The sequence below is a fragment of the Kocuria aegyptia genome (assembly GCF_039530085.1).
In the GTDB taxonomy this organism is placed as follows: Bacteria; Actinomycetota; Actinomycetes; order Actinomycetales; family Micrococcaceae; genus Kocuria; species Kocuria aegyptia.
The window spans coordinates 112041-166408 of the sequence record NZ_BAAAOA010000029.1 but is presented as its reverse complement, the minus strand read 5'-3'; the positions used below and the strand labels follow the sequence as shown (position 1 = coordinate 166408).

55 protein-coding genes, 1 pseudogene and 1 riboswitch (2 of these 57 cut by a window edge) are annotated in these 54368 nt (G+C 75.0%); of the genes and pseudogenes, 18 read left to right on the top strand and 38 right to left on the bottom strand.

From position 1 onward, the window contains the following. A protein-coding gene (locus tag ABD220_RS12645; RefSeq protein ID WP_344123104.1) for a 3-hydroxyacyl-CoA dehydrogenase NAD-binding domain-containing protein crosses the window boundary here: on the bottom strand, positions 1–1482 show its 5' portion. The gene continues 663 nt to the left of window position 1, outside the view; the window shows 1482 of its 2145 coding nt (coding positions 1–1482); the start codon lies at positions 1480–1482; its stop codon lies beyond the left edge, outside the window. Between the two features lie 130 nt (positions 1483–1612). Between ABD220_RS12645 and ABD220_RS12640 the strand changes: the two genes are divergently transcribed. Beyond that, positions 1613–2158: a GNAT family N-acetyltransferase gene (locus tag ABD220_RS12640; protein WP_344123102.1), complete on the top strand. Its 546-nt coding sequence runs from the start codon at positions 1613–1615 to the stop codon at positions 2156–2158. Positions 2159–2162: 4 nt separating this feature from the next. Here the strand turns inward: ABD220_RS12640 and ABD220_RS12635 are convergent, their stop codons facing one another. From ABD220_RS12635 to ABD220_RS12595, 9 genes and pseudogenes are all read right to left on the bottom strand, one after another. Further along, positions 2163–2858 (bottom strand): TetR/AcrR family transcriptional regulator, encoded by a 696-nt coding sequence (locus ABD220_RS12635; RefSeq protein WP_344123100.1) that lies wholly within the window; start codon positions 2856–2858, stop codon positions 2163–2165. Between the two features lie 192 nt (positions 2859–3050). After that, entirely contained in the window at positions 3051–3155 is a 105-nt protein-coding gene (locus ABD220_RS12630; protein ID WP_344123117.1) for a TipAS antibiotic-recognition domain-containing protein, read from the bottom strand. A 74-nt stretch (positions 3156–3229) separates the two neighbouring features. After that, positions 3230–3847, bottom strand: a pseudogene (locus tag ABD220_RS12625) (MerR family transcriptional regulator); the annotation flags it as partial. Positions 3848–3890: 43 nt separating this feature from the next. Beyond that, the gene (locus ABD220_RS12620; RefSeq protein WP_344123099.1) at positions 3891–4064 is read right to left on the bottom strand and encodes a hypothetical protein; all 174 of its coding nucleotides are present in this window, start codon (positions 4062–4064) and stop codon (positions 3891–3893) included. Between the two features lie 5 nt (positions 4065–4069). Continuing rightward, on the bottom strand, positions 4070–4939 hold the full coding sequence (locus ABD220_RS12615; RefSeq protein WP_344123098.1) for an SMP-30/gluconolactonase/LRE family protein: 870 nt from the start codon (positions 4937–4939) through the stop codon (positions 4070–4072). 1 nt (position 4940) lies between these two features. Next, on the bottom strand, positions 4941–5114 hold the full coding sequence (locus ABD220_RS12610) for a hypothetical protein (RefSeq protein ID WP_344123096.1): 174 nt from the start codon (positions 5112–5114) through the stop codon (positions 4941–4943). Positions 5115–5155: 41 nt separating this feature from the next. Continuing rightward, the gene (locus ABD220_RS12605) at positions 5156–5989 is read right to left on the bottom strand and encodes a PhzF family phenazine biosynthesis protein (RefSeq protein WP_344123094.1); all 834 of its coding nucleotides are present in this window, start codon (positions 5987–5989) and stop codon (positions 5156–5158) included. Between the two features lie 4 nt (positions 5990–5993). Further along, positions 5994–6203, bottom strand: a complete 210-nt coding sequence (locus ABD220_RS12600) for a hypothetical protein (protein WP_344123093.1) — start codon at positions 6201–6203, stop codon at positions 5994–5996. A 58-nt stretch (positions 6204–6261) separates the two neighbouring features. After that, positions 6262–6918: a DNA-3-methyladenine glycosylase I gene (locus ABD220_RS12595; protein ID WP_344123091.1), complete on the bottom strand. Its 657-nt coding sequence runs from the start codon at positions 6916–6918 to the stop codon at positions 6262–6264. A 56-nt stretch (positions 6919–6974) separates the two neighbouring features. Between ABD220_RS12595 and ABD220_RS12590 the strand changes: the two genes are divergently transcribed. Further along, the gene (locus ABD220_RS12590) at positions 6975–8261 is read left to right on the top strand and encodes an MFS transporter (protein ID WP_344123089.1); all 1287 of its coding nucleotides are present in this window, start codon (positions 6975–6977) and stop codon (positions 8259–8261) included. On the opposite strand, the gene ABD220_RS12585 is transcribed toward ABD220_RS12590, so the two are convergent. Together ABD220_RS12585 and ABD220_RS12580 are read right to left on the bottom strand one after the other, a co-directional pair. Beyond that, positions 8190–9407 (bottom strand): sensor histidine kinase, encoded by a 1218-nt coding sequence (locus tag ABD220_RS12585; RefSeq protein WP_344123088.1) that lies wholly within the window; start codon positions 9405–9407, stop codon positions 8190–8192. The two genes, ABD220_RS12590 and ABD220_RS12585, sit on opposite strands and share 72 nt — an antisense overlap. A gap of 86 nt (positions 9408–9493) precedes the next feature. After that, positions 9494–9679, bottom strand: coding sequence for a hypothetical protein (locus ABD220_RS12580; protein WP_344123086.1), 186 nt, complete (start codon positions 9677–9679; stop codon positions 9494–9496). Between the two features lie 184 nt (positions 9680–9863). Here ABD220_RS12580 and ABD220_RS12575 point away from each other — a divergent pair, with 184 nt between their 5' ends. Further along, positions 9864–10553, top strand: a complete 690-nt coding sequence (locus ABD220_RS12575) for a response regulator (protein WP_344123084.1) — start codon at positions 9864–9866, stop codon at positions 10551–10553. On the opposite strand, the gene ABD220_RS12570 is transcribed toward ABD220_RS12575, so the two are convergent. The 7 genes from ABD220_RS12570 to ABD220_RS12540 all read right to left on the bottom strand — a co-directional run bounded on the left by ABD220_RS12570 (position 10517) and on the right by ABD220_RS12540 (position 15304). After that, positions 10517–11200, bottom strand: a complete 684-nt coding sequence (locus ABD220_RS12570) for an ABC transporter ATP-binding protein (protein WP_344123082.1) — start codon at positions 11198–11200, stop codon at positions 10517–10519. The genes ABD220_RS12575 and ABD220_RS12570 overlap by 37 nt on opposite strands. Continuing rightward, on the bottom strand, positions 11170–12711 hold the full coding sequence (locus ABD220_RS12565) for a hypothetical protein (protein WP_344123080.1): 1542 nt from the start codon (positions 12709–12711) through the stop codon (positions 11170–11172). The genes ABD220_RS12570 and ABD220_RS12565 overlap by 31 nt, the downstream gene beginning before the upstream one ends. A 32-nt stretch (positions 12712–12743) precedes the next feature. After that, positions 12744–13148, bottom strand: coding sequence for a hypothetical protein (locus ABD220_RS12560; RefSeq protein WP_344123078.1), 405 nt, complete (start codon positions 13146–13148; stop codon positions 12744–12746). Positions 13149–13246: 98 nt separating this feature from the next. Then, positions 13247–13819, bottom strand: coding sequence for a hypothetical protein (locus ABD220_RS12555; protein WP_344123076.1), 573 nt, complete (start codon positions 13817–13819; stop codon positions 13247–13249). A 36-nt stretch (positions 13820–13855) separates the two neighbouring features. Next, a complete protein-coding gene (locus ABD220_RS12550; protein WP_344123074.1) occupies positions 13856–14428 on the bottom strand; it encodes a hypothetical protein in 573 nt (190 codons plus the stop codon). Positions 14429–14458: 30 nt separating this feature from the next. After that, complete coding sequence (locus ABD220_RS12545) at positions 14459–14743, bottom strand: hypothetical protein (RefSeq protein WP_344123072.1); 285 nt, start codon at positions 14741–14743, stop codon at positions 14459–14461. 162 nt (positions 14744–14905) lie between these two features. Then, positions 14906–15304 carry a DUF4870 domain-containing protein gene (locus ABD220_RS12540; RefSeq protein WP_344123070.1) on the bottom strand — a complete coding sequence of 133 codons (399 nt, stop codon included), beginning with the start codon at positions 15302–15304 and terminating at the stop codon, positions 14906–14908. A 228-nt stretch (positions 15305–15532) separates the two neighbouring features. Between ABD220_RS12540 and ABD220_RS12535 the strand changes: the two genes are divergently transcribed. After that, positions 15533–16348: a lysophospholipid acyltransferase family protein gene (locus ABD220_RS12535; RefSeq protein WP_344123068.1), complete on the top strand. Its 816-nt coding sequence runs from the start codon at positions 15533–15535 to the stop codon at positions 16346–16348. Positions 16349–16375: 27 nt separating this feature from the next. Here ABD220_RS12535 and ABD220_RS12530 read toward each other — a convergent pair whose 3' ends face one another. Then, the gene (locus ABD220_RS12530) at positions 16376–17593 is read right to left on the bottom strand and encodes a PucR family transcriptional regulator (protein WP_344123066.1); all 1218 of its coding nucleotides are present in this window, start codon (positions 17591–17593) and stop codon (positions 16376–16378) included. A gap of 94 nt (positions 17594–17687) precedes the next feature. On the opposite strand from ABD220_RS12530, the gene ABD220_RS12525 reads away from it, so the two are divergent. From ABD220_RS12525 to ABD220_RS12515, 3 genes are all read left to right on the top strand, one after another. Beyond that, a complete protein-coding gene (locus ABD220_RS12525; RefSeq protein ID WP_344123064.1) occupies positions 17688–18740 on the top strand; it encodes a ferredoxin reductase in 1053 nt (350 codons plus the stop codon). A gap of 51 nt (positions 18741–18791) precedes the next feature. Beyond that, positions 18792–19907, top strand: coding sequence for a fatty acid desaturase family protein (locus ABD220_RS12520; protein ID WP_344123062.1), 1116 nt, complete (start codon positions 18792–18794; stop codon positions 19905–19907). 202 nt (positions 19908–20109) lie between these two features. After that, on the top strand, positions 20110–21669 hold the full coding sequence (locus tag ABD220_RS12515; RefSeq protein WP_344123060.1) for an SDR family oxidoreductase: 1560 nt from the start codon (positions 20110–20112) through the stop codon (positions 21667–21669). Here the strand turns inward: ABD220_RS12515 and ABD220_RS12510 are convergent. From ABD220_RS12510 to ABD220_RS12495, 4 genes are all read right to left on the bottom strand, one after another. After that, positions 21635–22555 (bottom strand): sulfurtransferase, encoded by a 921-nt coding sequence (locus tag ABD220_RS12510; RefSeq protein ID WP_344123058.1) that lies wholly within the window; start codon positions 22553–22555, stop codon positions 21635–21637. The genes ABD220_RS12515 and ABD220_RS12510 overlap by 35 nt on opposite strands. A 38-nt stretch (positions 22556–22593) precedes the next feature. Next, positions 22594–23787 carry a cystathionine gamma-synthase gene (locus tag ABD220_RS12505; RefSeq protein ID WP_344123056.1) on the bottom strand — a complete coding sequence of 398 codons (1194 nt, stop codon included), beginning with the start codon at positions 23785–23787 and terminating at the stop codon, positions 22594–22596. An 8-nt stretch (positions 23788–23795) separates the two neighbouring features. Next, positions 23796–25112: an O-acetylhomoserine aminocarboxypropyltransferase/cysteine synthase family protein gene (locus tag ABD220_RS12500; RefSeq protein ID WP_344123054.1), complete on the bottom strand. Its 1317-nt coding sequence runs from the start codon at positions 25110–25112 to the stop codon at positions 23796–23798. Positions 25113–25149: 37 nt separating this feature from the next. Continuing rightward, a riboswitch (SAM riboswitch) is annotated at positions 25150–25271 on the bottom strand. A 118-nt stretch (positions 25272–25389) separates the two neighbouring features. Beyond that, entirely contained in the window at positions 25390–25842 is a 453-nt protein-coding gene (locus ABD220_RS12495) for an Lrp/AsnC family transcriptional regulator (RefSeq protein WP_344123053.1), read from the bottom strand. A 239-nt stretch (positions 25843–26081) separates the two neighbouring features. On the opposite strand from ABD220_RS12495, the gene ABD220_RS12490 reads away from it, so the two are divergent. Genes ABD220_RS12490 through ABD220_RS12480 form a run of 3 tightly spaced genes read left to right on the top strand, consistent with a single transcriptional unit; the run spans position 26082 to position 29832 of the window. Continuing rightward, positions 26082–27257: a thiamine pyrophosphate-dependent enzyme gene (locus ABD220_RS12490; RefSeq protein ID WP_344123051.1), complete on the top strand. Its 1176-nt coding sequence runs from the start codon at positions 26082–26084 to the stop codon at positions 27255–27257. Next, positions 27254–28303, top strand: a complete 1050-nt coding sequence (locus tag ABD220_RS12485) for an alpha-ketoacid dehydrogenase subunit beta (RefSeq protein ID WP_344123049.1) — start codon at positions 27254–27256, stop codon at positions 28301–28303. Before ABD220_RS12490 ends, ABD220_RS12485 begins: the two co-directional genes overlap by 4 nt. 2 nt (positions 28304–28305) lie before the next feature. Next, positions 28306–29832, top strand: coding sequence for a dihydrolipoamide acetyltransferase family protein (locus ABD220_RS12480; protein WP_344123047.1), 1527 nt, complete (start codon positions 28306–28308; stop codon positions 29830–29832). A gap of 146 nt (positions 29833–29978) precedes the next feature. Here the strand turns inward: ABD220_RS12480 and ABD220_RS12475 are convergent, their stop codons facing one another. The 3 genes from ABD220_RS12475 to ABD220_RS12465 all read right to left on the bottom strand — a co-directional run bounded on the left by ABD220_RS12475 (position 29979) and on the right by ABD220_RS12465 (position 32900). Continuing rightward, positions 29979–31232 carry an alpha-hydroxy acid oxidase gene (locus ABD220_RS12475; protein ID WP_344123045.1) on the bottom strand — a complete coding sequence of 418 codons (1254 nt, stop codon included), beginning with the start codon at positions 31230–31232 and terminating at the stop codon, positions 29979–29981. Between the two features lie 90 nt (positions 31233–31322). Then, positions 31323–31484 (bottom strand): hypothetical protein, encoded by a 162-nt coding sequence (locus ABD220_RS12470; RefSeq protein ID WP_344123043.1) that lies wholly within the window; start codon positions 31482–31484, stop codon positions 31323–31325. Positions 31485–31706: 222 nt separating this feature from the next. Beyond that, entirely contained in the window at positions 31707–32900 is a 1194-nt protein-coding gene (locus ABD220_RS12465; protein ID WP_344123041.1) for a glycosyltransferase, read from the bottom strand. A gap of 137 nt (positions 32901–33037) precedes the next feature. On the opposite strand from ABD220_RS12465, the gene ABD220_RS12460 reads away from it, so the two are divergent. Next, positions 33038–33904, top strand: a complete 867-nt coding sequence (locus ABD220_RS12460; protein WP_344123039.1) for a UbiA family prenyltransferase — start codon at positions 33038–33040, stop codon at positions 33902–33904. Continuing rightward, a complete protein-coding gene (locus ABD220_RS12455) occupies positions 33901–35340 on the top strand; it encodes a phytoene desaturase family protein (protein ID WP_344123037.1) in 1440 nt (479 codons plus the stop codon). The genes ABD220_RS12460 and ABD220_RS12455 overlap by 4 nt, the downstream gene beginning before the upstream one ends. Positions 35341–35386: 46 nt before the next feature. On the opposite strand, the gene ABD220_RS12450 is transcribed toward ABD220_RS12455, so the two are convergent. The 5 genes from ABD220_RS12450 to ABD220_RS12430 are packed head-to-tail and all read right to left on the bottom strand — an operon-like array spanning position 35387 to position 41187. Beyond that, positions 35387–36568, bottom strand: coding sequence for a prenyltransferase (locus ABD220_RS12450; RefSeq protein ID WP_344123036.1), 1182 nt, complete (start codon positions 36566–36568; stop codon positions 35387–35389). Then, a complete protein-coding gene (locus ABD220_RS12445) occupies positions 36565–36921 on the bottom strand; it encodes a lycopene cyclase domain-containing protein (protein ID WP_344123034.1) in 357 nt (118 codons plus the stop codon). Before ABD220_RS12445 ends, ABD220_RS12450 begins: the two co-directional genes overlap by 4 nt. Then, complete coding sequence (gene crtI, locus ABD220_RS12440; RefSeq protein WP_344123032.1) at positions 36918–39404, bottom strand: phytoene desaturase family protein; 2487 nt, start codon at positions 39402–39404, stop codon at positions 36918–36920. Before crtI ends, ABD220_RS12445 begins: the two co-directional genes overlap by 4 nt. Further along, the gene (locus ABD220_RS12435; RefSeq protein ID WP_344123030.1) at positions 39401–40519 is read right to left on the bottom strand and encodes a polyprenyl synthetase family protein; all 1119 of its coding nucleotides are present in this window, start codon (positions 40517–40519) and stop codon (positions 39401–39403) included. The genes crtI and ABD220_RS12435 overlap by 4 nt, the downstream gene beginning before the upstream one ends. 47 nt (positions 40520–40566) lie before the next feature. Further along, positions 40567–41187 carry a MarR family winged helix-turn-helix transcriptional regulator gene (locus ABD220_RS12430; RefSeq protein ID WP_344123028.1) on the bottom strand — a complete coding sequence of 207 codons (621 nt, stop codon included), beginning with the start codon at positions 41185–41187 and terminating at the stop codon, positions 40567–40569. A 38-nt stretch (positions 41188–41225) separates the two neighbouring features. Here ABD220_RS12430 and ABD220_RS12425 point away from each other — a divergent pair, with 38 nt between their 5' ends. Then, positions 41226–41996, top strand: a complete 771-nt coding sequence (locus ABD220_RS12425; protein WP_344123027.1) for a glycosyltransferase family 2 protein — start codon at positions 41226–41228, stop codon at positions 41994–41996. Beyond that, complete coding sequence (locus tag ABD220_RS12420) at positions 41993–42658, top strand: DUF2238 domain-containing protein (protein ID WP_344123025.1); 666 nt, start codon at positions 41993–41995, stop codon at positions 42656–42658. Before ABD220_RS12425 ends, ABD220_RS12420 begins: the two co-directional genes overlap by 4 nt. Positions 42659–42824: 166 nt before the next feature. Here the strand turns inward: ABD220_RS12420 and ABD220_RS12415 are convergent, their stop codons facing one another. The 3 genes from ABD220_RS12415 to ABD220_RS12405 all read right to left on the bottom strand — a co-directional run bounded on the left by ABD220_RS12415 (position 42825) and on the right by ABD220_RS12405 (position 47429). Continuing rightward, positions 42825–44951, bottom strand: coding sequence for a S8 family serine peptidase (locus ABD220_RS12415; RefSeq protein ID WP_344123023.1), 2127 nt, complete (start codon positions 44949–44951; stop codon positions 42825–42827). 227 nt (positions 44952–45178) lie between these two features. Continuing rightward, positions 45179–46828: a S8 family serine peptidase gene (locus ABD220_RS12410; RefSeq protein WP_344123022.1), complete on the bottom strand. Its 1650-nt coding sequence runs from the start codon at positions 46826–46828 to the stop codon at positions 45179–45181. A 178-nt stretch (positions 46829–47006) separates the two neighbouring features. Next, on the bottom strand, positions 47007–47429 hold the full coding sequence (locus ABD220_RS12405; RefSeq protein WP_344123020.1) for a DoxX family protein: 423 nt from the start codon (positions 47427–47429) through the stop codon (positions 47007–47009). 125 nt (positions 47430–47554) lie between these two features. Between ABD220_RS12405 and ABD220_RS12400 the strand changes: the two genes are divergently transcribed. The 4 genes from ABD220_RS12400 to ABD220_RS12385 all read left to right on the top strand — a co-directional run bounded on the left by ABD220_RS12400 (position 47555) and on the right by ABD220_RS12385 (position 50998). After that, positions 47555–48166, top strand: coding sequence for a malonic semialdehyde reductase (locus tag ABD220_RS12400; protein WP_344123018.1), 612 nt, complete (start codon positions 47555–47557; stop codon positions 48164–48166). Positions 48167–48259: 93 nt separating this feature from the next. Beyond that, positions 48260–49426: a type III polyketide synthase gene (locus ABD220_RS12395; RefSeq protein WP_344123016.1), complete on the top strand. Its 1167-nt coding sequence runs from the start codon at positions 48260–48262 to the stop codon at positions 49424–49426. Positions 49427–49435: 9 nt separating this feature from the next. Next, positions 49436–50662 carry an NAD(P)/FAD-dependent oxidoreductase gene (locus tag ABD220_RS12390; protein WP_344123014.1) on the top strand — a complete coding sequence of 409 codons (1227 nt, stop codon included), beginning with the start codon at positions 49436–49438 and terminating at the stop codon, positions 50660–50662. Positions 50663–50764: 102 nt separating this feature from the next. Beyond that, positions 50765–50998, top strand: a complete 234-nt coding sequence (locus ABD220_RS12385) for an SRPBCC family protein (protein ID WP_344123012.1) — start codon at positions 50765–50767, stop codon at positions 50996–50998. 591 nt (positions 50999–51589) lie between these two features. Here ABD220_RS12385 and ygiD read toward each other — a convergent pair. The 3 genes from ygiD to nikE all read right to left on the bottom strand — a co-directional run. Then, complete coding sequence (ygiD, locus tag ABD220_RS12380; RefSeq protein WP_344123010.1) at positions 51590–52468, bottom strand: 4,5-DOPA-extradiol-dioxygenase; 879 nt, start codon at positions 52466–52468, stop codon at positions 51590–51592. A 206-nt stretch (positions 52469–52674) separates the two neighbouring features. Then, positions 52675–53997, bottom strand: coding sequence for an MFS transporter (locus ABD220_RS12375; protein ID WP_344123008.1), 1323 nt, complete (start codon positions 53995–53997; stop codon positions 52675–52677). Continuing rightward, on the bottom strand, positions 53984–54368 hold the 3' end of the coding sequence (gene nikE, locus ABD220_RS12370) for a nickel ABC transporter ATP-binding protein NikE (protein WP_344123006.1). Its footprint extends 1244 nt past the window's final position; the window shows 385 of its 1629 coding nt (coding positions 1245–1629); its start codon lies beyond the right edge, outside the window — the gene reads right to left on this strand; it ends in the stop codon at positions 53984–53986. Before nikE ends, ABD220_RS12375 begins: the two co-directional genes overlap by 14 nt.

Below are 54368 nucleotides of genomic sequence, written 5' to 3'. Positions count from 1 at the left end.
CGTGTCGCCGGTCCGCTGCCCGGCGACGACCTCCAGGAGCGGGGTGACCTCCACGGGGTTGAAGACGTGGAAGCCGACCACCCGCTCGGGGTGCCGGAGCCCTTCCGCCATGGCGGTGACGGACAGGGAGCTCGTGTTGGTCGCGAGGATCGCGTCGGGGCGCAGGATCTGCTCCCACTGGGCGAAGACCCGTTTCTTCACCTCGAGGTCCTCGAAGACCGCCTCGATCACGAAGTCCGCGTCGGCGAGGTCCTCCGGCCCGCTCGCCCCCGTGACGAGGGCGCCCAGCTGCTCGGCCTGCTCCGCGCTGATCCTGCCCCTGGCCGCCTGGGCGGCGAAGCGCTCCCGGGTCCGGGCCACGCCGGCGGCGAGCCGCTCGTCGTCGAGATCGGTCATGACCACGGGGATCCGGGCGCCGCTCGCGATGAGCGAGGCGAGCTGGCCGGCCATCAGGCCGGCACCGATCACGGCGGCCCTGCGCAGGGGCACGGGCTCGGCGGCGGGCACGTCCGCGGCCTGCCGCGACCGTGCCGTGACGAGCTCGAACGCGTAGAGGGAGGCCTTGGCCACGTCCCCGCGGACGAGCTCGGCGAAGGCGGCCACGGCCTTCGCCCCGTTCTCGGTGCGGGTCTCGGTCCGGGCGTCGGCCACGAGGTCGATCGCCACGAGGGGGGCCGGCGCCGCGCCGTGCCAGGTGCGCTCGGCACGGTCCCGGGCCTGCTCCACGGCGTCCCGCCAATGCTGCTCCCCGGTGCCGCCGGGCGCGCCGGCGCGCCGGCGGGTTCCCCCCGCGTCGAGGGTGGCCAGCTTGCCGGCGACCCACCGCTGCCAGGCGGTGTCCCACTCCCCCGTCCCCGGGGCGGCGTCGAGCACCACGTCCACGAGACCGAGCTCGAGAGCCTCCGCCGCCTTGACGTTCCGGCCCCGCAGGGAGTCGAACACGATGACGCGCAGCGCCGCGGCCGGACCGATCAGGTGCGGGAGCAGGTGGACGCCGCCCCAGCCCGGGAAGAAGCCGAGCCGGCACTCCGGCAGCCCGAGGGGGCCGGTGCGCGGATGGGCCGCGCGGTGGTCCGTGTGCAGGGCGAGCTCCAGGCCTCCGCCCAGGGCCTGCCCCGTGAGCAGGGAGAACGTGGGCACCCTCGCGTCGGCCAGGACGCCGAAGGCCTCGTGGCCGAGGCCCACGTATCGGTCGGAGACACCGCTGAGCTGGGCGTGACGGATCTCCTTGAGGTCGGCCCCCGCGCCGAAGGAGCGAGCGTTGCCCGTGACCACGATCGCCTCGACCGCCGACTGGTCGATCGATCCCAGGACGTCCCGGAGCTGCTCCAGGGCCTCGGACCCCCAGATGATCAGCCCGCCGGGCCGCGTCGAGTCCAGCCGGACGAGGGCGACCGGAACGGTCCGCCCGGGCAGCACGAGCTGCTCGACCGCGATCGTGACGGTGGAGGGAAAGGACGGGGCGTGGGGGGCGGGTGCCATGGACGGACTCCTGGTGCGTGGTGTGATGTCCACCACTCTGACTGATACGCAGTATCACGTCAAGGAATTCAGTCTCAGTGTCGCTCCGGGACGCCCCCGCGAGGGCACGGAGGCCTTAGTATCGCTACTGATGATCGACGTGCTGCCCCCAGAGACCGAGCGCCTCGCGTTCCGCCGCTTCGACGCCGCGGACCTCGAGCCCATGTACTCGTACCAGAGCCGCGAGGACTACGCGCAGTACGCGTGGCGGGGTCCGCGCACCCGCGAGGAGTGCGAGCGGGCCCTGGCCGAGAACACGGGGATGCGCCCCTGGAGCAGGGACGGCGACCACGTGCGCTTCGCCGTCTCCCCCCGGGGCTCGCGGGAGCTCGTGGGCGAGATCGTGCTGACCCTCACGGACGCGGCGGCCGCCCAGGTGGAGATCGGCTGGGTGGTCCACCCCGACCACGCGGGCCGGGGCATCGCCTCCGAGGCCGCCCGCGCCGCGATCGAGTTCGCCTTCGCCGAGCTGGGCGCGCACCGGGTCTGCGCGAGCCTGGACGCCCTCAACGTCAGCTCCGCCAGGGTCTGCGAGCGCATCGGCATGCGCCTGGAGGCGACCCTGCGCGAGAGCCACCACCAGCTGGGCGAATGGCGCGACGAGCTGGTCTACGCCGTCCTCGCCGCCGAGGTCTGAGCACTCAGCGCAGGGCGTCCCGCACGGACGCCAGGATCTCCTCCGTGTCCGCGCCGGGGTCCAGGACGGTGATCACGACGGCGGGGCGCACCCCGGCGGCCGGCCGCGCCGCGCCGTCCCCGCAGCCGGAGACGAGCGTGCGCGCGAGTCGCTCGAGCTGCCCCGCCAGCTCTGCCGAGGGGTCGGTGTCCGGGGCGCGCAACCAGGCCCGCAGGGCGGCGTTGTGCACCGCCACGGCGGCTGCGGACAGCGCCGTGGCGATCGTGGGCCGCTCCGGCGAGTCGGGCAGCGCGGAGCTCAGGTAGCGCTGCAGGACCCGCTCGTAGCGGTGGGACGTGATGAGTTCGCGGTCCCGCAGCTGCGGCACCTGCCGGAGCAGGGCGTTGCGGGCCAGGGCCCGTTCCCGGTGGTCGAGGTGGTGGCGGAAGACCAGCAGCACGCCGTCCCGCAGCGCGACGACCGGGTCGGCGCCCGGCTCGCCGCCCGCCCGGGCCAGCTGCTGCTCGAGGCGCTCGAGGTTCGCGGCGTGGTCCGCGAAGACGATGTCCTCCTTGGACCCGTACTTGCGGAAGAACGTGGCCCGGCTGATCCCCGCGGCCAGCGCGAGCCGGTCCACGGTCGTGGCCTCCCAGCCCTGTTCCGCGAGCAGGCGGATCGAGCCGGTGACGACGTCCGGGGCCGCCCGGGGGGTCTCGGTCATGGGTTCCTCCTCGCTCCGATGGTAGACCGGCGCCCTCCCCGGCCGGCGCCCTCGAGCGTTGCCCGGGCACCGACGACTCCCCAGTACCCGCGCCCCCTCTGCGCGCCGAGGCCCCCGTGGGCTCGCAGCCCCCCGGATCGCTCCGGGGGACTGCGCGCCCACGGGGACCCGGCGGGATGGGCGGCGGGGTCCTCAGCCGGAGGCGCGGTCGGCGTTGGCGTGGATCGCGTCGCGGACGTACTGCGCCAGACCGGGCTCCAGGTCCTCGTAGGTCTTCGTGAACCGCGGGTCCGCCACGTACACATGTCCCCCAGTGCCCGGTGGAACTCGGGAGAGAGGTCGTAGAAGCGCTCGTGGATCTGACGCCGGGCGGCCTCCGCGACGTCCATCGCCTCGGGCGAGTCCGCGGGCAGCCCGGCACGCCTGGCCTCGGCGAACCGCTCGTTGATCGCCGTGGTCTCGGCGGCGATCCGCCGCCAGTCCTCCTGGTCGTATCCGGCCGCCCGGCGGCGGGACTGCTCCCACGCCTCGGTGCCGCCCCAGCGGCGCTCGGCCTCGGCGGCGTACTCGTCGCTGAAGCCCTCGCCGAAGAGCTCGCGACGCTCCTCCGGGGTGAGGTCGATCCCGGTCATTTCCTTCTCCAGTGCTCGGTCGATCGCGGTGACGAGGTCGGCCAGCTCGGCCAGTCTCGCCAGGACGGACTCGCGCTGCCGGCGCAGGTGCGCCAGCACGGACCCGGGGTCCTCCGCGGCCAGCAGCTCCTCGATGCGCTCGAGGGGGAGGCCGAGCCGGCGGTAGACCACGACGTGCCGCAGCCGGAGCAGATCGTCCTCCGTGTAGAGGCGGTATCCGCCCGCCGAGCGTTCGCCCGGGCGCAGCAGGCCGACGTCGTCGTAGTGGTGGAGCGTGCGCACGGTGACGCCGAAGCGCTCCGCGACCTGCCCCACGGTGAGTCTCTCGCCTGCCGCTCCCGGCCACTGCCCGTCCATGTCCTCCACCCTGGGCCCTCCCGTCGCGTGAGGGTCAAGCCCGTCAGCGCCGGGCCCTGCGGCCGAGCAACAGCGCTCCGGCGGCGCACAGTACCGCGAGCACCGCGAAGGAGGACGCCGACGAGGTGCCCCCGCCGAGCAGGGCGCCCACGAGGGCGACGGCCCACACGAGCACGAGCAGCCACAGCAGCCCGGCGGTGCGCCTGGGGTTCCGCACCGGGATCAGCCCCCGAAGGGCAGGACGGGCAGGCCGGGGACGTCCACCCGGACGGCGAACAGTGAGCCGGCGGCGGGATCCTCGTCCGCGGCGAGGTTCTCCCGGGACGTGGTGATGTAGAGGGTGCGCAGGTCCTCCCCGCCCAGGCAGCACGCGGTGCTCTGGCGGGCGCCGACCGTCACGACGGTGTCCAGGGCGCCCTCGGCCGTGTAGCGGTGCACCTGCCCGGCGCCGTGCAGCGCCACCCAGACCGCGCCCTCGGCGTCGACGGTGAGCCCGTCGGGGTGGACGTCCCCTCCCTCGAGCTCGGGCACCACGAAGGTGCGACGGCCGTGCAGCCCGGCTGCCTCCGACCAGTCGAGGACGTCGACCTTCCCGGTGGGCGTGTCGTTGTAGTAGGCCCGGGTGCCGTCCGGGGACCAGGCGATGCCGTTGGAGACGGTGACGCCCTCCAGGACCGGCTCCCACTGGAGGTCCGGGTCCACGCGGTAGAGGGTGGCCGCGCCCTCGGTCTGGTCCCAGGCCATGGAGCCGACGTAGAAGGCGCCGTCCGGGCCGACACCGCCCTCGTTCATCCGCGCCACCCCGGGTTCCCAGAGCAGCTCGGCCGGGTGGACGGTCCCGTCCGGGTCCTCCAGGGCCACGCCCGTCTCGACGGCCAGCACCGCGCCCCCGGTCGCGCGGGGGCGCACGCAGGCCACGACGTCCCCGACGTGCTTGCGGAGCACCTGGCCGTCCACGCCGAAGGACAGCACGTCCCCCGCGAGCATGTCGACCCACCGCAGTCCGCCCCAGGACTCCGACCAGCACGGCCCCTCGCCGTGGTAGGTGACGGAGTCCGTGATCCGCTCGGCACTCAGCCGCCGCACCGCCATCTCAGAGGCCCTTCCCGCGCGCCGCGCGCCGGTGGCCGGGCCGGGCGTCGGCGCAGACCGCCGCCTGCGCGCCGGTCCAGCGGAACGGGCTCTCCCCGATGAGGGCGCCGCCGGCGTCGAGGTGCTGGGCCCCGGCCCGCCGACGGGCCCGGCAGCTGATGTCCTGGGTCGTCATGCCCCCACGATACCGAGGGCGGGCGTCCCGCGGGCCGCCGGCTACAAATCCACGGTCCCGCGGACCACCGGGCTGACCTGCCCGCCGACCCAGACCGTCTCCGCGTCCCGCTCCAGCAGCACGCGCCCCGTGCGCCCGAGCACCGTGCCCTGGGCGGCGACGTAGCGGTCCGGGGTCCACCCGTTGTCGGTCAGCCACCGGGCCAGGCCCGCGTTGAGGCTGCCGGTGACCGGGTCCTCCACGACCCAGTCGCCCACGAACGCCCGCACCTCGACCGCGCACTCCGCCCCCTCGGGGTGCGGCCCGACCACGCCGAGCTTGAGCCCCGCCATGGCGGACCAGTCCGCGCGGACGCCCAGGACGGTCCCGGCGTCGGCCACCCGCACGCCGATCCAGCCGGGTCCGTTGTCGAGCCAGGACACGTCCAGCAGCGCGGACGGGTCCAGCCGCAGGGACCGCGCCACCCGGTCCAGCAGCGCCGGTTCGGCCACGGGCTCGTAGCGCAGCAGGGGCGGGGCGGCGAACGACAGCTGCCCCTCGCGGCGCCGGACGGTCACCAGCCCGACCCCGCACTCCTGGACGACGTCCTCGCCCGCGGGCTCCCCGCCGAGTCCGAGCCAGGCGGACGCCGTCCCGAGCGTGGGATGCCCCGCGAACGGCAGCTCCCCGCCGGGGGTGAAGATCCGCACCCGGTAGTCGGCGCCCGGGACCGTGGGCTCGAGCAGGAACGTGGTCTCGGAGAGGTTGGTCCAGCGGGCGAAGCGCGCCATCGTGTCCTCGCCGAGGGCGTCCGCCCCGTGCACGACGGCGAGCGGGTTGCCGCCCAGCGGCGCCGCCGAGAAGACGTCGACCCAACTGATCGCGTGGCTCGTCACGGCCTCAGAGCACCGGCCCGCGCGCGTTCTTCCGGGCGGGCCGGGCCCGTCCCGCCCGCCGGCCGCCCCGGCCGGCGGACGGGCCGGCAGTCCCGCCGCGGGCCGCCGCCCGGTCCTCCCGCACCCTCCGCACCACCAGCCCGACCAGGACGGAGCCCACGGTGCTCAGCACCAGGGGCAGCACCGCGCTGCGCTGCTCGCTGTTGTCGTACACGGCCGGGCCTCCTGCCGGAAGGCGACGCAGGGCGTCGTCGGGTTCGGTGCCAGGAATCCTACGCACCTTCCGGTGTCTCCGGCCACACCCCGGAGCTGCCCCGGCGGTGGCTGCCGACCAGGTGCGTGTCGACGATCCCGACCGCTTCCATGAGCGCGTGCATCGTGGTCGGCCCCACGAAGCGGAAGCCGCGCGACCGCAGCGCCCGGGACAGGGCTTCGGACTCCGGCGAGCGGGTGGGGACCTCGGCGATCGTGCGCGGACGAGGGGTCCGGACCGGGCGGAACGACCACACGAGCTCGGCCAGCCCGCCCTCGGCGCGCAGGGCCACGGTGGCGCGGGCGTTGCCGACGGCGGCCTCGATCTTGCCGCGGTGGCGCACGATCCCGGCGTCGCCCAGGAGCCGGTCGACGTCGTCCGGGCCGAAGCCGGAGACCGTGTCCGGGTCGAAGTCCGCGAAGGCCGCCCGGAAGGCGGGCCGCTTGCGCAGGATCGTGACCCAGGACAGCCCGGACTGGAAGCCCTCGAGGCAGATCCGCTCGTAGAGCCCCCGCTCGTCGCGCACGGGGAGGCCCCACTCGGTGTCGTAGTACGCGCGCAGGAGGGGGTCCGTCGCCGCCCACACGGGCCGGGCGAGCCCGTCCTCGCCGAGCACGAGATCGGTTCCGGCACCACGCTCGGTCACGGGTTCGGGCAGTGTGCTCATGCCGAGCATCGAACCACACCGGAGGACCGGGACACACCCCGGACGGTCACCCCCACGGGCATAGTATGGCGGCCATGCACCCGACGAACCCCGCCGTGGACCGGCGCGCCCTGCAGCGCAGGGTCGTCCGTGTCCTGGCGCTCGGCCAGGTCCTCGGCGGGCTGGGCGTCGGCGCCACCCTGGCCCTGGGCGCCCTCCTCGTCACCGAGGTCTCCGGCTCCTCGGCCTGGTCCGGCATGGCCGCGACCATGAACACCCTGGGCGCGGCACTGCTCGCCGTTCCCCTCGCCCGGCTCGCCCAGGCCCGCGGCCGGCGGATCTCGCTGAGCACCGGGGCGTTCACCGCCATGGCGGGCGCGTCGGTCACGATCGGCGCCGCCGTCCTCTCGAGCTTCCCCGTGCTGCTGGTGGGCCTGGCACTGCTCGGGGCCGGCTCGGCGCTGAACCTGCAGTCCCGGTTCGCGGCGACCGACCTCGCCGCGGACGACACCCGCGCCCGCGACCTGTCCCTGGTGGTCTGGTCCACGACGATCGGCGCGGTGCTCGGCCCCAACCTCTTCGACCCCGGCGAGGCGATCGGGCGGGCCCTGGCCCTGCCCGAGCTCACGGGCGGGTTCGTCATCGCCCTCGTGGCCCAGGCCTTCGGCGCCCTGGTGTACCTCACGGCGCTGCGGCCGGACCCCCTGCTGCTGGCCGTGGCCGACGGGGAGGCCGCGGGGCAGGACAGGCCCTCCCCCGCGGGCGGGCTCGCGGTGCTGCGGTCCTCCGCCCCCGCCCGCCGCGCCGTGCTCACCGTGGCGCTGAGCCACGCCGTCATGGTGGCGCTCATGTCCATGACGCCCGTGCACCTGACCCTCCACGGGGCGTCGCTGAGCGTCGTCGGCCTGACCATCAGCCTGCACGTCGCCGGGATGTACGCCCTCGCCCCCGTGTTCGGCCGGCTCGCGGACCGGGCCGGGCGGAGCCGCACGGTCCTGCTCGGGCAGGCCCTGTTCGTCGCGTCCCTCGTGCTGTCCTGGTTCGGCTCGACGTCCCCCGTGCTGGTCACGGTCAGCCTGGTCCTGCTCGGGCTCGGGTGGTCGGCCTCGACGGTCGCGGGCTCGACCCTCGTGGCCGAGGCCGTCCCGCCGGCCGAGCGGCCGAAGCTGCAGGGCGTCTCGGACCTGTTCATGAACCTCGCCGGCGCGACCGGCGGCGCGCTCGCCGGACCGGTGCTGGCGCTGATCGGCTTCGACGGGCTCAGCGCGGCCCTGCTGGTCCTCGTGGCGGTCGTGGCGCTCTCACACGGCGGCCGGGCCCAGCGGGATGCGGGCGCCGACGCGCCAGCCCCCGTCCGCGGGGCCCGCCGCTAGCTCACCGCCCAGCAGCTGGACGCGCTCGCGCAGCCCGAGCAGCCCGTACCCGGAGACCGGGAGCCCGGGCCGGGCTCCCGGTCCCGCGTCGTTGTGCACCTCGACCCGGATGTCGGCCTCGTCGACCAGCACGGCCAGCGCGCAGCCCGTCCGGGCGGGCGCGTGCTTCATGATGTTCGTGGACGCCTCCCGGAGGACCCGCTGCACGGTGGGCCGCACCCCCTCGGGGATGCGCGACAGGTCCCCTCCCACCCGGGTCTTCGCGCGGAAGCCGACCTCCCGCAGCGCGGCCGCCACCTCCTCGAGGTCGCGGCCGGTGTCCACGGCCGCGGCGGCGCTCGCGTCCCGGGCGAGCCCTGCACCCGGCTCGATGCGCATGATCCCCAGCAGCCGGCGCAGGTCCTTCAGGGCCGCCCGGGACGAGTCGCCCACGACGTCCAGGGTCTCCTTCATGGTCCCCGGGTCCCCGGAGTAGGCCCCCGAGCGCGCCTGCATGGCGATGACGGTGAGGTCGTGGGCGACGATGTCGTGCAGCTCCCGGGCCAGCTCGAGGCGCTGCTGCTCGAGGGCCCGCGCCGTCCGCTGCCGGCCCTCGTCGATCTCGACGCGGTCCAGCTCCCGCTGCGCGCTCAGCACCCGCAGCACGAGACCCGGCAGCAGGAGGACCAGGGACAGCGGCACGTAGCTCCACAGGAACTGGGGACCGACCACGGAGACGTTCACGGCCCACGAGACCTGCCACACGAGGAAGATGCCGAACGCCGCGGCCAGTCCCGGCAGGGCGGCACCGTAGGCGGCGAAGGCCAGGAGCAGCGGGACCACGACCATGTAGCTGCCCGGGTTCACCTGGGGGTGGAGCAGGACCAGCAGCGCGGCCAGCGGCAGCCACGTCCAGCTGGCGCGCAGCGTCAGGACGGCGAACGTGCCGGCCTCGAGGGCCACGAGCAGAAGCTCGTAGTCCCGGCCGCCGAAACCCAGGCCCGGACCGCTCAGCACCAGGCGGACGGCGTCCAGTGCGCTCACGGTGATGAACAGCAGCAGGGCGGACCGCACCCACCGGTGCAGGGGCCGTGACCGTGCGATCCCCGGCGGCAGCAGGGCGGTCCGGGCGGGTCTGCTGTCCTGCTGCGCTGCTCCGCGTGCCATGCCGCCCCTCCTGGGCGGTGGTCCGGTGCTCCGCTCCACCTCGGAGGATAGCCGCGGGCTCCCGGACCGTCCCGGAGCGCGCCGGGTCAGCACCAGCGCAGCCAGAGGAACGAGCACCCGCGGCTCGTGTGTCCGTCCAGCCGCTCGGTGCCGGGGTCGATCCGCGTGCTCGGCAGCGGCGCGGTCAGCGGCTCCTGGGCCACGGCCGCGGGGGTGCCGCCGGCGACGAGGAGCGCGGCGACGAACAGCGGGGTGATGAAGAGCTTGTGCACGGAGGTCCTCCCGATGGGGTGCCGCACCCCGGTGGTGTGCGGTCGTGAATTCATCCTCGCCGAGGGGGCGGCGCGGGACGTCGTTCCGACGGATGGTCGCGGGTCGTCCATCGGGCGGATGCGGCGCGGTGGCCCGCGCGCTGGTGCCCGTGCGCCGGGGCCGCTCTCCGCTACCGTGAGAGGCATGAACGAACGCAAACCGATGTCGAGCCCCGCGAAGGTGCTCGTCGTCGACGACCAGCAGCTCATGCTCCGTGCCCTGCGCGTGTTCATCGACGCCGAGGAGGACCTCGCCGTCGTGGGCGAGGCCCAGAACGGCAGGGCCGCGATCGAGCAGTGCCTCGCCCTGCGCCCGGACGTGGTCGTCATGGACCTGCAGATGCCGGTCCTCGACGGCGTCGAGGCGACCCGGGCGATCACGCACGCGCACCCGGACGTCAAGGTGCTGGCCGTGACCACCTTCCACTCGGAGGAGTGGGTGATCCCCGCCCTCAAGGCCGGGGCGAGCGGCTACGTGGTCAAGGACTCCGAGCCGCACGAGATCGTGGGCGCCGTGCGCAGCGTGCTGGCCGGGGAGGCCGCGATCTCGCGGCGGGTGGCCGCGACCCTGATCCGCAGCGTGGTGGCGGAGCCGGCGAGGCCGCGCCCGGAGGAGGTCACCGCGGAGGGGGGACTCACGGAGCGGGAGCGGGAGGTCGTGACCCTGCTCTGCGAGGGCCTCAGCAACCGCGAGATCGCCGCCGCGCTCTTCCTGTCCGAGCCGACCGTCAAGTCCCACCTCAGCCACATCCTCTCGAAGATGGGCGTCCGGGACCGCGTGCAGGCCGTGATCAAGGCCTACCGGACCGGTCTGGTGGCGATGCCGTCGTCCTGAGCCGCTCCCGGCGCCGCACCGCCGGGCAGGGTCAGCACCGCGCTCGGCGCCAGCTGCTCGGGCGGGCGGTGCGCCACGACCAGGACCGTGCGCCGCGCCGCCCACTCCGTGAGCTCCTCGCACAGCACCCCGGTGGACGCGCTGTCCAGTCCGTTGAAGGGCTCGTCCAGGACGACGACGTCGAAGTCGCCGCACGTGCACACGATCGTCCAGAGCTTGCGCCGGTTGCCCGTGGACAGGTTCTCGGCGGCCTCGTCCAGCCACGGCCCCAGACCGTGGCGCTCGGCCCGGCGCAGCCCTTCCCGGGGGTCGGCGCCGCACCAGGCGCTCGCGAACACCACGTGGTCCCGTGCGGTCATCGTGGGGTAGAGCGCCGGTTCGGTGCGGCAGATCCGGCGCACCCGGGAGGCCTCCGGGGACCGGGAGTCCACGCCGGCGAGCGTGACCGTGCCCGCGGTCTGCGGCAGGTGCCCGCTGAGGACCTCGACGAGCGTCGACTTGCCGGAGCCGTTGGGACCCTGCAGAAGGGTCAGCCCGGGGGCGTCGATCCGCAGCGTGAGCTCCCGGTGGACGGGGCGCTCTGCGTCGAAGCCGGCGCTCACCGCCTGGACGTGGATCAGCGGCGGGTGAGAGAGCGATGCAGGCATGTGAGGGCACCTCCGGCGAGGGTCAGGGCGAGCAGGGGGACGAGCCACGGGCCGGTGGCGGGGAAGGTCAGCGGGACGGCCACGGGCGCGGCGGCCAGGACGACGGCGAGGACGCCCGTGAGCGGGCTGTCCGCGCCCGTTCCCTCGACCGTGCGCGGCGGCGGCAGCAGGTGCTCCGCGATCGTCGCGGCCCACACCGCGCCCAGCACCACGGCCGCGGGCGCCGCGGACGGGGTCCCGGTCAGCACCCAGGCGACGACGACGAGCAGCAGGGCGGGCAGCAGCAGGGGCACGGTGAGCGCGGCGAGGTGCCCCAGGGCCACGGACGAGCGGGCGGCCCCGGACTCGACGGCGGTCCGCAGGTGGCGCCCGTAGCGGAAGGCGCCGATGTCCGAGCTCACGAGCTCCGCGAGGGCGAGTCCCGCCATCAGCGCGACGAAGCCGAGGGTGGGGCGCAGCGCCGCGTCCCACGCCTCGTCCGGCAGGGAGGGCAGCGGCGGCATCCGGAGGCCGGCGGAGGCGGCGCCGAGCAGCGCCGCGGTGGCGGCGGCAGCCGTGACGGTGATCCGCTGCTGCGCCCGCAGACGCCATCCGTGCGCCCGCTGGACGCCCAGCACGCGGGCGAACTGCAGGACCGCGGGACCGCTCAGGCGCGGCCGGCGCGCCGGGGGCGCGGTGTGCCGGGCCGGGAAGGACACCGCCGCGAGGGCACGGCCGCCCGTGACGGTGCCGGCCGCGCCGACGACCGCGACCGCCGCGAGACCGGCGAGGAGGACGGGGACCGGCAGCCCGGGGGCCGGGCCGGGTACCGCGCCGGCCGGGGTGCCCTGGCCGAGGGCGCCGGGGACCAGGGGGGCCAGCAGCAGCACCGCCCCGTGTGCTCCTGCTCCGGCCAGCCCGGCCGCCGCCGCGAGCACCGCCGCGAAGTGCCGGCGCCCGTTCTCGGGCCGGGCGGCGGAGCGCAGGGCGCCCGCGACCGTCAGGGCGCCGAAGGCCACGGGGGTCCCCAGCAGCAGCGCCGTCCCCGCGGCGCCGGGCCCGTGCCCGGCCTGGACCGACCCGATGAGCACGCCCAGCCCGGCCGCGCCCCACACGGCGCTCGCCACTGCCACGCGCGGGAGCGCGTGGACGACGAACACGTCCGCGGCCCGCACGTCGAGGCCCACGAAGAAGTCCCGCTGCGCGTGGTCGCTGACGCAGCTGCGGAACCGTCCCAGGGTCTCCGCCGCGAGGGCCCCGAGCCCGGCGTAGGCGCAGAGCAGCACGAAGAGGCCGACCACGTCCGCGCCCGGTGCGAGCACCGGCGCCACCCGCGCCACGAGGATCCCGGCGGCGAGCGCCATCAGCAGGGCCCCCGCCGCCCCTGCGAGCACGACGCGGCGGGCCGTGGCCACCGGCACGGACGCGCCCAGTGCCTGCAGCAGGTCCGCGATCCGCAGGTCCACCAGGAGCCGGCGGCGCCGTCGCGCCGGCGGGGGCACCGTCCGCGCCCGCGCCGGAGTGCTCGTCATGCTGCTCGTCGCGGTGGTCGCCACGCCGGTCGTCACGAAAGCCTGCTGCGCGTCCCGGTGCTCGCACGGCGCAGCCCGAGGGCGTTGAACAGGAGCACGACCGTGCCCGCGAGGGAGACGATCACGCCCATCGTGCACAGCCACCCCACGGGGAACCCGCTCAGCTGCTCGTCGAGGAAGGTGGCGTGGGACGTCATCGCCAGGAACAGCAGCACGGCCGGCACCACGGAGCGCGGCCGGGACAGCGGGGTCGCTGCGGCCACGAGCGGCAGGAGCACCCCGCAGACCGCCAGCGCCCCCACGAGGAGGGACCACAGCCCGACGGGGACGGTGCTGGTCCCGCGGCCCTGGAGGAGGACCGCGGTCAGGGCGGCGGCGCCCAGGACGGCCACGGTGATGAGGACCAGTCGGACGTGGTTCTGGGTGAGGGTCGGCACGGCGTGAACTCCTGGCTGTCGAGGGGCTGTCGAGGGACTGGCGAGGGACTGGCGGCGGACGGACGGTGGGAGCGGGTGCGGTCGGGACGGTGGCCTGCTCAGACCATGGCGACGAGCGCGGCGGTCGCGACGGCGACGACGAGCACGAGCACCTGCCGGCCGGGGCCGGACGACCTCCACCGGCTGCGGTAGAGCAGCGCCGCCGCGAGGGCGAAGGCCGGCACGGCGGCGGCCTCCACGGGCCCTTCCGCCATCCGCCCGGTGGCCAGGGCCCAGCCCTGGGAGAGCACCGTGAGACCGCCGACGACCATGGTGTAGAGCCCGATCCTCTGCCCACCGCCGAGCGGCAGGCCCTCCGGGACGAGTCTGCGCTCGAGCAGCCCCGCGAACCAGAGGTACAGGGCCAGGACCACCGCGAAGACCAGCACGCCGACGAGGACAGCGACGTTGACGGAGAGCCCGATCAGGGACGGGTCGATCCCCTGCAGGTCGTCGGCCATGGCTGCCGCGGCCTGGTCGTGCATCAGGTCGGTGGTCCTGGGCAGCCGCAGCAGCAGCAGCCCCAGCCCCACCGCCCACAGGACGGTCCGGACGGGCCGGGTGGTCGCCGGCAGCGGGCCGGGGGCGGAGGGTCCGGCGCCGGGGTCGGCGGGGACGTGGAGGGTGGACATGGGGCTCCTTCCAGGAGCGGGCGGGGGCTGCGGTGCTCATCGCCGGGCGATGAGCACCGCCTCGATCCCGGCGGCGGCGAGCAGGAGGACGACGGCGAGGGCGAAGACGCCGAGGGAGGCCGGGAGCGCCGTGAGGTAGGTGCGCAGCAGGCCGTGCCGGCGACCGGTCAGCGCGGCGGCGAGGGGGTGCAGGCCGGCGGCCGCGGCCACCAGGCAGCCGAGGAACTCCAGCCCCGCGTACCACCCGGCCGCGCCCGCGACCGCGGCGGCGCCGACGTTGAGCACGCCGATCTTCGCCGTGGCCCCCACATAGGCCGAGAGCAGCGCAAGGGACGTGCCGGTGAGCAGACCTCCCGTGAGCACCCCGCCGTAGAGCAGGGCGGCGGCGCCGAGGTTGCGGACCAGGATGGAGCCGAAGGACCCGTCATGGTCCTGGCCGGCTCCGGCCGTGGCCTGCAGCGGCCCGGGGACCTGGGAGATGCTCCCGTACCCCACCAGGAACCCCGCCACGAAAATCGCCGTGGCGGCCGCCGCCGCCCACCCGAGGGCACGGCGCGCGGCGCGGTCGTCACGGGGAGGGGTGCGGGTGTCCGTCGGCACGGTCTTCATGGCGGGGTCCGGGGCTCGGTCAGCGGCGGCTCAGGCGATGGCCAGGTTGCGGGCCTTCTTGGAGAGGTACCAGCGGATGGTCGCGACGATCGCGCCGCCGATGCCGAAGCCGAACATCGCGGCTACGAGGGTCAGGGCCCAGCCGCCCGCCTCGACCGCGGCCACGATCTGGCTCGCGGACGCGGCGGAGATGCCGAGGGTGCCTGCGACCCAGGCGATGCCGACACCGCCGAGGACGAGGCCGAGGACGGCGATGGAGGCGGCGGCCGAGGCGGGCAGGACCGTGCGGACGGAGGGGGTGTGGGGGGTGGTCATGAAGAGCTCCTCTGCTCCCGAGGGTTTCGTGGGGGGGTCCATCATCCGGCGGGTTCCCCGGGTGATGGCTCAGAATCTACGAGAGCCTGGAGGCCGCGGGCATCGGCCGAAGGAATGGTTCCGGACCGGCCGAAGGATGCCGCCGGCCGGTCCGGAAGGACGTCACTGCAGGACCGGGAGCTGGAGCGGGTAGCGGTACACCTCGCCCTTGTTGGCCTTCAGCACGGCCAGGACGTGGCACACGACGAGCAGCACCGCGGCGAGGATCCACAGCACGATCGCCACCGGGATCAGGATCACGGTGAACAGGCACACCCACGCCGCCACGTTGAGCAGCCACATGGACAGGTTGAAGTTGAACGACCCGGCGGAGGTGGCCCGCAGGAACGCGTTCCTGTCCCGGTACACGAGCCAGACCACGAGAGGACCCACGAAGCCGAGCCACCCGACGGAGACCAGCGCGCCGATCAGGCCGGACAGGTGGGTGAGGACCGCGATGGTGCGGTCGTCCCCCTGCGCCCGGTACTGCGGACGGGGTGCTGACGGTGGAAGGTAGGACATCGGGTTCTCCTGGTGGGCAGAGGCGGAGCCGGCCGCGGCACCCGGTGCCGGCCCGGCGCGGTGCTGCCAGCGTATCGGGGCCGGGTCCGCTCCCGGTATGGGGGATGACCGCACGTGGCAGCGGCGGTTCTCCGCCGCCACGCACGGCACCGGGCCGCGCCCTGGTCTACCATTCTCGGCAGACCGTTCCCGGCCCGCCTCCCGCGGGCCTCTGCCCGAGGGAGGCCCGTGGCCCCGCAGCTGCGCCCCAACAAGTACGCCTACCGGGCCATCGTGCTCGCCGGCCTCGCCGCGGTGAAGCTCTTCCGCGTGCCCCTGCTCGCCTCGGGCGAGGAGCACCTGCCCACCGACCAGGTGGTGCACGGCCTGCACCGGGAGGTCCGCCCGGGCCGGGGCGCCGTCGTGGCGGTGACCCACTTCGGCTACCTCGACTTCGTCTTCGCGCAGCTGGTGGTCTGGCGACGGCTGCGGGCCCACTCCCGCTTCCTCATCACCCGCAAGCACACGGGCAGCGCCCTCGTCACGGCGGTGTGCCGGTTGTGCGACCACGTCGTCGTCGACCGCGCCGACGGCGCTCCGGCCTACGCCGAGGCCGTGGCGAAGCTGGCGCGCGGTGAGTACCTCGCGGTGTTCCCGGAGGGCGGGGTCAGCCGCAGCTGGACGGTGCGCCCGCTGCGCACCGGCGCCGTGCGGATGGCCGCCGAGACCGGCGCCCCCGTCATCCCGGTGTCCGTGTGGGGCGGCCACCGGATGCTCACCCGGGGTCGCGGCCGGATCCGGCTGCGCGACGTGTGGCGCACGCCGGTGCGCGTGCACGTCGGCCCGGTGCTGCACGTGGCCCCCGACGAGGACGTCCGCGCCGCGAGCGCCCGGCTGCGCGCGGTGCTGCAGGACGGGATCGACCGGTGCATCGAGAGCTACCCCGTCACCCCGGAGCCCGGCGCGTGGTGGATGCCGGCGCACCTGGGCGGGAGCGCGATCACGGTCCAGGAGCAGATCGACGCGGACGCCCGGGAGCGGGAGGCCTACAAGCGGACCGGCTGAGCCCGGCGGGCGCGCCGGGGCACGGCCTCACCGGAAGCCGGCGCGCAGCACCAGCTCGAGCTCGAACCGGCTCTTGGGGTCGTTGAGGCAGTCCCCGAAGACCTCCCGGAGCTGGTTCACCCGGTAGCCCACCGTCTGCTCGTGGATGTTCAGCTCGGCCGCCATCGCCGCGCGCTGACCGTGGTGCTCGAGCCAGCACAGCAGGGTCGCGGCCAGCCGCTCCCGCTGCCCGGGCTTGAGGTCCTCCAACGGGGCCAGGCTCTGCGCGGCGAGGTCCTCGACCACGCTGCGCTCGCTGTGCAGGACGAGCTCCATGAGGTGTTCCGAGACCCACAGCGGCCCGGCGTCGGCCGGTTCCTCCCGCTGCAGCAGGTCCCGGGTCAGCACGGCCAGGCGCAGGGACTCGGGGGCCGCGTACCAGGGCCGGCCCGGGCCGATCACCGCGCCCCGCCCGGTGAGCGCGCGCTCCAGCTCCCGGCGGCCGGTCGGCGAGGACGGTTCGGGGACCACCGCCACGACGTCGCCGGGGCGGGACGTGAGCAGCGCCCGCTCCCCGAGGCGCGAGCGCAGCCCCACCCGACGGTCCGCGGCCAGCGTCACCACGACCACCCGGTCGGGCACCGGCCACCCGGCGGCGGCGGCGGCGGTGCGCACCGCGTCCTCCGCCACGTGGCCGCGGACGAGCATGTCCGCGAGCGCGTCCAGCAGGCGGTCCCGCTCTCCCGCGCGCTCGGACTGCTCCATGGCATAGCCCTCGGCACTGGCCGCGGAGAGCTCCTCGATGTAGGCGAAGACGGACTCGGCGAGGCCGATGAGCACGGACGCCTCGAACCCCGCGTCCATGGCCACGCGGGACAGCGAGCGCAGCGTGGTGCGCGCCCCGGAGCGGTAGGCCGCGAAGAGGGCGTCCATCGGGCGCCCCTCCCGCACCTCGCCGCGGCCGAGCCCCTCGTAGACCCGCCGGTCGTCGCCCATCAGCGCCGACTGCTGGGTGCCGGGCAGCTGCAGGAACCGGGTCAGGGCCACCTCGACCCCACGCCGGATGCTGTCACCGAACAGGCCCTCCAGCGGCCGGGCGTAGACCGGGACGTCGAACCGCACGGCGTCCAGCAGCTCCTCCGTCACCGCGGGCAGGTGCGGGACCAGGAGTGGGGTGAGCGCCGGCGGCAAGGAGGTCCACGGCAGTTCCCGGTCCGCCCGCCCCGCCGGCTGCGCGTGCTCCATCGTGTGGTCCACCTGCGCCACGATCCCCCGCCTTCATTCCGACACCACAATTTCTCTGCTGAAAGAGTACGCGACGGGACGAGAACCGCCGCCCGATTTGGGGCACAGTTATTAGGTGCCTCAACTGCGACTGTTCACCCGCCTGGCCTCGGCCTTCACCACCCCCCGCTCCCCCGAGGACTTCCTCCGGCTCGTCGATCCCCTGGCCAGCGCCCGCCAGCTGCGCGGCCTGGTCACCTCCGTGGTGCCCGAGACCGCGGACTCGGTGACGATCCGCTTCCGCCCCGGCCGCGGCTGGAACCCGCACGAGGCCGGCCAGTGGGCCCGCATCGGCGTGGAGATCGACGGCGTGCGGCACTGGCGCTCCTACTCCCTCAGCACGGGCGCCGGCCAGGACCCGGCCATCACGGTGACGGCGATGGGCAAGGTCTCCACCGCCCTCGTCCGGGGCACCCGGCCCGGAGACGTCCTGTTCCTCGCCCCGCCCGAGGGCGACTTCGTCCTCCCCGAGAGCCCGCGCCCGCTGCTGATGCTCACCGCCGGGAGCGGGCTGACGCCGGTCATGTCCATGATCCGCACCCTCGTCCCCCGCCGCGCGGATGCCGACCTCGTGCTCGTGCACTCCTCGCGCTCCCCGGAGGAGTCCCTGTTCCGGGAGGAGCTGCTGGAGCTCACCGACCAGTTCCCCGGCTTCCGCCTCGTCCAGTGGTTCACCGGCGAGCGCGGCCGCCGCCTCGACCTCGCGGCCACCGCCGACCTCGACTCCGCGTGCCCCGACTGGCGCGACCGCGCCGCCTACGCGTGCGGCCCCGCCGACTTCCTCGACGCCGCCGAGTCGCTGTGGCAGCGCGAGGAGGGCGAGCTGCGGGTCGAGCGCTTCGCCGCCGTGGTCGCTCCCGGCTCCGGCGGGGAGGGCGGGCGCGTGACCTTCGAGAAGTCGGACAAGGAGGTCGAGGCCGACAGCGGCACGACGCTCCTGGCCGCCGGTGAGGGCGCCGGCCTGATGATGCGCAGCGGCTGCCGCATGGGCATCTGCCACGCGTGCGTGACGCCGCTGCTCTCCGGGCAGGTCCGTGACACCCGCACCGGCGAGGTCCACGGCGAGCCCGGCCACCTCGTCCAGACCTGCGTGTCCACGGCCGCCGGTCCTGTCAGCCTCGACGCCTGACCCGAACTCCCAGCACTCCTCCCCCGACCTCGTTCCCGAAGGACAGACACCATGACCATCGTCACCCCGTTCCTGCTCGACTCGGGCCGGCCCACCGAGTCGGCCAAGCCCTCCGCCGCCGCCCACCTCTCCGATGAGCAGATCGAGGAGCTGGGCCGCGAGCTCGACGCCCTGCGCGAGTCCGTGATCGCCTCCCGCGGGGCCAAGGACGCGGCCTACATCCGCCGCGTCATCGCCACGCAGCGCACCCTCGAGCTGGCCGGGCGCGCCACCCTCCTGTTCGCCAAGCACAAACCGGCCTGGCTCGCGGGCACCGGCATGCTCACCGTCGCCAAGATCCTGGAGAACATGGAGATCGGCCACAACGTGCTGCACGGGCAGTGGGACTGGATGCGCGACCCCGACATCCACTCCACCACCTGGGAGTGGGACTTCGTGACCCCGTCCAAGGCGTGGCAGCACACCCACAACGACCTGCACCACACCTGGACGAACGTGCTCGGCAAGGACCGCGACGTCGGGTACAACGTCTTCCGCGTGGACGAGGGCCAGCCCTGGCAGTGGTGGAACCTCGGCAACCCCCTCTACAACGCGCTGCTCGCCCCCTTCTTCGAGTTCGGGATCGCCATCTACGACCTTGAGTTCGACCAGGTCCGGGAGGGCACCAAGTCGAAGGCCGAGCTCAAGCAGGGGCTGAAGGCCCTCGGCGCCAAGTTTCTCAAGCAGGTCGCCAAGGACTACGTGGCCACGCCCGCCGCCGCCAGGCTGACCGGTTCGGGGAAGCAGGCGCTGGCCGCGACCGTGACGGCCAACGCCGCCCGCAACATCTGGGCGCACGCCGTGATCTTCTGCGGCCACTTCCCCGAGGGCGTGGACACGTTCACCGAGGAGCAGATCGAGGGCGAGACCCGCGGGGACTGGTACCTGCGGCAGATGCTCGGCTCCGCCAACATCTCCGGGTCCAAGCTGATGCACCTCATGACGGGCAACCTGTCCTTCCAGATCGAGCACCACCTGTTCCCCGACCTGCCCTCGAACCGCTACGCCGAGGTCGCCGTCAAGGTGCGCGAGATCTGTGAGCGCTACGGGCTGTCCTACACCACCGGGCCGCTGCCCAAGCAGGTCGGCTCGTACTGGGCGAAGATCTTCCGCCTGGCCCTGCCCTGATCCGCCCTTCGCACGACGGCAGGCCGAACGGCCGCGATGCTCCGGCACGCGGCCGTTCCGCGTGCCGGAGCGCCGACGGGGGCGGGGGCGAAGCACGCGGCGCGGGCGGGACCGGGAGCCGGCCGGGCGGCTGTCGGTCGGTTGTCCGGGCGGCTGTCGGGCGGCGTTGGTAGGCTCGCGGAACCCGCACGAAAGGCAGGCCATGAGCTCTCCCCGGCGCGTCCTCATCACCGGTGCCACCGGTTACATCGGAGGGCGCCTGGTGCCCCGGATGCTCGAGGCCGGGCACACCGTGCGCGTCGCGGTCCGGTCCCCCGGCAAGCTGCACGCCGTGCCGTGGCGGGACCGGGTGGAGGTCGCCGAGACGGACCTCAACGACCTCGACGGGATGACCGCCGCGTGCCAGGGCGTGCACACCCTGTACTACCTGGTGCACTCCATGGGCGCCTCCCGGCAGTTCGAGGAGGAGGAGGCCGGGATGGCCCGGACCGTGGCCCGGGCCGCGGAGCGGGCCGGGGTGCGGCGCATCGTCTACCTCTCGGGCCTGCACCCCCAGGGCGTGGAACTGTCCCAGCACATGCGCTCCCGGGTCCGGGTGGGCGAGATCCTGCTCGAGAGCCCCGTCCCGGCCGTGGTCTTCCAGGCCGGTGTGGTCATCGGCTCCGGCTCGGCGTCCTTCGAGATGATCCGCCACCTCGGCGACACCCTCCCGATCATGCCGGCGCCGTCCTGGGTGACCAACAGCATCGAGCCCATCGCCGTCCGCGACGTGCTGCACTATCTGGTCCGCGCGATGGACCTGCCGGAGGACCTCAACCGCACCTTCGACATCGGCTCCCGCGACGTCATGACCTATGCGGACGCCATGCGCCGCTACGCCCGGGTCGCCGGGCTGCGCCGGCGGGTGGTCTTCCACCTCCCCCTCCCCGCGCCCCGGCTGTCCGGGTTCTGGGTGGGCATGGTCACCCCGATCCCCCTGGGGCTGGCCGTGCCGCTGGTGCAGTCGCTGCAGCACGACGCCGTGTCGGGCGAGCACGACATCGACGACCACATCCCGCCGCCCCCCGAGGGGCTGGCCGGCTACCGCCGCGCGGTGGCGCTCGCCCTGAAGAAGATCGAGGACAACTCCGTGGAGACCACGTGGGACGTCCACTACAGCTCCTCCGAGGCCGCCGCGGACCCGCTGCCCTCGGACCCGGACTGGGCGGGGCGCACGGTGTTCGTGGACGAGCGCAGCCGCACGGGTCCGGCGCGGCCCGAGCAGGTGTGGCGGGTGATCGAGTCCATCGGCGGGCGCAACGGGTGGTACTCCCTGCCCCTGGCGTGGCAGGTCCGCGGGGTCATGGACAAGCTCGTGGGCGGGGCCGGCCTCAACCGCGGCCGCCGTGACGCCACGGACCTGCAGGTGGGCGAGTACGTGGACTGGTGGCGTGTCGAGGCCATGGAGGAGGGGCGCAAGCTGCTCCTGCACGCCGAGATGCGCGCCCCCGGCCGGGCGTGGCTCGAGCTGTCCGTGGCGCCCGAGGGCGACGGCAGCCGGTACACGCAGCGGGCCATCTTCTTCCCCCGGGGCCTGCCGGGCCGGCTCTACTGGTGGGGGGTGTGGCCCTTCCACGGGTTCATCTTCCCGTCGATGGCCCGCAACATCCTCGCCGCCGCGGCCGCGCTGGACGGTCCCGGGGCCCAGGAGGCCCGGGCGGGCGGGGCGGAACAGGCGGCCGGGCGGATCACTGCTCCCGGGCAGGGCCCGGTCCGCGGCTGACCCCCTGCGGGCCTGCCACGGGCCGGGGGCCGGGCCGGCCCCACTCGCTCCAGGAGCCGTCGTAGACGGCGACGTCCTCACGCCCGGCCAGGTGGGCGCCGAGCGCCAGGACGCACGCCGTGAGGCCCGACCCGCAGCTGGTGACGATCCGCCCCTCGGGCGCGGCCGCCGCGATCCGTTCCCGCAGCTGCGGCAGGGGCAGCAGCCGGCCGTGCGCATCCTGCAGGTCGGTGTAGGGCAGGCTGACCGCCCCCGGCATGTGCCCGGGGCGCAGACCCGGCCGCGGCTCGGGCTCGGTGCCCGCGAACCGGCCGGCGGAGCGGGCGTCCAGGACGGTGGCGTCCGGGTCGGCCAGGGCGCGGGCGACGTCCTCCGCCCCGGCGAAGGCGCCCGCACGGGGCACGAGCTCCACGTCGCCGGGCTGGGCGGGCGGTGCGGCGTGCGTCCCGGTGGGCCGGCCCTCGGCGACCCACGCCGGGAGGCCGCCGTCCAGGACGGCGACCCGGTCGAAGCCCGCGGTCCGGAGCATCCACCAGACCCGGGCGGACGCGAAGATCCCCTTCCCGTCGTAGGCCACCACCGTGCTGGTGCGCGAGATGCCGAGCGCACGGGCCGCCGCGGTCAGCTGCTCCGCCGGGGGCGCCGTGTGCGGCAGGCCGGAGGACGGGTCCGAGAAGTCCCCGTCCAGGTCCAGGAGCACTGCCCCGGGCAGGGCCTCCTCCGCCCGGTTGAGCGTGGAGCTCGCGTCCACGAGCACCAGCCGGGGGTCGTGGAGGTGCTCGGCCAGCCAGGGAGCGCTCACCACGGGCCCGGGGAGTTCGAGCGGGGCGGCGTCGTGCGCGGCGCCGTTCTGCGGGGTGCCGTTCTGCGGGGTGCTGCTGCTCATGCGCCCCAGGCTAGCGCCGTCAGCGGCGGGGCGCCGGGTCAGGCGACGCCGGCGAGCGCGCGCTCGAGGTCCTCCAGCTGGTCCTCGACGTCCTCGATGCCCACCGAGAGCCGCACCAGGTCCACGGGCACGGCCAGCGCGGTGCCCCGGACGGAGGCGTGCGTCATCTCCGAGGGGTAGCAGATCAGGGACTCCACCCCGCCCAGGCTCACCGACAGCGAGTACAGCCGGGTGCCCTCCGCCACCGTCCGGGCCGCCGCCTCCCCGCCGGCGAGCCGGAAGGAGACCATGCCGCCGAACCCGCGCATCTGCGCGGCGGCGAGGGCGTGGCCGGGGTGCTCGGGCAGCCCGGGGTAGAGGACCTGCGAGACCTCGGGGCGTTCCAGGAGCCACTCGGCGATTTGCTGCGCGCTGTCCTGGTGTCGCTCCATCCGCAGGCTCAGGGTCTTGAGCCCGCGGGCGGCCAGGTAGCTGTCCTGGGGGCCGGCCACGGCGCCGGCGGCGAACTGCTGGAAGCCGACGGTTTCGGCGAGCGGGGCCCCGCGCCACTCGGCCGTCCCGACGACCACGGCTCCGCCGAGCACGTCGGAGTGCCCGCCGATGTACTTGGTGGTGGAGTGCACCACGGCGTGCGCACCGAGCTCGAGGGGGTTCTGCAGGTACGGGGACGCGAAGGTGTTGTCGACGACGAGCAGCGCCCCGGCGTCCCGGGCCAGCTGGGCCCAGGCCGCGACGTCGGCGATGCCGAGCAGCGGGTTGGACGGCGTCTCGAGCCACAGCACCTTCGTGGCGCCGGGCCGCACCGCCGCCCGGACGGTGTCGAGGTCCGTGATGTCCACGGGCGTGTGCGCGATCTCCCACGGGGCGAGGACCGTGGTGATCAGCCGGTTGGTGCCGCCGTAGCCGTCGGCACCGAGCACGATGTGGTCGCCCGGGCGCAGCACCGCGCGCAGCAGGGCGTCCTCGGCGGCGATCCCCGAGGCGAACGCGAAGCCGCGCTCGCCGCGCTCCAGGGCCGCGAGCTGCGCCTCGAAGCCGCTGCGGGTGGGGTTGGAGCCGCGGCTGTACTCGTGGCCGGCGCGCAGCACGTTGATCCCGTCCTGGGCGAACGTGGAGGTCTGGTAGATCGGCGGGATGACCGCCCCCGTCAGCGGGTCGGGCTCCTGGCCGGCGTGGACGGCGGTGGTGGTGAAGCCCCGGTGGCGGGTGCGGGTCTCGGTGGCGGACGTCATGGCGGGGCTCACTTCCGGGAGGTCTGGACGGTGTCGAGGGCCTGGCCGAGGTCGGCCACGAGGTCCTGGGGGGACTCGAGACCGATCGACAGCCGGATCGTGGTCTCGGCGATCCCGCCGGCCCGGCGCTGCTCGGGAGTCAGGCGGCAGTGCGTCATCGCCGCCGGGTGGGCCACGAGGCTGCGGGTGTCCCCGATGTTGGCGACCAGCTTGAACAGCCGGAGCGAGTCGATGAACGGGCCCACGGCGCCGTCCGGGGCGGCGAGGTCGAAGGAGAACACGGAGCCGATCCCGCGCGGGAAGTCCCGGGCGGCGATCCCGGCGCCGGGGTTCCCGGGCACGCCGGGGTGGTGGACGCGGGCAACGGTGGGGTGGCCGGCCAGGAACTCGGCCACCTCGAGGGCGGAGGCCGTGTGGCGGGCCACGCGCAGGTCCAGGGTCTCGGTGCCCTGCAGGATCTGGCTGGCGTTGAACGGGGACAGCGTGGTGCCGAGGTCGTGCACGTACTTCGCCCGGACCAGGTGCAGGTAGGGGCTGGCCCCGGCGCACTTCTCGGCGAGGCTCAGCCCGCCCCAGCGGGCACGGGCCTGGGTGAACTGCGGCCATTTCTCGGGCCGCGCGGACCAGTCGAAGCTCCCGCCGTCCACGACCGCCCCGGCGAGCGCGTTGCCGTGCCCGCCCAGGAACTTGGTGGCCGAGTGCACCACGATGTCGGCGCCCTTCTCCAGCGGCCGGTACAGGGCCGGGGACGCGAGGGTGTTGTCGACGACGACGGGGACCCCGGAGGCCCGGGCGACGTCGGCGATGCCGGGCAGGTCCGGCAGGGTGGCCAGCGGGTTGCCGATGGACTCCAGCAGGAACGCCCGGGTGTCGGGGCGCACGGCCGCGGCCCACGCCCCCGGGGCGGTCGGGTCCACGAAGGAGACCTCGATGCCGTAGTCCGCGAAGGAGTCGGTGAGCAGGTCCACCGTCCCGCCGTAGAGCTTCTCGGAGGCCACGAGGTGCTTGCCGGCGCCCTGGCCGAGGAGGGCCAGCAGCGCGACGGCCACGGCGGACTGCCCGGAGCCGGTCGCCACGGCGCCCGCACCGCCCTCGAGGTCGCTGATCCGCTGCTCGAGCACGGCCACCGTGGGGTTGCCGGTGCGCGTGTAGGTGAAGCCCGCGCGGGTCTGGGCGAACATCTGCCGGGCCGCCTCGTAGTCCGGGAACTCGAACGCCGCGGTCTGGTAGATCGGCACCGTCAGGGTGCGCTGGGTGACCTGGTCGTGGGTGCCGGCGTGGATCTGCCGGGTCGCGAGGTCGTGGTCGGTCACGGGGATGGACATGGCGCTGCTCCTGTGCCTTGCTCTTACCCGCACCGGTCGTCCGCGTGCGCCGGGTGGGCACGCCGCGGAAGATGCAGGCCGCTTCCTCATCCGAACCACCCAATGAGCATGGGGTTGGTGCGTGACCCAGTCGGAGCTTGGCGGTCACGTCTCGTGAAGCTGGAACAACACTATGCGCAGAGGTAGTCGGTGTCCCTCCGCGACGGAAGATGACGACCGTGACGGTTCATGACACCGGACGTGCGCCGGTGTCCGGTCCGTGCGTCAGGCCCGCGTGTCATGCCCGGGTGTCGATGTCCTCGAAGATCAGGAACGTCTGGGTGTCCACCACGCCGGGCAGTTGCTGGATGTGCTCGAAGATCACCTGCCGCAGGTGCACGGTGTCCACGGCCCGCACCAGGAGCATGACGTCGAAGTTCCCGCCCACCAGGGCGATGTGGTGCACGGCGGGGATCGCCTGGAGCTGGGCGCACAGCTCCCGCCAGGTGTTCTGCTGCAGCTTGAGCGTCACGTAGGCCGAGGCCTGCAGGCCCGCCCGCACCGGGTCGATCACGGTGCTGAAGCGCAGGATCACTCCCTCGTCCCGGAGCCGGTTGATCCGGGCGTAGGCGTGGGCGCGGGAGACGTGCACGGCCGCGGCGATGGCGGTCACCGACTGCCTCGCGTCCCGGGACAGCTCCTCGAGGATCTTCCGGTCGGTCTCGTCCAGCGGCACGGGGGTGGAAGGCACGGCGGGCTCCTCGGGGTGGGTCGGCGCAGCGTCCGGACCGGGTCGGACGAATGCGTGTGCTCCACGCCACACTAGAACATTTCGTCCACGCACGGTGCACCGTCTGTCTCAGACTTCTCCACTTCTCCGGCTTTGTGGATACGAAGCATGCCCGGTTCCCATACTGGGAAGACAGAGCTGCACCAGCCTTCCTGCCTCCCCGGGCCTGCGAGCGGGCCGGGACCGACCGAGGGGACATCATGAGCCAGACCGTCGAGACCCCCGAGGACCCCATCCTCCGGGCCTCCCAGACCTTCGGCATCACGCCGGAGCAGTACATGCTCCCGGCACGCGGCGAGATCCGCATGGTCGATCCGAGCGGGCGGCTGCTCGCTCCCGAGGAGCAGGGCACCGGCCCCGGCCACGAGTACCCGCTTCCGGCCCGGGACGTCCTGCTGGAGGCCTACGAGAAGCTGGTGGTCGGGCGGCGGGTCAACGACCAGAACTCCGCCCTGGTCCGCCAGGGCCGCATGGCCGTCTACCCGTCCAGCCACGGCCAGGAGGCCTGCCAGGTGGCGGCCGCCCTGTGCCTCGCGGAGGGCGACTGGCTGTTCCCCACCTACCGGGACACCGTGGCGGTCATGACCAAGGGTGTGGACCCCCTGCAGGTCATGGCGATCTTCCGCGGCGAGTGGCACGGCGGCTACGACCCGTACGAGCACCGCGTGGGCATCCAGTCCACCCCGCTCACCACCCAGCTGCTGCACGCCGTGGGCGTGGCCCACGCCGCCAAGCTGCGCGGGGAGGACACCGTGGTCCTGGCCATGTGCGGGGACGGCGCCACCAGCGAGGGCGACTTCCACGAGGCCCTGAACTTCGCGGCCGTGTTCAAGCTGCCGGTCGTGTTCTTCGTGCAGAACAACGGCTACGCGATCTCCGTGCCCCTGTCCCAGCAGTCCGCCGCCCCGAGCCTCGCGCACAAGGCGGTCGGCTACGGCATGGCGGGCGAGCGCGTGGACGGCAACGACCTCGTGGCGCTGCTCGCCACCCTGCGCCGCGCCGTGGACCTGGCGCGCTCCGAGTCCGAGCCCCTGCTCGTCGAGGCGCACACCTACCGCATGCAGGCGCACACCAACGCCGACGACGCCACGCGCTACCGGGACGACGCCGAGGTGCAGGAGTGGATCGCCAAGGACCCGGTGACCCGGATGCGCGCCTACCTCGGCGCCGAGGGCGTGCTCGACGACGCGGCGGAGCAGCGCATCGCCGCCGCCGCCGAGGACGTCGCCACGGTCCTGCGCGACGGCATGAACGCCGACGTGGAGATCGACCCGCTCGAGCTGTTCCGCCACGTCTACACCGAGCAGACCCCGCAGCTCGCCGAGCAGGAGCAGTTCCTGGCCGCCGAGCTCGCCCGAGAGGAGACCGGACAGTGAGCACCCTGCACGCCACCGCCCCGGCCGGCGAGGCCCCGGCGGTCAAGCCCGCCAGCTTCGCCCAGGCCCTCAACACCGCCCTGGCCGACGCGCTGGCCGCCGAAGACGCCGTCGTCGTCTTCGGCGAGGACGTCGGCACCCTCGGCGGCGTCTTCCGCATCACCGACGGGCTGACGAAGCGCTTCGGCCGCACCCGGTGCTTCGACACCCCGCTGGCCGAGTCCGGGATCGCCGGCATGGCCGTGGGCATGGCGATGAACCGGATGCGACCCGTCATCGAGATGCAGTTCGACGCCTTCGCCTACCCGGCCTTCGAGCAGGTCGCCTCGCACATCGCGAAGATGCACAACCGCACCCGCGGCGCCGTGCGCCTGCCGATCGTCATCCGGATCCCGTACGCGGGCGGCATCGGCGGCGTGGAGCACCACTGCGACTCCTCCGAGGCCTACTACGCCCACACCCCGGGCCTGAAGGTCTTCACCCCGGCCACGGTCGAGGACGCCTACCTCATGCTGCGCGAGGCGATCGACTCCGACGACCCGGTCGTGTTCTTCGAGCCGAAGAAGCTCTACTGGTCCAAGGCCCCCGTGGACCTGGCAGAGCTGAAGGACCGCTACGAGAACCGGGCGCCCGAGCGCCGGGGGGGCCGCGCCGTCGTCGCCCGCGCCGGCGAGGACGCCACGCTGCTGGCCTACGGGCCGTCCGTGCCGACCGCCCTGGCGGCCGCGGCGACCGCCGCCGCCGAGGGGCGCTCGCTCGAGGTCGTGGACCTGCGCAGCATCGTCCCCTTCGACGACGAGACGGTCGCCGCGTCGGTGCGGAGGACCGGTCGCGTGGTGGTCGTGGCGGAGGCGCCGGGCTTCGCGTCCGTGGCGGCCGAGATCGTGGCCCGCGTCCAGGAGCGCTGCTTCCACTCCCTGGCCGCGCCCGTGCGCCGCGTGACCGGCTTCGACATCCCCTACCCGGCGCCCAAGCTCGAGGAGCACTACCTGCCCAGCGTCGACCGCATCCTCGACGCCGTGGACGACCTGCAGTGGGAGGACTGACCATGACCGTGAAGACGTTCACCCTGCCGGATCTCGGCGAGGGACTGACCGAGGCCGAGCTCGTGAGCTGGCTCGTCCAGGTGGGCGACACCGTCGCCGTGGACCAGCCGATCGCCGAGGTGGAGACCGCCAAGTCCGCCGTGGAGGTCCCGTGCCCGTTCGCCGGGACCGTGCACCGGCTGCACGGCGCCTCGGGGCAGACCCTCGACGTGGGCGCCCCGCTGATCTCCGTGGACACCGGGGACCGGGCCGGGACCCCCGCCCCGCAGGGCGGCGGCCCCAAGGGCGGGCAGTCCTACCGGGAGGAGGAGCGCGCCGGGGCGGACCCCGCGGCGGCCGCCGGCGGCTCCGGGAACCCCGGGGCCTCCGGCGACGACGCCGGATCGGGCAGCGTGCTCATCGGCTACGGCACCCCGGCCGGCGGCACGGCCGGGCGCCGGCGCCGGCCGAAGCGGACCGGCTCCCCGACCGGGTCCCCGGCCGGTGCCGCCGCCGGGACGGGCTCCCCGCAGGCCCCGGAGCTGACGGCGGCCCAGGCGGCGCGGGCCGCGGGGGCCGCCCACGACGCGATGGCCTCGGCCCCGCGCCTGGCGCCCACGGTCGTCTCGCCGATCGTGCGCAAGCTCGCCAAGGACCGCGGCGTCGACATCTCCACCGTGCGCGGCTCGGGTCCCGGCGGGCTGATCCTGCGCCGCGACGTCGTGGGGGCGGCGGCCGGCCCCACGGCGCCGGCAGCGCAGGAGGGCGCCGCCCCGTCGTCTTCGCTCCTCGCCCCGGAGCCGTCCGCCCCGGAGCCGTCAGCCGTGGACGCCCGCACGGGCCTCGGGGTGGCCGAGCGGCTCCCGGTCGCCGGGATCCGCAAGGTCATCGGGCAGGCCATGACCCGCTCCCGCACCGAGATCCCCGAGGCGACCGTCTGGGTGGACGTGGACGCCACGAGGCTGGTGGAGCTGCGGGCCGAGCTCAAGGCCCAGGACCCCGCGACCGCGCCGGGGCTCATGGCCCTGATCGCACGGTTCGTGCTCGCCGGCCTGGCCCGCCACCCCGAGCTCGCCACCCGGATCGAGACCCTCGAGGACGGCAGCCAGGAGATCGTGCGCTTCGACGGCGTGAACCTGGGCTTCGCGGCGCAGACCGACCGCGGGCTCGTGGTGCCGAACATCCGCAACGCGCACACCCTGAGCGCCCGCGGGCTCGACGCCGAGCTCCGGCGGCTCACCGAGCTCGCGCGCTCCGGCCGGGCCGGCCCCGCCGAGCTGTCCGGCTCCACGTTCACCCTCAACAACTACGGGGTGTTCGGCACCGACGGGGCCGCGGCGATCATCAACCACCCGGAGGTCGCGATCCTCGGGATCGGCCGGATCATCGACCGCCCGTGGGTGGTCGACGGGCAGCTGGCCGTCCGCAAGGTCACCCAGCTCTCCCTCGCGTTCGACCACCGGGTGTGCGACGGCGGGGCCGCCGGCGGCTTCCTGCGCATGGTGGCCGACGCGGTGGAGAACCCGGTGTCGGTGCTCGCGGACCTGTAGCCCCGCCGGCCGCGCGAGGTCGCGTCCTGCGGTCCCGGCCGCGGGGGGCCGCGTCCTGCCGGGATCCTTGCCGCGCACCGGCAGGGCGCGGCCCCTCGGCCGGTGGCGGACCCGGTCGCGGCCCCCTGCGTGCCGGGTCCGCCGGATCAGGGCTGGTCGGCCGGGGCGTCCCTGCGGGAGAGGTCGGGGTGGCGGCGGGTGCCGAGCAGGTGCGGGCCCAGGTCGGCGATCGTCTCCGCGCCCATCAGCTGCATGCTGATCCGCACCTCCTCGGCCAGCAGCTCGATCGCCCGCTCCACGCCCTGCTGCCCGCCCGCCATCAGCCCGTAGAGGTAGGCCCGGCCGACGAGCACGAAGTCCGCGCCGGCGCACAGGGCGGTGATGACGTCCGCGCCGCTCATGATCCCGGAGTCCAGGATCAGCTCGACGGCCTCGCCCACCTCGTCCCGCACCTCGGGCAGCGCGTGCAGCGAGGCGGGGGCGCGGTCCAGCTGGCGGCCGCCGTGGTTGGAGACCACCAGCCCGTCGGCCCCGGCGGCCAGGGACTGCCGGGCGTCGTCGCGGGTCAGCACGCCCTTCACGAAGAGCTTCCCCGGCCACACGGAACGGATCCACTCGAGGTCCTCGTAGGACAGGGTCGGGTCGAACATCGCGTTCGTGATGGTGGGCAGGTCGGCGCTCGTGCTGGAGAGGGACGCGAACTTCAGGGAGTCCGTGGTCAGGAAGTTGAACCACCACTCGGGCCGGTAGGAGGCGTCGGCCAGCGTGCGCAGCGTGAGCTTCGGCGGGATGACCATGCCGTTGCGCACGTCCCGAAGCCGCTGGCCCGCCACCGGGGTGTCCACGGTGACGAGCAGGGTGCCGTAGCCGCCGGCCGCGGCGCGCTCCAGCAGGTCCCGGGAGCGGGCCCGGTCCTTCCACAGGTACAGCTGGAACCAGCGGACGGCGTCCGGGCCGGCCGCGGCGACCTCCTCCAGCGAACGGGTGCCCATGGTGGACAGCGTGAAGGGGATTCCGGCCCGCGCCGCCGCACGGACGCCCCCGATCTCGCCCTCCGCGTGCATGAAGCGGGTGAACCCGGTCGGGGCGATGCCGAACGGCAGCGCGGACCGGACCCCGGAGATCGGCGTGGACAGGTCCAGGGCGGCGATGCCGTGCAGGATCCGGGGCAGCAGCTCGACCGCGTCGAAGGCCTCCCGCGAGCGCCGGCGGGTCAGCTCGCGCTGGGCCGCGCCGTCCGCGTAGTCGAACGCCGGGCGCGGGATGCGGCGGCGGGCGATCCGGCGCAGGTCCCAGAGGTCCGCGGCGCCGGCCAGCCGGGCCGCGCGGCGGTCGAGGGCGGGGGTCTCGAACTGCAGGAGCGGGCGCAGCTCGGACCACTGGGGCAGGCGCCGTTGCATGGCGGACCTCCTGACGGTCGGTGTGCTCCCGACCACACTACGACGGAGATCCTGCCGCCGGGTGCCCGCGCCGCGGGGGCGGTGCGCCGTTCAGTCGGTCTCGGGGCCCGCGCAGTACGGGCAGTCCTGCTCGATGTCGGACCAGCTGCGCCGTCCGGCCCCGAGGGTCCGCGGTGCGGGCGCTCGGTCGGAGATCTCGTCCGGGCGCGAGGAGGCCTGGGCGGAACGGGACGGGAGCAGGTCGACGGTCATGGGGCTGTCCTCCGGGAGGGGTGGTGGCGGGCGGGGCGCCCGGTCCCTCCAGTATCGAGGGCGCCACGCGTCAGGAACAGCGATGAAATCCGATGCTGATCCGTCAGCCGGCCTGATGGGTCCGCCCGGGGCCGTCCCCGCGGCCGCGAGGGCCCGGGCCCCCACCTCCGGGGGCGTGCTCCGCAGGCGTGCTCCGCAGGCGTGCTCCCGCCGCGCCCGGGCTCAGAGCCCGGTGAGGACGTCGAGGGCGGCCGGCAGTCCCTGTTCCTGCCGGACCGCGCGCCCCACGCGCTGGGCCTGCTCCCGCCGGGCGAGGGCGTCGCCCACGGCGGGAACCAGGGTCTGCGGCTTCAGCGACCGGCGCGGGATCGGGGCGGCGGCGATCCCGCGCCGGTGCAGCTGCCGGCCCCAGAAGGGCTGGTCGACGAGGAAGGGCACCACCACGGACGGGATGCCCGCGCGGGCCACCGTGTGCACCGTGCCCGCCCCGCCGTGGTGGACCGCCAGGGCGGCGTCCGGGAGCAGGGCGTCCAGCGGCGCGGACGGCACGACGAGCACGTCCTCGCCGCGGCGGTCCTCCGGCAGGGTCAGTCCGCCCCAGCCCGTGACCAGGAGGGTCCGCAGGCCGTGGGCGCGCGCGCTGTCCACGACCGTCCTGCCCCCAGCGGACGGGTCGCCGCCCGTCATGGAGCCGAAGGTCGCCACCAGGCACGGCCCGCCCCGGACGAACCCGGCCACCGCCGGGTCCGGGTCAGGGGCACCGGCGTCGCAGTGCCACGAACCGGTCAGGTGGACCCTGTCCGGCCAGTCGGCGGGCCGGGGCAGCAGCTGCGGGCTGATCCCCATCAGCGTGGCACGGGACGCCGCGGGGGGTGAGGCCGTCCGGCCGCCCGGCAGCTGCCGACAGGCGCGCTCGACGTCCCGCCGGAACAGCCGGGCGCCGCTGCGGGGGACCGCGTAGGTCGCCCGGTTGAACGGCCCGAGGTCCTTCGAGACCGTGGGCCCGCCCGGCGCGGAGAACTCCTGCGTGGGCGTGGCCACCGGCACGAACTCGGCCAGGGCGCGGGGGACGCCGAGGGCGTCCGCCACGGCCGGTGCCGTGAGGACCAGCGGGTGGTGCAGGACCAGGTCCGGTGCGAACGCGAGGGTCTCCCGCACCGCCGCGGAGAGCATCCTCCGCATCCCCGGGCCGACCTCGGAGCGGAAGTGGTGCACCGCCGTCCACGGCGAGAGCCCGCGGGTGCCCATCAGCCGGTGGAAGTCCACGTCCAGGCTCACGGTGTCGACCCCGGAGAGGTCGGCCCCGGAGTTCTCCGGCACCCCCAGCCGGACCTGGTGGCCCCGTGCGGCGGCGTACCGTGCGAGGGCCACGAAGGGCTCCACGTCGCCGCGGGTTCCGGAGGTCAGCAGCATCATGCGCACCCCCACAGTCTGCCCCGCGGCGGGAGGGAGCACGGACGGACCGGCGGCGGGGCCGTGCCGGGGGCCCCGGCCCCGCGTAGGGTGGGAGCACCCGGGCTCCCCCGGTCCCCTGCCGTCCGAGGAGGCTCTCCGTGCCCGAGGCGAGACCCGCCCCCGCGGTGCACCGGATCGTGCACATCTCCCGGCCGGTGCTCTGGGTCAACACCCTGGGCCCCGGTGTGGTGGGCATGTGGCTCGCCGGATCGCTCTGGCAGTGGGAGGCCCTGCCGCTCCTGCTGTGGCTGTCCCTGCCGTTCAACCTGCTGATCTACGGCGTCAACGACATCTTCGACCAGGACACCGACGCCCTCAACCCGCGCAAGGGCTCGCTCGAGGGAGCCCTGATCGAGTCCTCCGAGGTCCGCACCATCTGGACCTCGGTGCTCGTCACCAACGTGCCGTTCGTCGTCTGGTTCGCCGTCGCCCTGCCCCCGGCAGCGCTGGGCTGGATCGCGCTGTACGTGCTGGTCTTCGTCTTCTACTCGGCTCCTCCCCTGCGCTTCAAGGCCCGGGCGTACCTGGACTCGCTGAGCAACGCCGCCTACGCGCTGCCGCTGGTCTTCGTCGCGATCGCGCTCGGGTCGGCTCCCGTGTGGCCCGCGGCGCTCGGCCTGATGGCCTGGAGCGTCGCCAAGCACGCGTTCGACGCCGTCCAGGACATCGAGGAGGACCGCGCGGTGGCCATCACCACCACGGCGGTCCGGCTGGGACCGCGCGGGACGGCCCTGTGGTGCGCCGGCTGGTGGGCCGCGTCCACGCTGGGCTTCGCGCTGGTCAGCCTCCTGGTGGCCGCGGTCAACGCCCTCATCGCCGGGTGGCTCGTGGTCTCCCTGCTGCGGGATCCGAGCCCCGGGACCGGGCACCGGCTCTACCGGCACTCCATCGCCTTCCCCTACGTCGCCGGCGCCGTGGCCGGTGTGCAGCTGACGTTGGCGCTGTTCTTCGGGCTGTACCCGTGAGCCGCGTCGTCGTCGTCGGCGGTGGCGTCGGCGGGCTGACCTCGGCCGTGCTGCTCGGCCACGCCGGCCACCGCGTCACCCTGCTGGAGGCCGCCGAGCACCTCGGCGGCAAGAGCCGCCGTCTCGAGGCCGAGGGGCAGCGCCTGGACACCGGCCCGTCCCTCTTCACCTTCCCGGGCGTCTGGGAGGAGCTCCTCCGCCGCCTGGACCGCCTGCGTGCCGCCGGCACCGCGGGTACGGCGGCGCGTGCCCCCCGGGCCGAGGAGACGGCCGGGCTCGAGCTGGAACGCCTGCCCGCGGTCGGCACCTACTACTACCGCGGGACCCGGTGCGAGCTGCCTGTTCCGCACGGGCACCCCTGGCATCCGGCGTGGACCCGTTTCGAGGCCGAGCATGGCGTGCTGGGCCCGGACATCACGCGGCTGCTGACCACCGACGTGCTGGATCGGGCGGCCTATCCCGCGCTGGGCCGGCTCGGAAAGCTGTACGGGCGCAGGCTCACGACCCGCGACTACCTCGACAGCCTCACCTGGATGCCGGAGGGCCTGCGCGAGGTCATCGCCATCCACACCCTCAACGCCGGCGTCGGCCCGGCCCGGACGCCGGCGCTCTACGCGAGCATGCCCGCCGTCATGGCCCGCGACGGCGTCTGGATCCCCCGGGGCGGTGTGCACGAGCTCGTCGAGGCGCTCCGGCGCCTCGCCGCGGACGCCGGGGTCGAGCTCCGCACCGGTGAACCGGTGACCTCCGTGGCGCCCGGGCGCGTCCGCACGGACCGGGGCGCCTATCCGGCCGACGCGGTCGTGAGCGGGATCGACGCCCACCGGCTGGAGGGCCTGCTGACGGGGCGCGCCCCCCGGTCCCCGCGCCGGCTCAGCTGCTCGGCGATCGCGGTCTACGCCGTGCTCGACTCCGAGCTGCCCGACGGGACGCCCCGGCACGGAGTCGTGCTGCCCGACCGGCCCGCCGACCTCTACGCCGATCTGGAGGCCGGCTCCGAGCCCGAGCAGACCATGGCCTTCGCGAACCACTACCCGGCGCAGGCAGCCCGGCCCAACAGCGCGGCCACGCTCGCCTTGCTGCTGACCGCGCCGGCCAACGGGAAGTCCTACACCCTCGAGGACCCGTTCGTCGCGCGCGAGCTCGGGCGCACGGCACGGGTGCTCGGACTGCCCGGACCGATCACGGACCGCTTCCGCAGCACGCGGATCCTGGACCCCGCGTACTTCGCCGCGCACGGCTCGGAGGGCGGGGCGCTGTACGGGTCCGTGCGGCCGTCGTGGCGCAGCGGGCCGTTCCACGCCCCGGCCCACACCAGCCCCCTGCGGCCGTGGCTGTGGCGGGTGGGCGCCTCCGTGCACCCGGGCGGCGGGCTGCCCGCGGTGCTGGGCGGGGCCATGATCTCGACCGGCAAGCTGCTGAAGCGCCTCGGATAGGGCGGAAGCCCACCGGCGGGTCCGCGGCCACGGTCGGGGCGGCCGGTCAGCGGGCGAGCTCCCACGCCCGGAGCAGCAGCAGCGTCACGAGGACCCCGGTGAGGTAGTTGAGCCACAGGAACCGCCGCCAGCCCCGGTGGGCGCGCTCGCAGCCGGCGTCCGTGATGGTCAGGAACGGCACGAGGTTGGCGAGATAGGGCAGCACCAGGAAGGACGCCACCGGCCCGGGCCAGGGGGTCAGCAGCAGGAGCACCCCGGCGGCGAGGTAGAACGCCGCGGCGGCCCACACCGTGGCCCGGGCGCCCAGGACCGTCGCGATCGAGCGCAGCCCGCCCTCCCGGTCCGCCTGGACGTCCTGGACGGCCCCGAACGCCTGTGAGGCCATCGACCACAGGAAGAACCCGGCGCACAGGGCCACGAGGCCCGCCGACCAGTCCGCTCCGGCGAGCACGAGGCCGTAGACCGCCGGGGACACGAAGTGGGTGGCGGAGGTGGCCGAGTCCAGGAACGGGACCTCCTTGAAGCGCAGCCCCCCGAGGCTGTAGGCCGCCACCGCGAACAGGCCGGCCACGAGCACCCCCGCCGCGGCGGCCCCGCCCGCCAGGAACAGGTACGCCAGGAACGGCAGGGCCGTCAGCACCGATCCCACGAGGATCATCCGGTGCTCGGACCGGTCCACGAGCGCGCCCTCGGCCCCGCCCTTGCGAGGGTTGCGGAGGTCGGACTCGTAGTCGAAGACGTCGTTGATCCCGTACATCAGGAGGTTGTACGGGAAGAGGAAGAACAGCGTTCCCAGCACGAGGCTCAGGTCCACCCGGCCGGTCGTCAGGACGTAGGCCGCCGCGAAGGGGTAGGCGGTGTTGACCCAGGAGACCGGCCGGGACGTGGCCACGAGGGTGCGCACGGTGGCGGTGAGCCGGCCCCGCTCGGCCAGTCCCCACCACAGCGAGGGCAGCAGCAGCAGCGCCGCCAGCGGGTAGGCGAAGTCCTCGACCGGCACGAGGCCGATCCGCAGCTCCGTGATGTGCCCGGCCCCGTAGTCGAAGAACCCGGCGGCGATCATGAGGTTGTCGAACACGGCCGTCAGCACCGCCAGCACCGCGAAGGAGATCCCGAGCACGGCCAGGGCCCGGCGCCGCGGCGGCGCCGGGGAGGGCCGGCGGACCAGCAGGGTGGCCGGGGTCAGGGCGAGCGCGAGGAAGACGGGGATGACGAGGGCGTAGGTCACGGGGTGCCCGCCTCCCGGCGGTCCGGAGCGCCCGCCGCGGAGCGGCGCGCCAGCGCCTTCTCCGTGAGCCGGACCAGGTTCATGGTCAGGTAGCAGAGGAACACGAGGAACACGACCTCCTCGACGGGGATCTGCGGGGCGACCATCCAGCCGGTGGCCCAGGCGCTCGGGCTGTGCAGGAAGATCCCGAGGCTGACCCCGGCGACGTCCCAGGCGAGGAAGAACAGCAGGCCCGCGAGCAGCACGAGGCCCGCCCGGCGGGGGTCCTGGGCGAAGAACAGTCTCTCCCGCACGTCGAGGAGCACCATCCCGGCCAGGCTGAACAGCAGGAATCCGAGGTAGACGAAGCTCATCCGCGCGGCACCAGGGGTTCTGCCAGGGGGCCGGTGGAGGTGTCCCCGCGCAGGTCCTTGAGCAGGATCTCCGCGCTGATGAGGCACATGGGCAGTCCGATGCCGGGGATGGTGGAGGCCCCGCAGTAGTGCAGGCCGGCGACCTTGCGGCTGCGGTTGGCCCCCCGGAAGAAGGCGGACTGCTTGAGCACGTGGGCGGGTCCCAGCACGTTGCCGCGCCAGGCGTTGAGGTCCCGCCGGAAGTCCTCCGGTCCCACGGTGTGGCGCACCACGATGCGCTCCCGCAGATCCGGCACGCCGGCCCACGCCGCGACCTGGTCGATCACCTGGTCCGCGACGGCCTCGACCCGCGGGGAGCCGGTGCCGTCCGGTCCGCCCGCGCCCAGCGCGGGGTCGGCGGGGACCGGGATCAGCACGAACAGGTTCTCGTGCCCCTCCGGGGCCACGCCGGGGTCGGTCGCCGAGGGCTTGCACACGTAGACGGACGCGGGGTCCGGGACGCTCGTGGGCTCCTCGAAGATCGCCCGGAAGTTCGTGTCCCAGTCCTCGCTGAAGAACAGGCTGTGGTGCGGCAGCTGGGGCAGCTCCCCCCGCACCCCGAGCATCACGAGCACCGCGCCGGGGCCGGTCTGGCGCCTGTCCCAGTACCGCTGCGGATAGCTCTGCAGCTCCCGCGGGAGCAGCACGGTCTCGGTGTGGTGCAGGTCCGCGGCCGAGACGACGACGTCCGCCGCGAGCTCGTGCTCCGCCCCGTCCGCGTCCCGCCACACGACGCCGGTGGCCCGCACCGGGCCGTCGGCGGCCGGGGAGGTGCTGATCCGCACCACGTCCGCCCCCGTGCGGATCCGTGCCCCGTGGGCGAGGGCGAGCCGCTCGACCGCCTCGACGACCCGGCGGAACCCGCCCCGCGGGTACTGCACGGAGTCCGTGAGGTCCATGTGGCTCATGAGGTGGTACAGCGACGGCGTCATCCGGGGCGCGCTGGCCAGGAAGACGGCGGGGTAGCCGAGCACCTGCCGCAGCCGGGTGTCCTGCACGGTGCCGGCGGCGAAGTCGTGCAGCGAACCGGTGAGGTGCCGGGCGAGCGCCGGCAGGCCCCGCACGACCGGCCCGGTGAGCAGCGGCGTGAACGAGGCGTAGGAGGTGTAGAGGAAGTGGCCGACGGCGAGCTCGTAGGTCCGCTTCGCCGAGGCCAGGTACGCGCGGATCCGCGCGCCCGCGCCGGGCTCCACCGACTCGAACAGCGCCACGGTGTGCTCGAGGTCCGAGCGGATGTCGATCGGCTGCTCGTAGTGCTCGCCCCAGACGCGGTACGCGGGGTCGAGGCGGAGCAGCTCGAGCTCCTCGGCGGCGCTGGATCCCATGAGCCGGAAGAAGTGGTCGAAGACCTCGGGCATGAGGTACCAGGAGGGCCCGGTGTCGAAGCGGAAGCCGTCGCGCTCGAGCCGCCCAGCGCGCCCGCCCGTCGTCGACCCTCGCTCCAGGACGGTCACGTCCCAGCCGTCCTTCGCGAGCAGGCCGGCGACGGCGAGCCCGGCGATCCCCGCCCCCACCACCACGGCGTGCCGTCCCCGGGGCCCGGTGGGGCGGCGGCGGGTCCGCGCCCTGACCACGGCGGCCGCGGCGAGCCCGGCCTTGCGGGGGTTCGGCACGCGGATGCGGGAGCTCAGCAGCCCCCGGGCGGGGGTGGCGCGGATCCGCACGGAGAGCTCCCGGAACAGGTCGTGGGCGGCGAGGACGGCGGCGCGGGAGGACGCGGGGAGGTCGTCGATCACCGCGCGGGCGGCCGCGAGGTCGGCGTCGATGTCGTCGAGGAGGCGGTTCTTCTCGGTCTCGGAGAACGCCCCGGGCTCCACGCCGGGGAAGTACACGCGGCCGAGCTCCCCGTAGTCCTCGGCCAGGTCGCGCAGGAAGTTGACCTTCTGGAACGCCGCGCCCAGCCGGCGGGCCCCCGCCACGAGCTGCGCCCTGCACTGCTCGGGCACGGGGCGGCCGGCCAGGAAGACCTGCAGGCACATCAGCCCCACGACCTCGGCCGAGCCGTACACGTACTCGTCGAGGGAGTCGGCGCTGTGCCGGTCCGCGCTGAGGTCGGCGCGCATCGACGCGAAGAACGGGCGCACCAGGTCGCGGCCGATCCCCGCGTGGCGGGCCGTGCGGGCGAAGGCGTGCACCACGAGGTTGCTGCTGAAGCCGCGCTCGATCGCCGCGTACGTCTCCTCCTCGAGGCCGTCCAGCAGCTCCCGCGAGCCCTGGGGCGGGACACCGGCGCCGGCGCTGGCGCCGTCGACGATCTCGTCGGCGATCCGCACCAGGGCGTAGACGGCGTAGACGTGCGGTCGGACCTGCGGGCCCAGCAGCCGGCAGGCGAGGCCGAAGGAGGTGGAGTAGCGGCGGATGACGGTGGCGGCGGCCTGCCGGGCGGTGTCGTCGTACCGGGCGGCGGCCTCGGCCGGTGACCCGGTGTGCTGGGCGGCGGTCACCGGATGCGCTCCGTGGCCCCGGCCACGATGCGGCGCAGGTCCTGCTCGAGGGACGCGGGCAGCCCCGCGGTGTCGAGCAGGGCCAGGGCCTCGTCAGCGCACTCGGCGACCATGTCCTCGACCTCCTGCCGCGCCCCGCACTGCTCGAGCAGGTCACGGGCCCGCAGGGCCTGCTCGCTGCTGATCTCGTGGCGGCCCAGGATCGCGTCGAGCTCCGCGCCGGCGGGCGTGCACTGCGCGGCGGCGACGAGCATGGTGCGCTTGCCCTCCCGCAGGTCGCTGACCGCGGACTTGCCCGTGGCCTCCGGGTCCCCGAAGACGCCGAGCAGGTCGTCCACGAGCTGGTAGGCGGTGCCCACGGTCCGGCCCAGGCGCCCGAGCACCTCCACGTCCCCGTCGGGGGCCCCGCCGAGCACCCCGCCGGCCTGGAGGGGGGTCTCGAAGGAGTAGACCGCGGTCTTCAGGCACGTGGCCGCGAGGATCTGCTCGCGGCCGGGACGGGCCCCGGGCAGCGTGTGGTCGACGTCGAGCAGCTCGCCCGCGGCCGAGGAGAACAGGGCGGCGTCGAGCAGGTCGAGCAGGCGGGGCAGCCGCTCGGGCGAGAGCCCGGAGCGGGCCACGAGCCGGTACGCGCCGGCCAGGGCGAGGTCCCCGGCGATGACGCCCACGCTGGCGCCGTACTGGCGCGCCCGGTCCGGCCCCGAGCCCGACGCGGATGCCCGGGAGGCCGCGGCGGCGTTGATGGTGGGCTGGTGCCGGCGCTGCTCGTCCTGGTCGATGACGTCGTCGTGCACGATGAGGGCGGTGTGCAGCAGCTCGAACGCCGCGCCGACGGACTCGACCACGGGCGCCGGCTCGGGCGCGGGGTAGGACCCGGCCGCGAGACGCACGAGGTGCGGGCGGATCTGCTTGCCGCCGGAGCTGAGCCGGGCGACCTCGCCCCACAGCCGGGCGAAGCCGGGGTCCACGGCCTGCGCGCGGCCGGTGGCCTCGGCGAGGAACTCCTCCAGGACGGGCGCCCGGGCAGGCTCCCTCCCGCCACCGTGCCCGGTCCGAGTCCCGGTGCCCGGACGAGCGCTCGAGAAGGACGATTCACGCGAGAAGACCGTCACCATTCCCCCATTCCACCACAGTCCTTCGAAAATCGAACCAATCATCGGCGTCAGGCCGTGCGCGGAGCCGCCCCGGGCCCCTCCGGTGCCGAGCCGGGCAGCGGCGGTGCCTCCAGCCTTGCCCCGTCCTCGGCCGGGCCCTCCCCCGCCCGGTGGCCGGCCCGGCGGACCGCCTCGGTCAGCTGGGGCAGGCGCCGCCGCAGCACGTCGATCTCCTCGTCGGTGCAGTCGTCGAGCACCGCCAGGACCTCCTCGCCCATGGCCGAGAACATCCGGCGGCCGGAGCGGTAGGCGTGCTCGGTGGCCCGGAGGCTGACCTCCCGCCGGTCGCGGGGATCGACGGTGCGCACCAGGTGTCCCGCGGCGACCAGCCGCTTGATGACCGTGGTGGTCGCCGAGCCGCTCAGCACGAGCCGGCGGGCGATGTCCCCGGCGCGGATCGGCCGGCCGGCGCGATTGGCCTGCATGACCTCGTTGAGGGCGTGGACGTCCTTGTGCGCCAGGCCGAAGCGGCGGCGGACCTGGTCCGCGTAGCGCTCGGCCTCGGTGCTGAACTGCTGCAGCAGGAAGAGCACGTCGAACCCCCGGCGCCCCTGGTGCGCGCTGCCGCCCGGCGCCCGGCCCGGCACCGCGGCGCCGGACGTGCTGGTCGTGCCCTCGTCGGACTGCATGTGCCGATTCTAGGGCGCGGGCACGAGAGAATGGGGCCATGACCGAGAGCAGAGACCAGACCGGGCCGGTGGTGTCCGTGGTCGTGCCGGCCCGCGACGACGCCGTGCACCTCGCGCGGTGCCTGCGGCTGCTCGCCGCGCAGACCCGGGCGCCGGACGAGATCGTGGTGGTGGACAACGCCTCGGGCGACGACACCGCCGACGTCGCCCGCGCCGCCGGGGCCCGCGTGGTGTTCGAGCCCGTGCGGGGCATTCCTCCCGCCGCCGCCGCCGGCTACGACGCCGCCCGGGGGGACGTGGTGATCCGCTGCGACGCGGACAGCCTCCCGGGCCCGGAGTGGATCGCGGGGCTGCTCGCGGCCCTCGCGTCCAGCCCCGACGTGGTCGCCGTGGCCGGCCCGGGCCGCTTCCACGGCCTTCCTCCCGGCGTCGACCGGCTGCTGTCCGCGCTCTACATGGGCCTGTACGTGCTCACCACGGCCGCCGCGCTGGCCCACCCTCCCCTGTTCGGCACCAACATGGCGATGCGCCGGTCCTGGTGGCTCGAGGTCCGAGACCACGTCCACCGCGACGACCCGGAGCTGCACGACGACTTCGACCTCAGCTTCCGGCTGGACCCGGCGCACCGGATCCTCTTCCGGCCGGGCCTGTCCGTGGGGATGTCCCCCCGGGCGCTGCGGGGCGGGCGCCCGGCCGTCCGCCGGCTGGCGCGCGCCTTCCGCACGATCCGGCTCAACTGGGCCGAGGAGCGTCCGTGGGAGCGGTGGCAGGCCCGGCTGGGGCACCGGCTGCGCGGGGGCCGCGCGTGAGCCGGCTCGCCCTCGCGGTGCGGTGGCTCGGCCCTCTCTCCGTGCTGCTCACCGCCCTGTTCTTCGACACTGTGGGCGCGTCCGTGATGATGCTCGTGTGCCTGGCCGTCACCATCACGTGGCGGGCGCGGCTGCCCGCGGCCCTGGAGATCGCCACGGACCTGACGCTGCTGGTCGCGGCCTGGAGCTCGGTGTTCCTGCTCTACGAGAGGTACGCGCACTGGGACCTGGTCGTCCACTTCGCGGCCACCGCGGTGCTGGCCGAGCTCGCGTTCCGCGCCCTCGAGCGCTGGTCCCGGCTCGCACCCCGCGGCCCGGTGTCCCACGTGGTCGTGGTCAGTTCCCTGGGCGCGGCGCTGGCCCTCGTGTGGGAGTACCTCGAGTTCGCCGGCTACTACCTCGTGGACCCCCAGGTGAACGTGGGCTACCTGGACACCATGGGGGATCTGGCCGCCGGCCACGCGGGAGCGGTGGTCGCCGGGATCGTCGGCACCTGGGCCCGGCAGCGGACGGACGCCTCCGGCGGCCCCCGGGCGGACGGGGACGCCGCCGACCACCCGGACCGGGCCGGTCAGCAGGACCCCACCGGGACTGCGCGCACCACCGGGACCCCGGACGCCGCCGGGAAGAGGGATCCGGGCACCACCGGGAGGCAGGACTGACCCATGTCCTGGGCGGACCTGCTCAGGTCCACCGCGCGGACGGGGGCGGCGCAGGCACGGCCGCGGCACGGCGCGGCCCTGCTCCCCCACGCCGGCCGGTGCGCATTCGCCACCGTTCCCAGCGCCCGCATCCACCGGCTCGACCGCTGAGCCGGGGCGGGTCCGCTCAGCGGTAGGAGATGGTGATCCCGCCGTGCCGGTAGCCGATCGACCCGCCCCGGAAGCGCTGGACGACCGAGTCCCCGGAACGGTGCTCCGCGGTCACCGGATAGCCCAGACGGCCCCGCTCCCCCCGGAGGTCGGCGTGGGCTCGTCCGATCGCCCCGCGTACGGGCTGCGCGCCGGTGGCCGGTGACCACAGGATCCTGCCCTGTTCGAAGGCCTGGTGCGCCCCGCCGCCGACCAGGCCGCCCCGCTCCTCGCCCAGCGGATACCCCAGGGGGCCCGCCGCCCCGCCCAGGGCCGCCCAGCGGGAGCTGATGGCGCCGCGCACGGCCGCCGCACCGGTCCCGGCGTGCCAGACGACCGTGCCCCGCTGGAAGAGCTGGTGGACGCCGCCGGCGCCGTCGCCGAATTCCCCGGTCCGGGGATAGCCCAGGGGGCCGTTGACGCCGCCGGACCGGCTCCAGGCGCTGCGCACGCCGCCGTGCACCCACCGGGCGCCCGTGCCCGCGCTCCAGTAGATGGCTCCGCGCTCGAACTCCTGGTAACAGCCGTTGTGCGCGAGGCCGCACCGTTCGTGCGAGCGCGGCGCCCCGGTGGACGTGCCGATCCGTGCGTGGAGCGCGCCGATGGCACCCTGCGTGGTGTAGCCCTCCTGGAGCGTGGCCCGGACGACGGCGGCCCTCGGGTTCACCAGTCCGGCGCCGCAGCCACCCGGGCAGGGCCCGGGCAGGGGCCGGGCCGTGGCGATCAGGACCTCCCGGACCTGGGCCGGCGAGAGGGACGGGTCCGTCTCACGGACCAGGGCCACGACCCCGGCGACCGTGGGGCTGGCCATCGAGGTGCCGTACTTGTAGGAGTAGCTGCCGCCGCCCGGCCGGGTGCTCCCGGCGTTGGCGGTGGACAGGACCTGGCGGGAGGGGTCTCCGCCCGGGGCGGCCAGCGTGACCCTGCCCCAGTTGGAGTACTCGGCGCGGGCGCCGTGGGCGGTGGTGGCGGCTACGGTGATCACCCCCCGGCAGTTGGCCGGGGACTCCATCCTGGCGTCGCGGTCGTGGTTGCCCGCCGCCACGACCACGCTCGCCCCGCGGGACAGGGCCCGGTCGACGGCCTCCTGCAGGACGGCCGGGCACGTGCCGGACAGGAAGCCGAGGCTGAGGTTCACCACGGTCGCCGGGTGGGGGTTCAGCGGGACGGCGTCGATGTCGTCGCCGGCTGCCCAGGCGATCGCCACGGCGATGTCGGACACGTACCCGTCCCCGCAGGCCCCGAGGGCGCGCACCGGCAGGAGCTTCGCGCCGTGGGCGACACCGGCCACGCCGGTCGCGTTGTTGCCGCGCGCCGCCGCGATGCCCGCCGTGTGCGTGCCGTGCCAGGAGGAGGACCTGGCGGCGGACCCGGGCCCGCACTCGCCGGGACCGGCGTAGTCCCCCTCGTCCCGTGGGTCCGGGTCCCAGCCGTCGCCGTCGCGGGAGTGGCCCGGCTGCACGCCGCCGGCGTGCAGGGAGACGAAGTCGTGGCCGGGCAGGACGTTGGCGTCCAGGTCGGGGTGGGGCGTGATCCCGGTGTCGACGACCGCGACGGTCTGGCCGCTGCCGGTGGCCCGGTCCCATGCGCTGGGCAGGTCGAGGCCCGCCGCCGTGGGCTGGAGGTTCCACTGCGACGTCCTGTAGTAGGGGTCGTCGGGCACCCCGGCGATGCTCGCGAGGTGGTCCGGCTCGGCGTACTCGACGGCCGGGTCCTCCTCCAGGGCGGAGGTCAGGATCTCGAGCTCCTGCGCGTCGAGGAGCTCGTCCGCCGCCACGACCTTGGCCGAGTCCACGGTCCCGCTGATCTCGTCCAGCAGGGGCGCCGGTTCCTCGTGCTCGCCCGCCGCCGCCGCGCCGCGCGGCGCGATCCGTTCGGCGGCCTCCGCGTAGATGCGCTCGCGGATCCGCGGGGCGGGCTCCGCGCCGTCCTTGAACTTCACGACCACCCGGTCGGTCGCACCGGGGCTCCGGGATCCCTCCGCCGCGGGCGCGTGCGTGCTCGGCCCGGTGACCTCCGTCGGGACGGCCGCCGCGGGTGCCGCGGCACCGACGAGGATCAGGACCAGGGCGGCCGCCAGGGCGCGGCCGTGGAAGGACGTCATGGACTCTCCAGCCGGTGGGGGTCAGCGCGCAGCCCGGAGCTGCAGCGCACCGACCACGGGAAGCGGGGAGTCGGCGCCGCTGCGCTCAGCGTACGGAGCGGTTGCTTTTGTTACCGAATGGGAAGATCCATGTATTTCGTTGTACCGCTGGCCCTCCGGAGGGACGAGCCGGGGACGACGGCGCCGCCCACCCCGCGGAGGTGGACGGCGCCGGGTGGACCGGGGAGTCAGCGGGCGGAGGCAAGCTCCCACCACCGGGTCGACAGGACCTGATGCCAGCGGGCGCCGTGACCGGCGTCCCAGACGATCCACCCGTTGGCGAACTCCTGGAAGCAGGGCGTGCCGCCCAGAGCGCACAGCTCCCGGGAACGGGCCTCACCGGTGGTCGTGCTGATCTTCCGGTGCAGCGCCCCGATGCCCCCCCGGGTGGCGAAGGGCTCGCCGCCCTGCACCGCGATCAGCGCGGAGACCGGGTCCACGATGCCGGCGCCGCACCCGGGAGCGCATCCGCCGGGGGCCTGCCGGGCCGTGGAGGTCAGGGCCTCCCGGAGGCCCGCCACGCCGAGCTCCGGCGAGACCTCGCGGAGCAGCGCCACGGTGCCGGAGACCGCCGGCGCCGCCATGGACGTGCCGTTGTGCTGCGTGTAGGTGGGCGCGCCGAGGGCCTGGGTCCCGGTGTTGCCGGTCGAGAGGACCGGCCCGTAGGGGTCCCCTCCGGGGGCCGCGAGCGTGACCGCGCCGAAGTTGGAGTAGGCGGACAGGGCACCCGCGACGTCCGTCGCGGCGACCGAGATCACGCCGGCGCAGTTGGCCGGGGCGGACTGCGCGGCGTTGACGCCCTGGTTGCCGGCGGCCGCCACCACGGGGATCCCTCGGCCCAGGGCCTCGCTGATCGCGGACTGCAGTACTGCCGGGCACTCCCCCGGGACGCCGAGGCTGAGGTTGATGACCGTCGCGGGGTTCGGGTTGGCGGCGGCGCCGGCCACCGGGGCGCCGGCGGCCCACCGGACGCCGGCGGCGACGTCGGTGATGTACCCCTGGCTGCAGGCGCCCACGGCGCGGACCGGGAGGATCTTCGCGTCCGGGGCCACCCCCGCGATGCCCTGGCCGTTGTCCGCCTCGGCCGCGGCGATGCCGGCCGTGTGGGTGCCGTGCCAGGTGGAGTCCGGGGGCATGGTGCTGCTGGGGCACAGCGCGGCGTCGGGGTGGTCGCCCATGTCGGTCGGGTCGGGGTCCCAGCCGTCGCCGTCCCGTCCGTTCTGGGCCGTGGAGACGAAGTCGTAGCCGGGCAGGACGTTCGCGTCCAGGTCGGGGTGGGAGGTGATGCCCGTGTCCACGACGGCGATGGTCTGCCCGGCGCCGGTGGCCCGGTCCCATGCGAGGGGCATGCCCAGGCCGGCCGGGTCGTCCCACAGGTTCCACTGCAGCGCGGCGTAGGACGGGTCGTTCGGGACGGCGCTGGTGGTCGCCAGGAGGTCGGGCTGCGCGTACTCCACGGCGGGGTCCTGCTCCAGGGCGGTGGTCAGCGCCTCGAGCTCGGCGCCGGCCAGCATCCCGTCCGCACGCACCACCTGCGCACCGTCCGCGGTGACCGCGGTCTCCACGAGCCCGGTCCCCCCGGAGCGCTCGGCGGCCTGCGCGTACACCGCGTCGCGGGAGTCCCCGGGGACGTCGCCGTCCTGGAACTGCACGACGACGCGGTCGGTGGCCACCGCCGCGCCCGCTGCGGGGCCGGCCCCGGGAGCGGTGCCGGCGGCCTCGGGGAGCGGTCGGACGGCCGGGGCGGCACCGTCCACCGCTGCGGCAGAGCCGAGGGGGACGAGGGCGAGAGCGGCAGCGAGCGCGAGGGAAGCGGTGGAGCTGCGGGTGGGCGTCAAGGAATCCTCCGGCCGTCGGGACGGGAGGCGGCACGGTGCGCACGGCCCACCCCCCGATGGACTGGAGCGAGAGAGATCCCCTGCGGAACCGGAGCCCCCCGCTCCTGTGCTCTGCCCAGCGTAGAGAGGGTGTGCACGTGTGACCGAATGCGAACCCTGCGGGCCGGGCGGCGGGCGCTCAGCCCGCCCGGGCGATGCGCAGCGCTCCGGTGATCAGGGGGACCTGCAGCGGGAGCCGCACCAGCGTCACCGCCCGGCGCAGCGGGGAGCCCCGGCGGGCGCGCCAGGCCATGGTGACGTTGCCCGGCCACACGCCCACGAAGAGGGCCGCCGCCGCCCGGCCGCCGGCGCGGCGGGTGCCGGGGTGGAGGAGCATCGCGCCCACGCCGAGCTCCGCCACCCCGGAGCCCAGCGCCCAGGACCGGGGGGACCCCGGCAACGACCGGGGGATCAGCCCCTCGAACGCGGCGGGCCGGGCGAGGTGGAGCACGCCCGTTCCGCACAGGGCCACGCCCATGCGCAGGGCGCGCGCCTCGTCCGCGCGGGAGCGGGCGCCGCGGGGATCCGCACCGGACAGGAGCTGCGGGCGGCGGAGGGGCATGCGGCCAGGATATCCGGCAGGACCTGCCACGACGTGACGGACGGCACAGACCGGCCCGGCATAGATCCGCGCCCGCCTTTGTTGACATGTACACCAACGTGACCGTGCCCCCGAAAGGACACCCCATGGCCCCCGAGACCCTGCAGGACCCGCTCATCCTCGACGCCCTGGCCGCCGACCTGCTCTTCCGCGAGGCCCGCACGGCCTCCGAGTTCCTCGACGAGCCGGTGACCGACGAGCAGCTCCGCGCGGCGTTCGAGCTCGCCAAGATGGGCCCCACCGCCATGAACATCCAGCCGCTGCGCGTGACGTGGATCCGCTCCGCGGAGGCCCGGGAGCGCCTGCTCCCCCACATGGCCGAGGGCAACCGCGCGAAGACGGCCGCCGCGCCCGTCGTCGCGGTGCTCAGCTACGACGTCGACTGGCACGAGCACCTGCCCGTCGTCTTCCCGACCGCCGCCGCCAACCAGGAGATGTTCGCCGGCAACGAGGAGCTGCGCGACCGGTGGGGCCGTGACAACGCCCATCTGCAGGCCGGGTACTTCGTGCTGGCCGTGCGCGCCGTGGGCCTGGCCGCAGGCCCCATGGGCGGTTTCGACGCCCCCGGAGTGGACGCCGAGTTCCACGCGGGGACGAGCCTGCGCTCGCTGATGGTCGTGAACATCGGCGCCCCTGCCGCCCCGCGCCACGACCGGCTGCCGCGCCTGGACTTCGACGCCGCGACCACCACTGCCTGAGACCGCCCCGGGCGGGCCCGCCGTGCGCGGGCCCGCCCGGCCCCCGCGCGCCCTCCGTGGCACCTGTCGGTGCCAGGACGGATACTGGACGGGATGACGCCCGCACTCCTGTCCCTCGGCACCGCCCTCCCACCGCACGTGCTCGAGCAGACCGACGCCCAGGACCTCTACCAGGCCCAGCCCGGCACCGACCGGCTCAACGCCCGGCTGCTGCGCACGGTCTTCGGCGCCTCGGGGGTCGAGCGCCGGCACACGGTGCTCTCCGAGCTGGTCGAGGACGACGCCCGCGCCGGGTCCCCCTACATCACCACGGACGGCCGGTTCCTGGCCCCCCTGACCGGCGTTCGGAACCGGACCTACGTGGAGCGGGCTCCGGCGCTCTTCGCCGAGGCCGCGCGGGACGCCCTGGCACGCTGCCCGGGACTGGACCCCGCGGCCGTCACCGACGTGGTGACCGTCTCCTGCACCGGCTTCTTCGCCCCGGGCCCCGACTACCAGCTGGTTCGGGACCTCGGCCTCGACCCGGCTGTCCGGCGCGCGCACATCGGCTTCATGGGCTGCCACGGCGGGCTGATCGGGCTGCGCCAGGCCGCGGCCATCGCCACGGCGGACCCGGACGCCGTGGTCCTGCTGGTGGCCGTGGAGCTGTGCACGCTGCACCTGCGCCCGGCCCGGGACACCGACACGATCCGGGGGGCCGCCCTCTTCGCCGACGGCGCGGCGGCGGCAGTGGTCAGCGCGAGGAGGCCCGAGGGCGTCACGCCGCTGCTCGAGCTCGACCGGTTCCGCACCCTCGTGATCCCCGACGGCGAAGCGGCCATGGCCTGGACCATCGGCGACACCGGCTTCGAGATGATCCTCGGCGCCGCGGTGCCCCAGGTCCTCGAGGACAACATCCACACCGCCCTGGCGGCGCTGCTGGACGGGCCGGAGGGGACCGTGGACCGGGACAGCATCACCGACTGGGCCCTCCACCCGGGCGGCCGGGGCATCCTCGACAAGCTCGAGGACACCCTCGGGCTGCCACCCGAGGCCCTGCGGGAGTCCCGCGACGTCCTCGCGACGCGCGGCAACATGAGCAGCGTGACCGTCCTGCACGTCCTGCGCCAGGTGATCGACGCGGCCCCCGCGGGCGAGGCCCGCACCGTCTGCGCCCTGGCGTTCGGACCGGGCCTGACCGTAGAGTCGGCGCTGTTCACGATCCCCGCCCGGGCCGCGGCGCCGGCCGCGCAGCCGGCCCCCGCCGCCCCGATCCGCTAGGAGGTCCCCGTGGACCACGATGTCGTCGTCGTCGGCGCCGGGCTCGCCGGCCTGCAGTGCGCCCACCTGCTCGAGCGGCACGGACTGGACGTGCTGGTCCTGGAGGCCTCCGACGGGATCGGGGGCCGGATCCGCACCGACACGGTCGACGGCCACCGGTGCGACCGCGGGTTCCAGGTGCTCAATCCCGCCTACACCGAGCTGCGCCGCAGCGTGGACGTCGCGGCCCTGGAGATCCAGAGGTTCGACGCCGCGGCCGGGGTCCGCCGCGGCGACGGCATCGACGTCCTCGCGGACCCCCGGCGCGTCCCCGGCCGGCTGCCGGGGACGCTGCGCAGCCCGCTCGTGGAGCTGCGCCGGCTGCCCGCCCTGGCGGCCTGGCTCGCCCCGGGGCTGGACCCCCGCGCGCGGCGCCAGGAGCAGCGGGACCGGGCCTGGCACGAGTCGCTCGACGCCGCCGGGGTGCGGGGACCGCTGCGGGACGGGGTGCTCGAGCCGTTCCTGGCCGGCGTGATCCTCGAGGACGAGGGCCGCACCTCGGCCGCCTTCGTGCGCGAGCTCGTCGGCTGGTTCCTGCTCGGCACGCCGGGTCTGCCGGCCGGGGGCATGGGCGCGCTCCCGGCCTGGATCCACGACGGGCTCCGCGCCCCGGCCGTCCTCGACACCCGCGTGGACGTGGTGGAGCGCACCGGGAACGGGTGGACCGTGGGCGCCGGCGACGCCGCCTGGCGGGCGCCCTGCGTGGTCGTGGCCACCGAGGGCCCTGCGGCCGCCCGGCTCCTGGACCTGCCGGACACCCCCATGAAGGGCGAGGCGACCTGGTGGTTCGCGGCGGAGTCAGCCCCCTCGGAGGTCGGCTGCCTGGTCCTGCCGGGGGAGTCCGCCGGCCCGCTCATCGACACGGCGGTGGTCAGCAACGCCGCCCCCAGCTACGCCCCGGACGGCCGGGCGCTGATCCAGGCGACCGCCCTCCTGCCGCGGGGCGCCGAGCTGCCCGCCGAGGCCGACGTCCGCCGGCAGCTGGGCTCGATCTGGTCCGCCGACGCCGCAGCCTGGGACCTGCTGACCGTGCACGAGGTGCGCCGGGCGCTGCCGGAGCAGCCGCCCGGGCTCGTGACCGACCGGCCCGCCGCCCTCGGTGACGGCCTGTACGTGTGCGGGGACCACCGCACCAACGGCTCCACCCAGGGGGCACTGCGCTCCGGGCGCCGCGCCGCCGAGGCCCTGCTGGCCTGAGCCCGGGTCCCCTCCGCCGGTGGCGCCGGGCACATCCGCCGGTGCGGGACCGGCAGGCCCGGCTCCGGGGCGCACCGCGCGGCAGCGTCCTACGATGTCGCCATGACACGCAGGGACACCGCCTCGCGGGTGGAGGCCGCCCGGGCCGAGGGCGGCACCCGCGTGGACGTGCGCGCCGAGGACATCCCCGCCGGCATCTCCGCGGAGGAGCATGCGGCCGGTCTCGCCTCGTCGCCGGCGAACCTGGCCCGCCGGCTGCAGGGCCGGACCGGCCCCGGGACGGTACCTCCGGCGACGCGGCGGCCTCGAGGAGGATCCGGCGCAGCCGGGCGCTGAACCGGTCGCCGTCCGGCCCAGCGCCCGGTGCACCGCCGCCGGCGTGGGCTGGTCCTCGGTGCCGTCCCGGATCGAGCGGAGCAGCGTGACCAGCAGCCGGCAGGCCTTGCGCGAGAAGTGGTCAGCGCCCAGCCCCGGCAGCGAGATCATCGCCGCGGCGGCGGCTGCACCGACCTCGCAGAGCAGCGGGTCCCCGTCGTAGGCGCGCGGCAGGTCCGTCAGGTACACCACGAAGTCCCATCCGTGCTCGTCACGCAGCCCGCGGGCGCAGTCCAGCAGGGGGATCTCCCCCTCCGCGGTCAGGGGCAGGGTCTCGCGGCTGACCTCCACCTCCCAGACGACGTCCGGGCCGGAGTGCTCCGAGGCCGCCCGGGGCAGTGCCTCGGCCACGCTGCGGGCCACCTTGTCCGGCAGCCCCGGATCGGCGAGCACTCCTACGGTCAGTGTCCGCACATGGCCTCCTCCCCGAGCGCAGGCGGTGCCGTGGCACCGGGGGCTGCTCCGAGGAACAGCTCGACGTCGTAGCCCGAGCCCAGTCGCCGGGGAACCGGCGGACGGGCGGGCCCCGCGGGGCACCGGCGCGCGGCGGCCTCAGATGTTGGAGGCGTCCGGGGGCAGGTCGGCCGGCGGCCGGGGGGCCCCGCCCGCACCGACGGCCGGCGGGCAGTCCATGCCCAAGGTGTAGGCCGTCATCGACAGCGAGCCGTAGGAGTACCCGTCCACGAGCACGCCGGTGTCCGTGGACCCGGCCGCCCCGGCGAGCCCGGCCAGGTACAGGGACGGGATGAAGTGGTCGGGGGTGGGCACAGCCAGGTCCCAGTCGCGGTGGGCGTCCAGAGCCGCCAGCTCGACGGGATCGGTGAGGATGCGCTCCTTGGCGTCCTCGTTGAAGCGTCTCGCCCAGTCGTAGCCCTCGTCGGTGCGCGTCCAGTCCATCCCGCCCAGGTTGTGCACGATGTTGCCGCTGGTGACGATCAGCACGCCCGCCTCCCGCAGCGGCGCCAGGCGGGCCCCGAGGTCCAGGTGGTAGCCGAGGGGTTTGTCGGCGTTGATGCTCAGCTGCAGCACCGGGATCGAGGCGTCCGGGAACGCGTGGACGAGCACGGACCACGTGCCGTGGTCGATCCCCCAGCTGTCGACGTCGGCCCCGATCCAGGTGGGGTGGACGGTGTCGCTGATCTCCTCGACCAGGCCCGGCAGCCCGGGCGCCGGGTACTGCACGTCGAACAGCTCCTGCGGGAAGCCGTAGAAGTCGTGGATGGTGCGCGGGGCCGGCATCGCGGTGACCGCGGTGGCGTTGATGTACCAGTGCGCGCTCACCACGAGGATCGCCCGGGGCCGTGGCACCGAGGCCCCGAACGCCCGCCAGGCGGTGGTGTACCGATTGGTCTCCAGGGCGTTCATCGGATTGCCGTGCCCGAAGAACGCCGCCGGCATCACGACGTCCGCGCCAGGGCTCTGCGTGCTCATCCCGCCTCCTCGGCGCCGCACCCCCGGGGGCGCGGCGCCACAGTGCTCCGTTGCGGCCATCCTGCCCTGTGGTGCTGCTCCCGCCAAGGCGGCGCCGCGCGGCGGCGGACATGACCGCGGGTGCCGTGCCCCGGCCGGGACCGTGGGCCGCGCCGGGTCCACCAGCTCGTCGACGCAGCGCTCCCCGGATCCGGGCCGGCCGGTCGTCAGCGGGCTCTTCTGGCCGGCGCCGTGCTGGAGGACGAGCCGGCGGCCCCGGTGGCGCCGTGCCCCCGGAGCACGACCGGCAGTGCTGCGGCGGCGAGGAGTGCGAGCACGACCAGGGGCAGCCAGGGGGTGCCGGGCCACCAGTGGTGCCGGTCGGTGAGATCGAGCAGCTGCCCGAGCACGGCGTTGCCCGCCAGCACGGCGACGCCGCCGCAGGAAGCGGCGAGCCCGTAGTAGGCGCCCCGCCCGGAGGCGAGTCCTTCCACGGGGACGAACGACGGGATCAGGGACAGGATCGTGGGGGTCAGGAGCATGTGGCCCAGGATCAGGACGGCGACGGCGCCCAGCAGCGGCGCCATCGAGCCGGCAGCGGTCCCGGGGTGCATCGAGGTCAGGGCGGCCAGGGCGAACGCGCCGGCCTCCAGCGCGAAGCCGACCGCCAGGGCACGGCCGGGGCCCATGCGCAGGCCGGCGGCGGAGACAGGCAGCTGCAGCAGCAGGGTCAGCACGGAGGCCAGCAGGAACAGCGCGCCCAGCCAGGCGCCGTCGAGCCCCCGCCTGCTGAGTTCGACGGGCACGGCGAAGTAGAGCTGGTGGTAGGCCAGCATGTTCATCCCGGCCAGTGCGCAGAACGCCACGAAGCGCCGGTCGCGCAGGCAGGCCCACCGGGAGCCGGCCGCGGGGGGCGCGGCGGCGGGCACGTCGACGTCCCGGCCCGCCGGCACGTGGGCGGGTTCGGCCGGGAGCAGGTACCAGAGCAGGACCGTCACCGCCGCGAACACCCCGATCCCCACGGCCAGGGCCGCGTCGAACCCCCAGCCCAGGAGGACCGAGCCCAGCACCGGGCCCAGGACGGCGCCGATCTCTCCGGTGATCGCCAGCCACACGAACACCGACCGCCGGGTTCCCCTCCCCCGTCCCGGCCCGTGTGTGCCGGCCGGCTGGTCGGCGTGGGAGAGCCGGGACTCCAGGGCGGGCGAGAACAGCGCGCCTCCGGCACCGGTGAGCACTGCGCCCAGGAGGAACAGGGCGAAGTCGGACGCCGCCGCCAGCGTCGCGTAGCCGACGATGCGCACCAGGCAGCCGGTGAGGATGGCCCGGCGGGCACCCCATCGGTCGGCCAGCATCCCGCCGAGCAGGAACATGCCCTGCTGGCTGAAGGTCCGGGCCCCCAGCACCAGCCCGATGGCCGCGGCGTCCAGGCCGTACTCGGTGCCCATCGCTCCGGCCAGGAACGGCACCACGGCGTAGAAGCCGATGTTGAACACCAGCTGCGCTCCCAGCAGGGTGCGCGTCTCGGTCCGGTGGTCACGCCAGGGCATCGAGGTGCTCCTCGGGCAGTCGGTGGGTGTCCAGGATCGCGCACACCTGGGGCAGCGCCGCTGCCACCAGCTGCCTGCTGTGCTCGTGCTGCGGACGGGTGAAGAGCTCGGAGGTCTCCGCGAGCTCGACCAGCCGGCCCTGGAAGAGCACCGCGACCCGGTGGCTGAGGTAGCGGACGACGCTCAGGTCGTGGGAGATCATCACCAGGGTCAGGCCCCGGTCCCGGTGCAGGCGCAGCAGCAGGTCCAGGACGGTGCGCTGGGTCACCGCGTCCAGGGCCGAGGTGGCCTCGTCGCAGATGAGCACCGCCGGTTCCAGCAGCAGTGCCCTGGCAATGGTGAGCCGCTGCAACTGGCCTCCGGAGCACTGG

What these genes read in the sequence shown, in the direction of transcription:
- ABD220_RS12640 (WP_344123102.1), top strand. Translation starts at nt 1,613, where the DNA reads ATGATCGACGTGCTGCCCCCAGAGACCGAGCGCCTCGCGTTCCGCCGC.
- ABD220_RS12635 (WP_344123100.1), bottom strand. Translation starts at nt 2,858, where the DNA reads ATGACCGAGACCCCCCGGGCGGCCCCGGACGTCGTCACCGGCTCGATC.
- ABD220_RS12615 (WP_344123098.1), bottom strand. Translation starts at nt 4,939, where the DNA reads ATGGCGGTGCGGCGGCTGAGTGCCGAGCGGATCACGGACTCCGTCACC.
- ABD220_RS12610 (WP_344123096.1), bottom strand. Translation starts at nt 5,114, where the DNA reads ATGACGACCCAGGACATCAGCTGCCGGGCCCGTCGGCGGGCCGGGGCC.
- ABD220_RS12595 (WP_344123091.1), bottom strand. Translation starts at nt 6,918, where the DNA reads ATGCTCGGCATGAGCACACTGCCCGAACCCGTGACCGAGCGTGGTGCC.
- ABD220_RS12590 (WP_344123089.1), top strand. Translation starts at nt 6,975, where the DNA reads ATGGCGGCCATGCACCCGACGAACCCCGCCGTGGACCGGCGCGCCCTG.
- ABD220_RS12585 (WP_344123088.1), bottom strand. Translation starts at nt 9,407, where the DNA reads ATGGCACGCGGAGCAGCGCAGCAGGACAGCAGACCCGCCCGGACCGCC.
- ABD220_RS12575 (WP_344123084.1), top strand. Translation starts at nt 9,864, where the DNA reads ATGAACGAACGCAAACCGATGTCGAGCCCCGCGAAGGTGCTCGTCGTC.
- ABD220_RS12570 (WP_344123082.1), bottom strand. Translation starts at nt 11,200, where the DNA reads ATGCCTGCATCGCTCTCTCACCCGCCGCTGATCCACGTCCAGGCGGTG.
- ABD220_RS12565 (WP_344123080.1), bottom strand. Translation starts at nt 12,711, where the DNA reads ATGACGAGCACTCCGGCGCGGGCGCGGACGGTGCCCCCGCCGGCGCGA.
- ABD220_RS12555 (WP_344123076.1), bottom strand. Translation starts at nt 13,819, where the DNA reads ATGTCCACCCTCCACGTCCCCGCCGACCCCGGCGCCGGACCCTCCGCC.
- ABD220_RS12550 (WP_344123074.1), bottom strand. Translation starts at nt 14,428, where the DNA reads ATGAAGACCGTGCCGACGGACACCCGCACCCCTCCCCGTGACGACCGC.
- ABD220_RS12545 (WP_344123072.1), bottom strand. Translation starts at nt 14,743, where the DNA reads ATGACCACCCCCCACACCCCCTCCGTCCGCACGGTCCTGCCCGCCTCG.
- ABD220_RS12540 (WP_344123070.1), bottom strand. Translation starts at nt 15,304, where the DNA reads ATGTCCTACCTTCCACCGTCAGCACCCCGTCCGCAGTACCGGGCGCAG.
- ABD220_RS12520 (WP_344123062.1), top strand. Translation starts at nt 18,792, where the DNA reads ATGACCATCGTCACCCCGTTCCTGCTCGACTCGGGCCGGCCCACCGAG.
- ABD220_RS12515 (WP_344123060.1), top strand. Translation starts at nt 20,110, where the DNA reads ATGAGCTCTCCCCGGCGCGTCCTCATCACCGGTGCCACCGGTTACATC.
- ABD220_RS12510 (WP_344123058.1), bottom strand. Translation starts at nt 22,555, where the DNA reads ATGAGCAGCAGCACCCCGCAGAACGGCACCCCGCAGAACGGCGCCGCG.
- ABD220_RS12505 (WP_344123056.1), bottom strand. Translation starts at nt 23,787, where the DNA reads ATGACGTCCGCCACCGAGACCCGCACCCGCCACCGGGGCTTCACCACC.
- ABD220_RS12500 (WP_344123054.1), bottom strand. Translation starts at nt 25,112, where the DNA reads ATGTCCATCCCCGTGACCGACCACGACCTCGCGACCCGGCAGATCCAC.
- ABD220_RS12490 (WP_344123051.1), top strand. Translation starts at nt 26,082, where the DNA reads ATGAGCCAGACCGTCGAGACCCCCGAGGACCCCATCCTCCGGGCCTCC.
- ABD220_RS12480 (WP_344123047.1), top strand. Translation starts at nt 28,306, where the DNA reads ATGACCGTGAAGACGTTCACCCTGCCGGATCTCGGCGAGGGACTGACC.
- ABD220_RS12475 (WP_344123045.1), bottom strand. Translation starts at nt 31,232, where the DNA reads ATGCAACGGCGCCTGCCCCAGTGGTCCGAGCTGCGCCCGCTCCTGCAG.
- ABD220_RS12470 (WP_344123043.1), bottom strand. Translation starts at nt 31,484, where the DNA reads ATGACCGTCGACCTGCTCCCGTCCCGTTCCGCCCAGGCCTCCTCGCGC.
- ABD220_RS12465 (WP_344123041.1), bottom strand. Translation starts at nt 32,900, where the DNA reads ATGATGCTGCTGACCTCCGGAACCCGCGGCGACGTGGAGCCCTTCGTG.
- ABD220_RS12445 (WP_344123034.1), bottom strand. Translation starts at nt 36,921, where the DNA reads ATGAGCTTCGTCTACCTCGGATTCCTGCTGTTCAGCCTGGCCGGGATG.
- ABD220_RS12435 (WP_344123030.1), bottom strand. Translation starts at nt 40,519, where the DNA reads ATGGTGACGGTCTTCTCGCGTGAATCGTCCTTCTCGAGCGCTCGTCCG.
- ABD220_RS12430 (WP_344123028.1), bottom strand. Translation starts at nt 41,187, where the DNA reads ATGCAGTCCGACGAGGGCACGACCAGCACGTCCGGCGCCGCGGTGCCG.
- ABD220_RS12425 (WP_344123027.1), top strand. Translation starts at nt 41,226, where the DNA reads ATGACCGAGAGCAGAGACCAGACCGGGCCGGTGGTGTCCGTGGTCGTG.
- ABD220_RS12415 (WP_344123023.1), bottom strand. Translation starts at nt 44,951, where the DNA reads ATGACGTCCTTCCACGGCCGCGCCCTGGCGGCCGCCCTGGTCCTGATC.
- ABD220_RS12405 (WP_344123020.1), bottom strand. Translation starts at nt 47,429, where the DNA reads ATGCCCCTCCGCCGCCCGCAGCTCCTGTCCGGTGCGGATCCCCGCGGC.
- ABD220_RS12400 (WP_344123018.1), top strand. Translation starts at nt 47,555, where the DNA reads ATGGCCCCCGAGACCCTGCAGGACCCGCTCATCCTCGACGCCCTGGCC.
- ABD220_RS12395 (WP_344123016.1), top strand. Translation starts at nt 48,260, where the DNA reads ATGACGCCCGCACTCCTGTCCCTCGGCACCGCCCTCCCACCGCACGTG.
- ABD220_RS12385 (WP_344123012.1), top strand. Translation starts at nt 50,765, where the DNA reads ATGACACGCAGGGACACCGCCTCGCGGGTGGAGGCCGCCCGGGCCGAG.
- ygiD (WP_344123010.1), bottom strand. Translation starts at nt 52,468, where the DNA reads ATGAGCACGCAGAGCCCTGGCGCGGACGTCGTGATGCCGGCGGCGTTC.
- ABD220_RS12375 (WP_344123008.1), bottom strand. Translation starts at nt 53,997, where the DNA reads ATGCCCTGGCGTGACCACCGGACCGAGACGCGCACCCTGCTGGGAGCG.